Source organism: Chelativorans sp. J32 (assembly GCF_000518985.1).
GTDB lineage: Bacteria > Pseudomonadota > Alphaproteobacteria > Rhizobiales > Rhizobiaceae > Chelativorans.
Genome location: NZ_JAEQ01000012.1, coordinates 56,559 through 111,849 on the forward strand (window position 1 = coordinate 56,559; position 55,291 = coordinate 111,849).

The 55,291-nt window shown below is 61.1% G+C and carries 54 protein-coding genes, 2 tRNA genes and 1 pseudogene (2 of these 57 only partly in view); 33 read left to right on the forward strand and 24 right to left on the reverse strand.

Annotation, left to right across the window (positions count from 1 at the left end; all coding sequences use genetic code 11):
* From CHEJ32_RS0115595 to CHEJ32_RS0115645, 9 genes are all read left to right on the forward strand, one after another.
* Window positions 1-226, forward strand: partial view of an enoyl-CoA hydratase gene (locus CHEJ32_RS0115595; RefSeq protein ID WP_028034626.1) — the final stretch only. 596 nt of this gene lie to the left of the window's left edge; the window shows 226 of its 822 coding nt (coding positions 597-822); the start codon falls outside the window, past its left edge; it ends in the stop codon at window positions 224-226.
* Window positions 226-669, forward strand: a complete 444-nt coding sequence (locus CHEJ32_RS0115600; protein WP_028034627.1) for a VOC family protein — start codon at window positions 226-228, stop codon at window positions 667-669. The genes CHEJ32_RS0115595 and CHEJ32_RS0115600 overlap by 1 nt, the downstream gene beginning before the upstream one ends.
* The gene (locus CHEJ32_RS0115605; protein WP_028034628.1) at window positions 666-1,187 is read left to right on the forward strand and encodes a CoA-binding protein; all 522 of its coding nucleotides are present in this window, start codon (window positions 666-668) and stop codon (window positions 1,185-1,187) included. Before CHEJ32_RS0115600 ends, CHEJ32_RS0115605 begins: the two co-directional genes overlap by 4 nt.
* Before the next feature lie 99 nt (window positions 1,188-1,286).
* A complete protein-coding gene (locus CHEJ32_RS0115615) occupies window positions 1,287-2,570 on the forward strand; it encodes an O-acetylhomoserine aminocarboxypropyltransferase (protein ID WP_028034629.1) in 1,284 nt (427 codons plus the stop codon).
* A gap of 288 nt (window positions 2,571-2,858) precedes the next feature.
* Window positions 2,859-3,491 (forward strand): ATP-dependent Clp protease proteolytic subunit, encoded by a 633-nt coding sequence (locus CHEJ32_RS0115620; protein WP_028034630.1) that lies wholly within the window; start codon window positions 2,859-2,861, stop codon window positions 3,489-3,491.
* A 325-nt stretch (window positions 3,492-3,816) separates the two neighbouring features.
* Window positions 3,817-5,091 (forward strand): ATP-dependent Clp protease ATP-binding subunit ClpX, encoded by a 1,275-nt coding sequence (gene clpX / locus CHEJ32_RS0115625; RefSeq protein ID WP_028034631.1) that lies wholly within the window; start codon window positions 3,817-3,819, stop codon window positions 5,089-5,091.
* 241 nt (window positions 5,092-5,332) lie between these two features.
* On the forward strand, window positions 5,333-7,747 hold the full coding sequence (lon, locus tag CHEJ32_RS0115630; RefSeq protein ID WP_028034632.1) for an endopeptidase La: 2,415 nt from the start codon (window positions 5,333-5,335) through the stop codon (window positions 7,745-7,747).
* Between the two features lie 194 nt (window positions 7,748-7,941).
* Window positions 7,942-8,214: a DNA-binding protein HupB gene (hupB, locus tag CHEJ32_RS0115640; protein ID WP_028034633.1), complete on the forward strand. Its 273-nt coding sequence runs from the start codon at window positions 7,942-7,944 to the stop codon at window positions 8,212-8,214.
* A 204-nt stretch (window positions 8,215-8,418) separates the two neighbouring features.
* The gene (locus tag CHEJ32_RS0115645) at window positions 8,419-9,531 is read left to right on the forward strand and encodes an NADH:flavin oxidoreductase/NADH oxidase (RefSeq protein WP_034658595.1); all 1,113 of its coding nucleotides are present in this window, start codon (window positions 8,419-8,421) and stop codon (window positions 9,529-9,531) included.
* A gap of 8 nt (window positions 9,532-9,539) precedes the next feature.
* Here CHEJ32_RS0115645 and CHEJ32_RS0115650 read toward each other — a convergent pair whose 3' ends face one another.
* Complete coding sequence (locus CHEJ32_RS0115650) at window positions 9,540-10,460, reverse strand: LysR family transcriptional regulator (RefSeq protein ID WP_028034635.1); 921 nt, start codon at window positions 10,458-10,460, stop codon at window positions 9,540-9,542.
* Window positions 10,461-10,660: 200 nt separating this feature from the next.
* On the opposite strand from CHEJ32_RS0115650, the gene CHEJ32_RS0115655 reads away from it, so the two are divergent.
* The 8 genes from CHEJ32_RS0115655 to CHEJ32_RS0115695 all read left to right on the forward strand — a co-directional run bounded on the left by CHEJ32_RS0115655 (window position 10,661) and on the right by CHEJ32_RS0115695 (window position 19,820).
* Window positions 10,661-11,866: an ABC transporter substrate-binding protein gene (locus CHEJ32_RS0115655; RefSeq protein WP_028034636.1), complete on the forward strand. Its 1,206-nt coding sequence runs from the start codon at window positions 10,661-10,663 to the stop codon at window positions 11,864-11,866.
* A 4-nt stretch (window positions 11,867-11,870) separates the two neighbouring features.
* Window positions 11,871-12,674, forward strand: coding sequence for an ABC transporter ATP-binding protein (locus CHEJ32_RS0115660; RefSeq protein ID WP_084032829.1), 804 nt, complete (start codon window positions 11,871-11,873; stop codon window positions 12,672-12,674).
* Window positions 12,667-13,374 carry an ABC transporter ATP-binding protein gene (locus CHEJ32_RS0115665; protein ID WP_028034638.1) on the forward strand — a complete coding sequence of 236 codons (708 nt, stop codon included), beginning with the start codon at window positions 12,667-12,669 and terminating at the stop codon, window positions 13,372-13,374. Before CHEJ32_RS0115660 ends, CHEJ32_RS0115665 begins: the two co-directional genes overlap by 8 nt.
* A 5-nt stretch (window positions 13,375-13,379) precedes the next feature.
* A complete protein-coding gene (locus tag CHEJ32_RS0115670; protein ID WP_028034639.1) occupies window positions 13,380-14,267 on the forward strand; it encodes a branched-chain amino acid ABC transporter permease in 888 nt (295 codons plus the stop codon).
* A 1-nt stretch (window position 14,268) separates the two neighbouring features.
* The gene (locus tag CHEJ32_RS0115675; protein WP_028034640.1) at window positions 14,269-15,231 is read left to right on the forward strand and encodes a branched-chain amino acid ABC transporter permease; all 963 of its coding nucleotides are present in this window, start codon (window positions 14,269-14,271) and stop codon (window positions 15,229-15,231) included.
* A gap of 117 nt (window positions 15,232-15,348) precedes the next feature.
* Window positions 15,349-16,950, forward strand: coding sequence for a GMC family oxidoreductase (locus tag CHEJ32_RS0115680; RefSeq protein ID WP_028034641.1), 1,602 nt, complete (start codon window positions 15,349-15,351; stop codon window positions 16,948-16,950).
* Window positions 16,951-17,730: 780 nt separating this feature from the next.
* Window positions 17,731-19,140, forward strand: coding sequence for a sensor histidine kinase (locus tag CHEJ32_RS0115690; protein ID WP_028034643.1), 1,410 nt, complete (start codon window positions 17,731-17,733; stop codon window positions 19,138-19,140).
* On the forward strand, window positions 19,137-19,820 hold the full coding sequence (locus tag CHEJ32_RS0115695) for a response regulator transcription factor (protein ID WP_028034644.1): 684 nt from the start codon (window positions 19,137-19,139) through the stop codon (window positions 19,818-19,820). Before CHEJ32_RS0115690 ends, CHEJ32_RS0115695 begins: the two co-directional genes overlap by 4 nt.
* Window positions 19,821-19,963: 143 nt before the next feature.
* Here CHEJ32_RS0115695 and CHEJ32_RS28070 read toward each other — a convergent pair whose 3' ends face one another.
* Entirely contained in the window at window positions 19,964-20,263 is a 300-nt protein-coding gene (locus tag CHEJ32_RS28070) for a hypothetical protein (protein ID WP_028034645.1), read from the reverse strand.
* Between the two features lie 148 nt (window positions 20,264-20,411).
* On the opposite strand from CHEJ32_RS28070, the gene CHEJ32_RS0115705 reads away from it, so the two are divergent.
* From CHEJ32_RS0115705 to CHEJ32_RS27200, 4 genes are all read left to right on the forward strand, one after another.
* Window positions 20,412-20,633 carry a hypothetical protein gene (locus tag CHEJ32_RS0115705; RefSeq protein WP_028034646.1) on the forward strand — a complete coding sequence of 74 codons (222 nt, stop codon included), beginning with the start codon at window positions 20,412-20,414 and terminating at the stop codon, window positions 20,631-20,633.
* Between the two features lie 369 nt (window positions 20,634-21,002).
* Window positions 21,003-21,653 carry a DUF1236 domain-containing protein gene (locus CHEJ32_RS26350; protein ID WP_051469703.1) on the forward strand — a complete coding sequence of 217 codons (651 nt, stop codon included), beginning with the start codon at window positions 21,003-21,005 and terminating at the stop codon, window positions 21,651-21,653.
* Window positions 21,654-21,713: 60 nt separating this feature from the next.
* Window positions 21,714-22,016, forward strand: a complete 303-nt coding sequence (locus CHEJ32_RS25000; protein WP_034658598.1) for a hypothetical protein — start codon at window positions 21,714-21,716, stop codon at window positions 22,014-22,016.
* 130 nt (window positions 22,017-22,146) lie between these two features.
* Entirely contained in the window at window positions 22,147-22,317 is a 171-nt protein-coding gene (locus CHEJ32_RS27200) for a hypothetical protein (protein WP_156936713.1), read from the forward strand.
* Between the two features lie 6 nt (window positions 22,318-22,323).
* Here CHEJ32_RS27200 and CHEJ32_RS0115730 read toward each other — a convergent pair whose 3' ends face one another.
* From CHEJ32_RS0115730 to CHEJ32_RS0115740, 3 genes are all read right to left on the reverse strand, one after another.
* Window positions 22,324-23,970, reverse strand: coding sequence for an alpha/beta-hydrolase family protein (locus tag CHEJ32_RS0115730; RefSeq protein WP_028034647.1), 1,647 nt, complete (start codon window positions 23,968-23,970; stop codon window positions 22,324-22,326).
* A gap of 107 nt (window positions 23,971-24,077) precedes the next feature.
* Window positions 24,078-25,196: a transporter substrate-binding domain-containing protein gene (locus CHEJ32_RS25005; RefSeq protein ID WP_084032832.1), complete on the reverse strand. Its 1,119-nt coding sequence runs from the start codon at window positions 25,194-25,196 to the stop codon at window positions 24,078-24,080.
* Between the two features lie 203 nt (window positions 25,197-25,399).
* A tRNA-Asp gene (locus CHEJ32_RS0115740) sits at window positions 25,400-25,476 on the reverse strand.
* 200 nt (window positions 25,477-25,676) lie between these two features.
* Between CHEJ32_RS0115740 and CHEJ32_RS0115745 the strand changes: the two genes are divergently transcribed.
* Window positions 25,677-25,752: transfer RNA gene (locus CHEJ32_RS0115745), tRNA-Val, on the forward strand.
* A gap of 30 nt (window positions 25,753-25,782) precedes the next feature.
* On the opposite strand, the gene CHEJ32_RS27770 is transcribed toward CHEJ32_RS0115745, so the two are convergent.
* From CHEJ32_RS27770 to CHEJ32_RS0115765, 4 genes are all read right to left on the reverse strand, one after another.
* A complete protein-coding gene (locus CHEJ32_RS27770; RefSeq protein WP_028034648.1) occupies window positions 25,783-25,983 on the reverse strand; it encodes a hypothetical protein in 201 nt (66 codons plus the stop codon).
* Between the two features lie 10 nt (window positions 25,984-25,993).
* Window positions 25,994-26,179, reverse strand: a complete 186-nt coding sequence (locus CHEJ32_RS0115755) for a hypothetical protein (protein WP_028034649.1) — start codon at window positions 26,177-26,179, stop codon at window positions 25,994-25,996.
* A 77-nt stretch (window positions 26,180-26,256) separates the two neighbouring features.
* Window positions 26,257-26,757, reverse strand: a complete 501-nt coding sequence (locus CHEJ32_RS25010; protein WP_034658599.1) for an SH3 domain-containing protein — start codon at window positions 26,755-26,757, stop codon at window positions 26,257-26,259.
* A gap of 159 nt (window positions 26,758-26,916) precedes the next feature.
* A complete protein-coding gene (locus CHEJ32_RS0115765; protein ID WP_028034650.1) occupies window positions 26,917-27,660 on the reverse strand; it encodes an SDR family oxidoreductase in 744 nt (247 codons plus the stop codon).
* Window positions 27,661-27,827: 167 nt separating this feature from the next.
* On the opposite strand from CHEJ32_RS0115765, the gene CHEJ32_RS0115770 reads away from it, so the two are divergent.
* A complete protein-coding gene (locus tag CHEJ32_RS0115770) occupies window positions 27,828-29,042 on the forward strand; it encodes a sensor histidine kinase (RefSeq protein WP_034658600.1) in 1,215 nt (404 codons plus the stop codon).
* A gap of 49 nt (window positions 29,043-29,091) precedes the next feature.
* Here the strand turns inward: CHEJ32_RS0115770 and CHEJ32_RS0115775 are convergent, their stop codons facing one another.
* Complete coding sequence (locus CHEJ32_RS0115775) at window positions 29,092-29,406, reverse strand: DUF1236 domain-containing protein (RefSeq protein WP_028034652.1); 315 nt, start codon at window positions 29,404-29,406, stop codon at window positions 29,092-29,094.
* Window positions 29,407-29,611: 205 nt separating this feature from the next.
* Between CHEJ32_RS0115775 and dnaE the strand changes: the two genes are divergently transcribed.
* Window positions 29,612-33,097 (forward strand): DNA polymerase III subunit alpha, encoded by a 3,486-nt coding sequence (dnaE, locus tag CHEJ32_RS0115780; protein WP_198023878.1) that lies wholly within the window; start codon window positions 29,612-29,614, stop codon window positions 33,095-33,097.
* A 176-nt stretch (window positions 33,098-33,273) separates the two neighbouring features.
* Complete coding sequence (locus tag CHEJ32_RS0115785; RefSeq protein WP_028034654.1) at window positions 33,274-33,696, forward strand: VOC family protein; 423 nt, start codon at window positions 33,274-33,276, stop codon at window positions 33,694-33,696.
* Window positions 33,697-33,795: 99 nt separating this feature from the next.
* On the opposite strand, the gene CHEJ32_RS0115790 is transcribed toward CHEJ32_RS0115785, so the two are convergent.
* From CHEJ32_RS0115790 to CHEJ32_RS0115810, 5 genes are all read right to left on the reverse strand, one after another.
* The gene (locus CHEJ32_RS0115790) at window positions 33,796-34,002 is read right to left on the reverse strand and encodes a hypothetical protein (RefSeq protein ID WP_028034655.1); all 207 of its coding nucleotides are present in this window, start codon (window positions 34,000-34,002) and stop codon (window positions 33,796-33,798) included.
* 52 nt (window positions 34,003-34,054) lie between these two features.
* Window positions 34,055-34,450: a VOC family protein gene (locus CHEJ32_RS0115795; protein ID WP_028034656.1), complete on the reverse strand. Its 396-nt coding sequence runs from the start codon at window positions 34,448-34,450 to the stop codon at window positions 34,055-34,057.
* 43 nt (window positions 34,451-34,493) lie between these two features.
* Entirely contained in the window at window positions 34,494-34,907 is a 414-nt protein-coding gene (locus CHEJ32_RS0115800; protein WP_028034657.1) for an SRPBCC domain-containing protein, read from the reverse strand.
* Entirely contained in the window at window positions 34,904-35,227 is a 324-nt protein-coding gene (locus tag CHEJ32_RS0115805; RefSeq protein WP_028034658.1) for a helix-turn-helix transcriptional regulator, read from the reverse strand. The genes CHEJ32_RS0115800 and CHEJ32_RS0115805 overlap by 4 nt, the downstream gene beginning before the upstream one ends.
* A 160-nt stretch (window positions 35,228-35,387) precedes the next feature.
* The gene (locus CHEJ32_RS0115810; protein WP_028034659.1) at window positions 35,388-36,179 is read right to left on the reverse strand and encodes a YdcF family protein; all 792 of its coding nucleotides are present in this window, start codon (window positions 36,177-36,179) and stop codon (window positions 35,388-35,390) included.
* A gap of 198 nt (window positions 36,180-36,377) precedes the next feature.
* Between CHEJ32_RS0115810 and CHEJ32_RS0115815 the strand changes: the two genes are divergently transcribed.
* Window positions 36,378-37,607 (forward strand): putative DNA modification/repair radical SAM protein, encoded by a 1,230-nt coding sequence (locus CHEJ32_RS0115815; RefSeq protein ID WP_028034660.1) that lies wholly within the window; start codon window positions 36,378-36,380, stop codon window positions 37,605-37,607.
* A 1-nt stretch (window position 37,608) separates the two neighbouring features.
* Window positions 37,609-39,039, forward strand: coding sequence for a UdgX family uracil-DNA binding protein (locus CHEJ32_RS25015; RefSeq protein ID WP_034658601.1), 1,431 nt, complete (start codon window positions 37,609-37,611; stop codon window positions 39,037-39,039).
* A gap of 29 nt (window positions 39,040-39,068) precedes the next feature.
* Here the strand turns inward: CHEJ32_RS25015 and mdlC are convergent, their stop codons facing one another.
* The gene (gene mdlC, locus CHEJ32_RS25020; protein WP_084032834.1) at window positions 39,069-40,733 is read right to left on the reverse strand and encodes a benzoylformate decarboxylase; all 1,665 of its coding nucleotides are present in this window, start codon (window positions 40,731-40,733) and stop codon (window positions 39,069-39,071) included.
* 160 nt (window positions 40,734-40,893) lie between these two features.
* Between mdlC and CHEJ32_RS0115830 the strand changes: the two genes are divergently transcribed.
* A complete protein-coding gene (locus tag CHEJ32_RS0115830; protein ID WP_028034661.1) occupies window positions 40,894-41,280 on the forward strand; it encodes a MerR family DNA-binding transcriptional regulator in 387 nt (128 codons plus the stop codon).
* A 12-nt stretch (window positions 41,281-41,292) separates the two neighbouring features.
* On the opposite strand, the gene CHEJ32_RS0115835 is transcribed toward CHEJ32_RS0115830, so the two are convergent.
* Window positions 41,293-41,772, reverse strand: coding sequence for an isoprenylcysteine carboxylmethyltransferase family protein (locus CHEJ32_RS0115835; protein WP_028034662.1), 480 nt, complete (start codon window positions 41,770-41,772; stop codon window positions 41,293-41,295).
* A gap of 95 nt (window positions 41,773-41,867) precedes the next feature.
* The gene (locus CHEJ32_RS25025; RefSeq protein WP_034658602.1) at window positions 41,868-42,803 is read right to left on the reverse strand and encodes a heparan-alpha-glucosaminide N-acetyltransferase; all 936 of its coding nucleotides are present in this window, start codon (window positions 42,801-42,803) and stop codon (window positions 41,868-41,870) included.
* A 241-nt stretch (window positions 42,804-43,044) separates the two neighbouring features.
* Between CHEJ32_RS25025 and CHEJ32_RS0115845 the strand changes: the two genes are divergently transcribed.
* A complete protein-coding gene (locus tag CHEJ32_RS0115845; RefSeq protein ID WP_028034663.1) occupies window positions 43,045-43,698 on the forward strand; it encodes an OmpA family protein in 654 nt (217 codons plus the stop codon).
* A 40-nt stretch (window positions 43,699-43,738) separates the two neighbouring features.
* Here CHEJ32_RS0115845 and CHEJ32_RS0115850 read toward each other — a convergent pair whose 3' ends face one another.
* Together CHEJ32_RS0115850 and CHEJ32_RS0115855 are read right to left on the reverse strand one after the other, a co-directional pair.
* Complete coding sequence (locus tag CHEJ32_RS0115850; RefSeq protein ID WP_028034664.1) at window positions 43,739-44,653, reverse strand: pseudouridine-5'-phosphate glycosidase; 915 nt, start codon at window positions 44,651-44,653, stop codon at window positions 43,739-43,741.
* Window positions 44,650-45,603 (reverse strand): carbohydrate kinase family protein, encoded by a 954-nt coding sequence (locus CHEJ32_RS0115855; protein ID WP_084032835.1) that lies wholly within the window; start codon window positions 45,601-45,603, stop codon window positions 44,650-44,652. Before CHEJ32_RS0115855 ends, CHEJ32_RS0115850 begins: the two co-directional genes overlap by 4 nt.
* Window positions 45,604-45,833: 230 nt before the next feature.
* On the opposite strand from CHEJ32_RS0115855, the gene recA reads away from it, so the two are divergent.
* Window positions 45,834-46,919: a recombinase RecA gene (gene recA, locus CHEJ32_RS0115865; RefSeq protein WP_028034666.1), complete on the forward strand. Its 1,086-nt coding sequence runs from the start codon at window positions 45,834-45,836 to the stop codon at window positions 46,917-46,919.
* 433 nt (window positions 46,920-47,352) lie between these two features.
* Window positions 47,353-50,019 (forward strand): alanine--tRNA ligase, encoded by a 2,667-nt coding sequence (alaS, locus tag CHEJ32_RS0115870; RefSeq protein ID WP_028034667.1) that lies wholly within the window; start codon window positions 47,353-47,355, stop codon window positions 50,017-50,019.
* Window positions 50,020-50,047: 28 nt separating this feature from the next.
* Here alaS and CHEJ32_RS27775 read toward each other — a convergent pair.
* The 3 genes and pseudogenes from CHEJ32_RS27775 to CHEJ32_RS0115885 all read right to left on the reverse strand — a co-directional run bounded on the left by CHEJ32_RS27775 (window position 50,048) and on the right by CHEJ32_RS0115885 (window position 53,291).
* Window positions 50,048-50,888: pseudogene (locus CHEJ32_RS27775) on the reverse strand (IS630 family transposase).
* A gap of 115 nt (window positions 50,889-51,003) precedes the next feature.
* Window positions 51,004-51,912, reverse strand: coding sequence for an alpha/beta fold hydrolase (locus CHEJ32_RS25030; RefSeq protein ID WP_051469706.1), 909 nt, complete (start codon window positions 51,910-51,912; stop codon window positions 51,004-51,006).
* A 167-nt stretch (window positions 51,913-52,079) separates the two neighbouring features.
* Window positions 52,080-53,291, reverse strand: coding sequence for an NADP-dependent isocitrate dehydrogenase (locus tag CHEJ32_RS0115885; RefSeq protein WP_028034668.1), 1,212 nt, complete (start codon window positions 53,289-53,291; stop codon window positions 52,080-52,082).
* Window positions 53,292-53,431: 140 nt separating this feature from the next.
* Between CHEJ32_RS0115885 and CHEJ32_RS0115890 the strand changes: the two genes are divergently transcribed.
* Complete coding sequence (locus CHEJ32_RS0115890; protein ID WP_028034669.1) at window positions 53,432-54,223, forward strand: RNA methyltransferase; 792 nt, start codon at window positions 53,432-53,434, stop codon at window positions 54,221-54,223.
* 215 nt (window positions 54,224-54,438) lie between these two features.
* Window positions 54,439-55,239 carry a glutamate racemase gene (gene murI, locus CHEJ32_RS0115895; protein WP_028034670.1) on the forward strand — a complete coding sequence of 267 codons (801 nt, stop codon included), beginning with the start codon at window positions 54,439-54,441 and terminating at the stop codon, window positions 55,237-55,239.
* A gap of 20 nt (window positions 55,240-55,259) precedes the next feature.
* On the opposite strand, the gene CHEJ32_RS25035 is transcribed toward murI, so the two are convergent.
* Window positions 55,260-55,291, reverse strand: the final stretch of a protein-coding gene (locus tag CHEJ32_RS25035; RefSeq protein WP_051469704.1) for an NAD(P)-dependent oxidoreductase. It continues 970 nt past the right edge of the window; the window shows 32 of its 1,002 coding nt (coding positions 971-1,002); the start codon falls outside the window, past its right edge — the gene reads right to left on this strand; it ends in the stop codon at window positions 55,260-55,262.

A 55,291-nucleotide genomic window follows, 5' to 3' on the forward strand; every position in this document is an offset into this window, starting at 1 on the left:
AGAATTGAATCAAACCGTTAGGCAATTATCAGAAACCATTGCATCGAAATCATCTTTGACGCTCAAGATCGGCAAGGAAGCTTTCTATGCTCAAGCCGAAATGGGACTGGCAGAAGCCTATGAATACACCCAGCGGGTCATGGTGGAGAACATGATGGCGCGCGACGCAGAAGAGGGGATCGGCGCTTTCATCGAAAAGCGGCCGCCGGAATGGAGGGGCGAATGATGGAGCCTCGGATTTCCATCGTCACGCTCGGTGTCGATGATCTGGAGCGCGCCGCCAGCTTCTATGAAGACATGGGGCTTGAGCGGAACAAGAAGTTCACCAAAGGGGTCGCCTTTTTCCAGATGGGAGGGATGATCCTGGCCCTGTGGCCGCGTGAGGAGCTTGCGGCCGACATTCCCGATGACCATCTTCGGGAAGCAGCTCGAAAGCGCCCCGAATTTTCAGGGGTTGCGCTCGCCTATAATACGCGTTCCAAGGCCGAGGTCGGTCTTATCCTGGAGCGTGCCGAAAAGGCCGGCGGGCGCGTGCTGAAGCCTGCTCAGCGCGCGTTCTGGGGCGGCATACAGGGCTATTTCGCGGATACGGAAGGCAATCTTTGGGAAGTGGCCCACAATCCCGATTTTCCGATCGATGCAGAAGGGCATATCACGCTTCCGGAATGAACCACGATTCCTACGAAAATTCCTATATCGCCGACATTCTCAACAGCGTCAGGAGCGTTGCCATCGTCGGCGCGTCGGCAAACGACGTGCGGCCGAGCTTTTTCGTGACAAAGTATTTGCTCGACAAGGGCTACAAGGTCTTCCCCATCAACCCGGGTCAGGCGGGCAAGCAGATCGCGGGGGCGATGACCTATGCCTCGCTGGCTGACCTGCCGGAGCCGGTCGACATGGTCGATATTTTCCGTGCTTCGAGCGCGGTTCCCGGCGTCACGGACCAGATCCTCGCCATGGATCCCCTGCCGAAAGTCGTCTGGATGCAGCTGACTGTCCGCGACGATACCTCAGCCGCCCGGCTGGAGGAAAAGGGCATCAAGGTCGTCATGAATCGTTGCCCTAAGATCGAATATGGGCGGCTCTCGCGCGAGATCGCATGGAACGGAGTGAACAGCCGTGTGATTTCCTCCAAAAAGCCCGTGCTGCGGCAGGGATTTCAGAGCTTCGGCATCCGCGAGCGTTAAATTTCTCTTTCCTGCCGTTCAACAGGCAAATCTTCTTTGCCTTGCGCGAGCGCCTCTGTATTGATGGCGCGGATTTGGTTGCCGTACGGAGGAAATATCATGAACGAGCGCACCCCGGGCTTCAACACGCTGGCCGTCCACGCAGGCGCCCAGCCCGATCCCGCCACCGGCGCCCGCGCCACACCGATCTATCAGACCACCTCCTACGTCTTCAACGACGCGGAGCACGCAGCCTCCCTTTTCGGCCTGAAGGCGTTCGGCAACATCTACACACGCATCATGAACCCGACCCAGGCGGTCCTGGAGGAGCGGGTTGCTGCGCTCGAAGGCGGCACGGCTGCTCTTGCGACGGCGTCGGGCCATGCCTCGCAGCTCCTCGTCTTCCACACGATCATGCAGCCCGGCGACAATTTCATCGCTGCGCGGAAGCTCTATGGCGGCTCGATCAACCAGTTCGGTCATGCCTTCAAGAATTTTGGTTGGGAGGTGCGCTGGGCCGATCCGGAAAACGTGTCCACCTTCGAGGAGCAGATCGACGGCAACACCCGCGCGATCTTCGTGGAAAGCCTTGCCAATCCCGGCGGCACATTTGTCGACCTGGCGAAGATCGCCGAAGTCGCGAAAAAACACGGCCTGCCTTTCATCGTCGACAATACGATGGCCTCGCCTTACCTCGTGCGGCCGATCGAGCACGGCGCCGATATCGTCATCCATTCGCTCACCAAGTTCATGGGCGGCCATGGCAACTCGATGGGCGGCATCATCGTGGACTGCGGCACCTTCGACTGGTCGAAATCCGGCAATTACCCGATGCTGTCGGAGCCTCGCCCGGAATATGGCGGAATGGTGCTGCACGAGACCTTCGGCAACTTTGCCTTCGCCATTGCCGCGCGCGTGCTCGGGCTGCGCGATTTCGGGCCTTCCATATCGCCCTTCAACGCGTTCCAGATCCTCACGGGGATCGAAACCTTGCCGCTGCGCATGCAGCGCCATTGCGACAACGCGCTCAAGGTCGCGGAATGGCTGCAGAAGCACCCCGCCGTCGCCTGGGTCTCCTATCCCGGCTTGCCGGAGGATGCGAATCATGCGCTGCAGCAAAAATACTCGCCCAAGGGGGCGGGGGCCGTTTTCACCTTCGGCCTCAAGGGCGGCTATGACGCGGGCGTGAAAGTGGTGGAAGGGGTGGAACTCTTTTCCCACCTTGCCAATATCGGCGACACCAAGTCGCTCATCATTCACCCGGCCTCGACCACCCACCGGCAGCTTTCCGACGAGCAGAAGATTGCTGCGGGTGCCGGTCCGGACGTCGTCCGGCTCTCAATCGGCATCGAGGACGTGGAAGACATCATCGCGGATCTGGAGCAGGCTCTGGCGAAACTATGATGCTCTGAGCCTTCCCTCTCATCTCTGCTGCGGGCAGTAATTGGACGGGGCGTCGCCAGCGCCCGGTCCGGCTCGCCCTGGGAGAAGACGGCCAGCCGAAGGCCTGGTCACGACCTGTTTTCCCGCCCTGGAGAGGATTGGAAAGGGTGGCGGCGCCTGAAACCTGACCATGGCATGCACGCTGTTGTCGACTGGCCTTGCACAAGGCCGAGTGCCCGTCCTATCTAGGGGGAAACTCCAAGATTCCGTCATCTGGCGTGATGGACCCCAAGCTTCGAAGGAACCCCCATGAAGAATCCCGTCGAGACCGCGATGAATCTGGTGCCAATGGTCGTCGAGCAGACGAACCGCGGCGAACGGGCCTATGACATCTTCTCCCGGCTCTTGAAGGAGCGAATCATCTTCATCACGGGGCCGATCGAAGACGGCATGGCGACGCTTGTTTGTGCGCAGCTTCTCTTCCTTGAGGCTGAAAACCCGAAGAAGGAGATCGCGCTCTACATCAACTCGCCGGGCGGCGTGGTCACGAGCGGACTTGCGATCTACGACACGATGCAGTTCATTCAGCCGCCGGTCTCGACGCTCTGCATCGGGCAGGCAGCTTCCATGGGGTCGCTGCTGCTCTGCGCAGGGCACAAGGATATGCGTTTCGCCACGCCCAATGCGCGCGTGATGGTCCATCAGCCATCTGGCGGTTTCCAGGGCCAAGCCTCCGACATCGAGCGCCACGCGCAGGACATCATCAAACTGAAGCGGCGTCTGAACGAGATTTACGTCAAACACACCGGCCGGGATTATGACACGATCGAGCGGACGCTCGACCGCGATCATTTCATGACAGCCGATGAAGCACAGGCCTTCGGGCTGGTGGACAGGGTGATAAGCGAGCGTGAGGCGATCGAGGCCCAACGCACGTCCTGACGAACAAGAAACTGGCGTAGCGCCTGAAATCCTTCGGGAACTTCCGGCGGGGTCCAAGCTCCTTCCGGGAAAATGGTGGGTGCTGCGTCATTTCCGTCACATTTTCCTGTTCCCTAAGCGCTGGCAACCGCCTAGGTTAAGGCTATGTTGAGTTTCAACAGCCTAGGTTTTTCAGGGAACCAGAATCGTTGCCGCGCTTTCAGATTTGTGTTTCGTTGGAAGATGCGGATGGGAGAGGCGACGGAATGACCTCAGGGTCGCCGTTTCCGGCTCCTCCCGGTGCCGCCCGGGGCAGGCACCGGCAGTACTGAAAGGAAAATGAAGCATGAGCAAGATCAGCAACAGCGGCGGTGACTCCAAGAACACGCTGTACTGCTCGTTCTGCGGCAAGAGCCAGCATGAGGTCCGTAAGCTGATCGCCGGCCCGACCGTGTTCATCTGCGATGAATGCGTCGAGCTGTGCATGGACATCATCCGCGAGGAGAACAAGTCCTCGATGGTGAAGTCGCGCGAGGGTGTGCCCACCCCGCAGGAGATCATGAAGGTGCTGGACGATTACGTGATCGGCCAGACCCATGCCAAGCGCGTTCTCTCGGTAGCCGTCCATAACCATTACAAGCGGCTTGCCCATGCGGGCAAGAACGCGGATATGGAGCTGTCGAAGTCGAATATTCTGCTGATTGGCCCCACGGGCTGCGGCAAGACGCTGCTTGCCCAGACCCTGGCCCGCATCATCGACGTCCCCTTCACCATGGCCGACGCGACCACGCTGACAGAAGCGGGTTATGTCGGTGAGGATGTCGAGAACATCATCCTGAAGCTCCTGCAGGCGGCCGACTACAATGTCGAGCGCGCACAGCGGGGCATCGTCTATATCGACGAGATCGACAAGATTTCCCGCAAGTCGGACAATCCGTCGATCACGCGTGACGTCTCGGGCGAGGGCGTGCAGCAGGCGCTCCTGAAGATCATGGAGGGCACGGTCGCCTCCGTGCCTCCCCAGGGCGGCCGCAAGCATCCGCAGCAAGAATTCCTGCAGGTCGACACGTCTTCGATCCTGTTCATCTGCGGCGGCGCTTTCGCCGGCCTGGAGAAGATCATTTCGGATCGCGGCCGGAAGACATCCATCGGCTTCGGGGCGACCGTCGCCTCGCCCGAAGATCGGCGTGCGGGTGAACTCCTGCGCCAGGTGGAGCCGGAAGATCTGTTGAAATTCGGCCTGATCCCGGAATTCGTCGGGCGCTTGCCAATCCTGGCGACCTTGGAGGATCTGGACGAGGAAGCCCTGGTGCAGATCCTCACCGAGCCCAAGAACGCGCTCGTAAAGCAGTATCAGCGTCTCTTCGAGATGGAGAATGTGGAGCTTACCTTCCATGAGAACGCGTTGAAGGCCATCGCCCGCAAGGCGATCGAGCGTAAGACCGGCGCTCGCGGCCTGCGGTCGATCATGGAAGCGATCCTGCTCGATACGATGTTCGAACTTCCGGCGCTGGAAGGCGTTCAGGAGGTCGTCATTGCGGAGGACGTGGTGGCTGGAAACGCAAGGCCGCTTTACATCTACTCCGAGCGCGAGAAGGAAAAGGGCAGCGTCAGCGCGTGATCGATGAAGGCCAAGCCAGCCGGAATGGGACCATTGCCGCGAGCCTCGCGTCTGGTCCCGATCCGTTCCGTTGCAGCCTTGATATTACCCCCTCGCACCTCCACTTAAGGAGTAAGCGGTGGCGGGTTTCGTATCCTGGATCGGTGTTGCAATGTCGAGCCCTTCCTTTGCGGAACGACGTCCCATAACAGTGTGGCCGGCGGCCGGCTCCCAAGCGGCCGCGGCCTGAAAGGCTGATAAGATGACAGAAGCACAAAAAACATCGACCGAGGCCGTGTTCCCGGTGTTGCCTCTGCGCGACATCGTCGTTTTTCCGCACATGATCGTGCCGCTCTTCGTGGGCCGCGAGAAGTCCATCAAGGCTCTGGAAGAGGTGATGGGTGCCGAGAAGCAGGTCCTTCTGGCGACCCAGATGAACGCGTCCGACGACGATCCGGATCCGAGCAAGATCTACGATGTCGGCACGCTTGCCAACGTATTGCAGCTCCTCAAGCTTCCCGATGGCACCGTGAAAGTGCTCGTGGAGGGTGCTTCGCGTGCCCGCATCACCGGTTTCACCGACCGGCAGGACTTTCACGAGGCCCATGCCGCGGTGCTGGCCGAGCCCGAGGAAGACGAAGTCGAGATCGAGGCACTCGCGCGCTCGGTCGTGGCCGACTTCGAGAATTATGTGAAGCTCAACAAGAAGATTTCGCCCGAAGTGGTGGGCGCGACGAGCCAGATCGAGGATTATTCCAAGCTGGCAGACACCGTCGCTTCGCATCTGGCGATCAAGATTCCTGAGAAGCAGGAGATGCTCGCGACGCTCTCGATCCGTGAGCGCCTCGAAAAGGCCATGGGCTTCATGGAAGCCGAAATCTCTGTTCTGCAGGTGGAAAAGCGCATCCGCTCCCGCGTCAAGCGGCAGATGGAGAAGACCCAGCGCGAATACTACCTCAACGAGCAGATGAAGGCGATCCAGAAGGAGCTGGGCGAGGGGGAGGACGGCCGCAACGAGGTCGCCGAGCTTGAGGAGCGCATCAAGAAGACCAAGCTTTCCAAGGAAGCCCGCGAGAAGGCAGAGGCCGAGCTGAAGAAGCTGCAGACCATGTCGCCGATGTCTGCAGAGGCGACGGTCGTGCGCAACTATCTCGACTGGCTGCTTTCGATTCCGTGGAAGAAGAGCTCCAAGGTGCGCCGTGATCTGGCCTATGCCGAAGAGGTGCTGGATGCCGATCACTTCGGCTTGGAGAAGGTGAAGGAGCGCATCATCGAGTACCTGGCGGTGCAGAGCCGACAGGACAAGATCAAGGGCCCGATCCTCTGCCTCGTCGGACCTCCGGGTGTCGGTAAGACTTCGCTCGGCAAGTCGATCGCCAAGGCCACCGGTCGCGAGTTCGTGCGTATGGCGCTGGGCGGCGTGCGTGACGAGGCCGAGATCCGCGGTCACCGACGCACCTATATCGGCTCGATGCCCGGCAAGGTCATCCAGTCGATGAAGAAGGCGAAGAAATCCAATCCGCTCTTCCTGCTCGATGAGATCGACAAGATGGGCATGGATTTCCGCGGCGACCCGTCCTCGGCTTTGCTTGAGGTCCTGGATCCCGAGCAGAATGCGACCTTCATGGACCACTATCTCGAGGTCGAATACGACCTGTCGAGCGTGATGTTCGTGACGACGGCGAATACTCTCAACATTCCGCCGGCGCTCATGGACCGCATGGAGATCATCCGCATTGCCGGCTATACGGAAGACGAGAAGGTCGAGATCGCCAAGCGGCACCTCCTGCCCAAGGCCGTGCGCGAGCACGCATTGAAGCAGGGCGAGTTCTCCGTCACGGATGGGGCGCTGCAGGCCGTCATCCGCACTTACACGCGAGAGGCGGGTGTCCGTAATCTTGAGCGCGAGCTCATGAAGCTGGCGCGCAAGGCGGTGACCGAGATCCTGAAGACCGGCAAGACCTCCGTCGAGGTGACCGAGGATAATCTGGCCGACTATCTCGGCGTGCCGCGGTTCCGCTTCGGCCAGGTCGAGGGCGAGGACCAAGTGGGCGTCGTGACGGGACTGGCATGGACCGAGGTCGGCGGCGAGCTGCTGACGATCGAGGGCGTCATGATGCCTGGCAAGGGCCGCATGACCGTCACGGGTAACCTGCGCGACGTCATGAAGGAATCGATCTCCGCAGCGGCCTCCTATGTCCGCTCGAGGGCCGTCGATTTCGGCATCGAGCCCCCGGCCTTCGACAAGAGGGACATCCACGTGCACGTGCCGGAAGGCGCGACGCCGAAGGATGGTCCGTCCGCCGGCGTCGCGATGGCAACTGCGATCGTTTCGGTGCTGACCGGTATTCCGGTCCGCAAGGACGTCGCAATGACCGGCGAGATCACGCTGCGCGGCCGGGTACTCCCGATCGGCGGTCTCAAGGAGAAGCTCTTGGCGGCGCTTCGCGGCGGCATCAAGAAGGTGCTCATCCCGGAAGAAAACGCCAAGGACCTGGCGGATATCCCGGAGAACGTGAAGAGCGGTCTGGAAATCGTGCCCGTAAGCCGGGTGGGCGAGGTCCTGGAGCATGCGCTGGTGCGCTTGCCCGAACCGATCGAATGGGTCGAGCCTGTAAACGCGCCTGCCACGGCGGACGTGGCTGACGATGCGGCGCAGCCTGCTGTCGCTCATTGAGCATAAGATTTTCGGCAAGAACGACGAAAGCCGGCCCGCAAGGGCCGGCTTTTTTGCTGAAAGCCGCAGAAATCCGGGGATTTTTCAGGATTCCTCCGCATTTGTCGCTTGGTGACGCGGCGAGTTCTTCATAAAGTGCGGGCCTCGCCGGTTGAGTCGATCTCCGGCCATTACAAGGAAGGGGTTTGTTGTTTATGAACAAGAACGAACTGGTATCCGCCGTCGCCGAGAAGGCCGGCATTTCCAAGGGTGACGCTCAGTCGGCTGTGGATGCGGTCTTTTCCGTGATCACCAGCGAGCTGAAGAACGGCGGAGACGTCCGGCTCGTGGGCTTCGGCAATTTCAGCGTGTCGCGGCGCGAGGCCTCCACTGGCCGCAACCCGCAGACCGGCGCCGAGGTTAAGATCCCGGCCCGCAACGTTCCGAAATTCTCCGCGGGCAAGGGCCTCAAGGACGCGATCAACTGATCGCTCCGTTCCGTTTTCTTGCGGAAGGCCGGGCTCTGCCCGGCTTTTCTATTTTGAGAGCCCGGACGGGTTTCCTCTGTAATTCTCAGCATTTTTGCGGGCGGCGTTTGCGGGGAACGAAGCCCCGCATTGCAGCTTTGGAAGCCGTCACGACAAAGCCGTTGGAGTGCTCTCCAGAAGCCCTTCGGAAGGGAGTTCGCGATCATGAGTTCTAAGCTTTTCACTCCGATGCGCGTCGGTTCGCTTGAACTGGAAAACCGGGTCGTCATTGCCCCGATGTGCCAGTATTCCGCCGAGGACGGCTGCATGACCGATTGGCACACGATCCATCTTGGAAGCTTGGCGCTTTCCGGTGCGGCATTGCTGACGATCGAAGCCACGGCTGTGGCGCCTGAAGGCCGGATTTCCTATGCCGATGTCGGCCTCTATTCCGATGAGAATGAAGCTGCGATGCGTCGCGTGCTCGAAACGGTCCGGCGATGGTCGGATATGCCCATCGCGGTCCAACTCGCCCATGCAGGCCGCAAGGCTTCCGTCGAAATTCCCTGGAAGGGGGGCGGGCAGATACGTCCGGGCATGCCGGGAGGCTGGCAGACCGAGGCGCCATCGGCGGTGCCCTTCAAGGAAAGCGAGAACCCGCCCACAGCACTAGACCGCGCCGGTCTTGCCCGCGTGCGGAACGCTTTCGCCGATGCCGCGAAGCGGGCTGCGCGCCTCGGTCTGGACGCGGTTCAGATCCATGCCGCCCATGGCTATCTGCTGCACGAATTCCTTTCGCCATTGTCGAACCACCGGAGCGATGAATATGGTGGTCCGCTTGAAAACCGCATGCGCTATCCCCTGGAAGTCTTCGATGCGGTTCGCGCCGCTTTTCCAGCCGGGCAGCCCGTCACGGTGCGGGTTTCCGGCACCGATTGGGTGGAGGGCGGTTGGACGATCGAGGAGACGATCGTCTTCGCCCGGGCGCTTGAGGCGCGGGGCTGCGATGCGATCCACATTTCGAGCGGAGGCCTGTCGCCCGTGCAGCGGATTCCCGTCGGCCCCAGCTACCAGGTTCCGCTCGCCCGAGCGGTCAAGGCAGCGGTCCGCATGCCGGTCGTGGCGGTTGGGCTGATTACCGAATTCGAGCAGGCGGAGGCTATCGTCGGCACGGGAGATGCAGACTTCGTCGCGCTGGCCCGCGCCATCCTCTATGATCCGCACTGGCCTTGGCACGCCGCGGCTCATCTGGGCGGGAAGGTTAGGGCGCCCAACCAGTATCTCCGCTCGCAGCCAAGGCAGTACAAGGATTTGTTCGCCATTCGCGAAGAGGATTGACGACCCTCTCAGCCCTTCCCGGAAATCAGCTGGTCGCCGTGGAATTCATAGGCCATGCGCGCTGCCTCTGCGTGAATGAAAGCGAGAAGTGTGCGGATCCGCGGCGCGGCGGCCAGATCGTTGTGGCATATCGCCCAATATTGGCGTTCCAGATACAAGTCTGAGGGAATGACCGGCTGCAGCTCTGGATGGTGGCACGCCATGTAATGCGGCAGTACGCACAGGCCGAGCCCGTGACGCGCGGCGGCGAGTTGGGCGTGGATGCTGGAACACTGGTAAGCCGCCCGCATGCCGGGAAGAAGCTCTCGATGGTAATCGAGCCCCGGGGTGAAGACCGTATCTTCGATATAGCCGATAAAGTAGTGATCGGCGAGATCGTCTCTTGAGCGGATGGGGCCGTGGCGGGCCAGGTAGTCGCGGTGCCCATAGATGAACAACCGGTAGAGCGTGATCTTCTCATAATGATAGGGACCGGTCTTCGGCGCATTGAGCGTGATCGTGATGTCGGCCTCGCGACGGGAAAGCGAAACGATCTGCTGGATCGTCAGCACCTCGATCGATAGGCCCGGTTGCGAAAGCGCCAGCAGCGGAAGCCGGTCTGCGAGGAAAAAGTTGCCGAAGCCTTCAAGCGTGCTGATACGCACGACGCCGGTCATGGGTGCGGCGCCGCTCGCAGCTTCGTTATGGAAGCTGGAAGCCTCCCGCTCCATGACTTCGGCGTTCTCGACCAGGCGCTCACCGAGCGCTGTCAACGTATAACCGCGTGGGCTCCTCTCGAAGAGCTTTGCCGCAAGCGCCTGTTCCAGCCGATCGATCCTGCGCGAGACCGTGGCGTGGTTCGTCCTGAGTTTGCGCGCCGCCGCCGACAGTTGACCCGTGCGGGCCACAGCGAGGAAGAACTGCAGGTCGTCCCAAGTGAAGCGATGCATAGCTTGTGCATTTCTCAACAGAACTTGTGCAGAATTGGACGTTTGTGTGCGTCAACGTCAATGCTACTTTCCGGGAATGCTGCGCTGCGGTTCGCCGCAAGGCACCTTCCCCGCTCGTGGAGGAGACAGGAGCGGGAGAAAAGAAAAGGGCCGGGGAGCAGCCGAGCGTTGAGGCGCGAGTTTCGATGGGAGGAAAATGCATGGGAAGACTGGCACTCGTCACGGCCGCGCTTCTGGCGGCAACCGCTATCCCTGCGGCAGCGCAGGTCTCGGACAATACTGTCAAGATCGGCATCCTGAACGACCAGTCGGGCGTCTATGCCGATTTTGGCGGGAAATGGTCGTTCGAGGCGGCCAAAATGGCCGCGGAGGATTTCGGCGGCAAGGTTCTCGACGCGCCGATCGAGGTGATCACCGCCGACCACCAGAACAAGCCGGATATCGCCTCCAACATTGCCCGCCAGTGGTATGACACGGAGCAGGTGGATTCCATCATGGAACTTACCACGTCCTCGGTCGCTCTCGCGGTGCAGGGCATCTCCAAGGAAAAGAAGAAGATCGATATCGTCACCGGTGCGGCCACCACCGAACTCACCGGCGCGCAGTGCTCGCCTTATGGTTTTCACTGGGCCTATGACACCCATGCCCTTGCCGTTGGCACCGGTGGCGCGCTGGTGGAGCAGGGTGGTGACACCTGGTTCTTCCTGACCGCCGATTATGCCTTCGGCTATTCGCTTGAGGAACAGACCTCCAACTTCGTAAAATCGAAGGGGGGTCAGGTGTTGGGCTCCGTGCGTCATCCGTTGGGCACGACCGACTATTCCTCGTTCCTGCTGCAGGCGCAGTCGTCTGGCGCCAAGGTGATCGGGCTCGCCAATGCGGGTCTCGATACTTCGAACGCCATCAAGCAGGCGGCAGAATTCGGCATCGTCGCCGGCGGACAGCGGCTTGCGGCACTGCTTTTCACCCTTGCCGAGGTCCATGGCCTGGGACTTGAGGCGGCACAGGGCCTGACGCTCACCGAGGGCTATTATTGGGATCGCGACGACCAGTCCCGCGAATTCGCCAAGCGCTTCTTCGAGCGCACGCAGCGCATGCCGAACATGATCCAGGCAGGCACCTATTCCGCAGTCATGCAATATCTCAAGGCGATCGAGGCGGCCGGCACCGACGAGACGGAAGCCGTGGCGGCGAAGCTTCACGAGATGCCGGTTGACGATATCTTTGCCCAAGGCGGCAAGGTGGGCGCCAATGGCCGCATGATCAAGGATATGTACCTGCTGGAGGTGAAGAAGCCGGATGAAAGCAAGCAGCCGTGGGACTACTTCAAGGTGCTTGCTACAATCCCCGGCGACCAGGCCTATATGAATCCGGCTGAAAGCGGTTGTCCGCTGGTCAGCCAGTGATACCATGACCGGTATGTTGACGGCGGCCGTGCCCGGCCGCCACGTGCAGACACGGGAGCCGCGGGCGGTGCTTTCCGCCCGTGGGCTCCGGCGCGAGTTCGGCGGCTTTGTCGCGGTCAAAGACGTCAATATTGACGCCTATCATGCGCAGATCCACGCACTGATCGGCCCGAACGGCGCCGGCAAGACCACCGTCTTCAACCTTCTGACCAAGTTCCTGGAACCGACGAGCGGTACGATCCGGCTTGATGGCCGCGACATCACCAGGCTTTCGGCAGCGCGTGTGGCACGGATGGGGCTCGTGCGCTCGTTTCAGATTTCGGCGACCTTTCCCCACCTTTCCGTGCTCGACAATGTGCGCGTTGCGCTGCAGCGGCCGCGCGGTCTCGGTTACCAGTTCTGGCTCTCTCTCTCGGCGCTGGACCGGTTGAACGAACGCGCCCTCGAGCTCCTTGAATCCGTGGGTCTCCAGGATGAACGGCACAAGCTTGCGGCCGATCTTTCCTACGGTCGAAAGCGCGTCCTCGAAATCGCCACCACGCTGGCGCTCGACCCGAAGGTGCTTCTGCTCGACGAGCCCATGGCTGGCATGGGCCAGGAGGATATTGCCCGGGTGGCCTCGATCATACGGAACGTGGCGCAAGACCGCGCGGTGTTGATGGTGGAGCACAATCTCAAAGTAGTTGCCGACCTCTGCGATCGCATCACTGTTCTGCAGAGAGGCGAGGTGATCGCAACGGGAGATTATGTGACGGTCAGCGAGAACGAGCAGGTGAAGCTTGCATATATGGGGACCGGCTATGAGTGAGCCGCTCCTATCGCTTTCCGATCTCCACGCCTGGTATGGCGAGAGCCATGTGCTGCATGGTGTGGACCTAGACGTCTTCCCCGGCGAAACCGTCACTCTCCTCGGCCGCAACGGAGTCGGCAAGACAACCACCCTGCGCGCCATTATGGGCATCATCCGGCGCCGTACCGGCAGGATCACTTTTGGCGGCAAGGATCTGATGCGCCTGCCGCTCCACCGCACCGCACACCAGGGCATCGGCTTTGTGCCCGAGGAGCGCGGCATCTTCGCCACGCTTTCGGTCGAGGAGAACCTCCTCCTGCCGCCGGTCGTCTCCAAGGAGGGCGGCATGGGTCTGGAGGAGATCTTCGATCTTTTCCCCAACCTGAAGGAGCGCCGCAACAGCTCCGGCACGAAGCTCTCTGGCGGGGAGCAGCAGATGCTTGCGATCGCGCGGATGCTTCGGACAGGGGTGCGACTGCTCCTGCTGGACGAGCCCACGGAAGGGCTTGCGCCGGTGATCGTTCAGCGCATCGGCGAAGTTCTGCGGGAGCTCAAGAAGCGGGGCATGACCGTTCTGCTCGTCGAGCAGAACTTCCACTTCGCCCGGCGCATCGCAGACCGCTTCTACCTGATGGAGAATGGAAGGGTGACCGCAAGCTTCCCCGTCTCGGAACTCGATCGGCGCAGGGAAGCCCTGCACGAGACGCTCGGAGTCTGACGACAATGACCATGATCTTCGGCATTCCGGTTCAGGCCTTCATGGGCCAGCTATTGGTAGGGCTGATCAATGGCTCATTCTACGCGATGCTGAGCCTTGGCCTCGCCATCATCTTCGGAATGCTGCGCATCATCAATTTCGCCCATGGCGCGCAGTATATGCTCGGCGCCTTTGTCGGCTATCTGCTGCTCACCCATTTCGGCATCGGCTATTGGCCGGCCTTGATCCTCGCGCCGCTCATCGTCGGCATCACCGGCATGATCATCGAACGGCTGGCGCTGTCGCGCCTCTACGATCTCGACCATCTTTACGGCCTCCTCTTCACCTTCGGCCTGGCTTTGGTGATCGAGGGCGTGTTTCGCTACTATTACGGCGTCTCCGGGCAGGCCTATACGCCGCCGCCGGCGCTTACCGGGGCCGTGAATTTGGGCTTCATGTTCCTGCCGGTCTATCGCGGATGGGCGGTGATCGCCTCACTCGTGGTCTGTCTTGGCACCTGGCTGTTGATCGAGAAGACCAAACTGGGCTCTTATCTGCGCGCCGCGACGGAGAATCCGACGCTGGTTCAGGCTTTCGGCGTGAACGTTCCGCTGCTTCTGACCCTGACCTATGGCATTGGCGCCGCGCTCGCGGGCCTTGCCGGTATCATGGCCGCTCCTGTTTATCAGGTCAGCCCGCTGATGGGGTCCAATCTCATCATCATCGTCTTCGCCGTCGTGGTCGTCGGCGGGATGGGTTCGATCCTCGGCGCGATCGTCACGGGCTATCTGTTGGGCCTCGCCGAAGGGCTGACCAAGGTCTTCTATCCGGAAGCTTCCAATATCGTCATCTTCGTCATCATGGCGATCGTTCTCCTGGTCCGGCCGGCAGGCCTCTTCGGAAAGGATGCGTGAGATGGCCGACCTCACTCTCACTCAAGCCGAAGCCCACCGCGCGACGCGGCTGGATGTTCTGCTGCTGCTCATCGCCGTGGTCGGCCTGATCGCCGCGCCGTTCTTCTTCTATCCCATCTTCCTGATGAAGATGCTCTGCTTTGCGCTCTTCGCCTGCGCTTTCAATCTCCTGCTTGGCTTCACCGGCCTGCTTTCCTTCGGCCATGCGGCCTTCTTCGGAGGCGCGGCCTATTTTACCGCGCATGCAGTCAAGGAATGGGGCTGGACGCCGGAAGCGGGCATCCTGCTCGGTCTTGTCGGCGCGGGCGGCATGGGGCTGGTCATGGGCTTTCTCGCCATCCGCCGCCAGGGCATCTATTTCGCCATGATCACGCTGGCCCTGGCGCAGATGTTCTTCTTCTTCTGCCTCCAAGCCCCCTTCACGAAGGGCGAGGATGGCATTCAGGGCGTGCCGCGCGGCTATCTCTTCGGTTTGATCGACCTAAACCAGCCGCTCAATATCTATTATTTCGTGCTCGCCGTCTTCCTGATCGGCGTCTTCGCCATCTGGCGCATCGTCAATTCGCCCTTCGGCATGATCCTGAAGTCCATCCGCGAGAATGAGAACCGAGCGATCTCGCTCGGCTATAGCGTGCAGAAATACAAGCTCGCGGCTTTCGTCATGTCGGCGGCGCTCTCGGGACTAGCCGGCGCGCTCAAGGCACTCGTGTTCCAATTTGCCACGCTCACCGATGTGAGCTGGCAGATGTCGGGTGAAGTGATCCTGATGACACTTCTGGGCGGCATCGGCACCATGGTGGGGCCGATCGTTGGGGCCGGGCTTGTGGTGACGCTTCAGAACTATCTCGCCACCTCTCCGCTGCCCGTCACCATCGTCACTGGGACGATCTTCATGATCTGCGTGCTTATCTTCCGGCGAGGCATTGTCGGCGAAATCCAGGCGCTCCTGCGCCGGCTGAGTTAGCCGAAGTGCATAAGGGAGCCATTTGTGGAGCTTTAAGCATGGCGACGCTCTCCTCTGGCCCGGGAGGGCAGAAGAGGGTGTGGAAGAACGCCGATCCATCGCTTGGACCGAGCATCCATGGCTGAAATCTTCGATTACATTATCGTCGGTGCTGGAACCGCTGGCTGCCTCCTCGCCAACCGGCTTTCTGCCGATCCGAACATCTCGGTCCTGCTGCTGGAAGCCGGCGGCAAGGACAATTATCACTGGATTCACATCCCGGTCGGCTATCTCTACTGCATCTCCAACCCCCGCACGGACTGGTGCTTCATAACCGATGCCGAACCCGGGCTCGCCGGCCGCTCGCTTGCCTATCCGCGCGGCAAGGTGCTGGGCGGCTGCTCCTCGATCAACGGCATGATCTATATGCGCGGGCAGGCGCGCGACTACGATCTCTGGCGGCAGATGGGCTGCACCGGCTGGGGTTGGGACGACGTGTTGCCCTACTTCAAAAAAACGGAGGACTATTATCTCGGCCCCGACGAAATGCATGGGGCGGGCGGGGAATGGCGGGTCGAGGAGGCCCGCGTGCGCTGGGAGATCCTGGACGCGTTCCAGAAAGCCGCGGAAGCGATAGGCATTCCCCGGACAGATGATTTCAACCGGGGCAACAATGAGGGGTCCTCCTATTTCAAGGTTAACCAGCGCCGCGGCATTCGCTGGAACGCCTCAAAAGCTTTCTTGCGGCCCATCCGGCACCGCCGCAATCTCAGGATCGAGACGAATGCCCATGCGCGTCGTCTTCTCATCGAGGATCTTACGGCTCGAGGGGTGGAGTTCGATCAGCTCGGCGCCACGCGATATGCACATGCCCGCCGCGAGGTGATCCTCGCTGCCGGCGCCATCGGTTCGCCTCATCTTCTGGAGCTCTCCGGCATTGGCAATGGGGAAGCGCTGCAGAAGGCCGGCATTCCCGTCCTGCTCGAACGTCCCGGTGTTGGCGAGAACTTGCAGGATCACCTGCAGCTGCGCTGCGCTTACAAAGTCTCGGGCATCCGCACGCTGAACGAACGGGCAGGGCGCCTCATGGGCAAGATGGCGATCGCGCTGGAATATGCCATCAGCCGCTCCGGGGCCATGTCCATGGCGCCCAGCCAGCTTGGCATGTTCACACGTTCGGACGCGTCCTATGAGACGCCGAATCTGGAGTACCACGTGCAGCCGCTGACGCTCGAGAAGTTTGGCGAACCGCTGCACGCTTTTCCGGCTTTTACCGCCAGCGTCTGCAATCTTAGGCCGGACAGCCGGGGCTCCGTCCATGCAGCCTCGCCGGATTTTCGTAAGCAGCCGGCGATCCGGCCGAACTACCTTTCCACCGAGACGGACCGGCAGGTGGCAGCCGATGCCATTCGGCTCACCAGGCGCATTGTGACCCAGGAGCCCCTCAAACCCTATCGCCCGGAGGAGTTCAAGCCGGGGCCTGACTTCCAAACGGAAGAGGAATTGGTGCAAGCTGCGGGATTGATCGGGACAACGATCTTTCATCCCGTCGGAACCTGCCAAATGGGTGCGGATCAAGAATCCGTCGTTGACCCGGCCTTGAAGGTTCGTGGAGTCTCGCGCCTTCGCATCGCCGACGCTTCCGTGATGCCGACCATCACCTCCGGCAACACGAACTCGCCGACTCTGATGATTGCGGAAAAGGCGGCCGATCTTATCCTCACTGACGCGCGCCGATGAGGAGATGGCAGGAACAACTCCGCCAGCCAGGTCTTGATAGTAGCGCCTGCTGACCTTTGAGGGAGGAGAATATGGGTTACCCACCCAGACCCGCGCCAGAGCCCATACCGGACCCGCCGCGTCCGGAGCCGATTCCGCCGGATCCCGATCCGGAGCCGACCAGGTAGTCCGTTCGCAGGCTCGCAATCATGCGAGAGTAACCCGCCGGGTTTGGCCGGCGGGTTTTTCGCTGGCCCTATTTCGGCCAGACCCACTTATGCAGATTCTCTCTCCCTATCGGGCCATAGATGTTCTCGAGAAAGCGAGTGGTGCTGTCCAGGGTGGCTCCGGATTTCAGCATGTTGTGAGCCTGTTCCTGGTAAATGTCGCGAATGGTCTCGCCAGTGCCAGGAACCTTCCAAGCGGTTGACGTGTCCGCGCGAGCCGGGATTGGCGGATTGGTGGGCGAGTTCGGCCGGCTATATCCGATTTCATGGATCTGGCCCGGCGCCGGTCGGACCGGAACCAAGGGCGGCAACTCCGGAAGAGCTTGCGAAGAGCTTCCGGCCCCATTGTCGTTGGTTACACCGTTAGGCATGGTTTGAAATCCCCATCATTTAACAAGGGCAGGGTAAATCCCGCTCCGATTATGACGGGATCGAAAATTCCGAAGTCGGATATGGCCTTGTCTCTGCCGTCGAATGTCGGAACCCTTGCGTTTCTTCGAAGCGGACAATTCTATCCATCTGCAACCCTGAAGCCGTCCGGAGCGTTGCAAGCTCGGTGCAATGGGGGACTCCGGTGCAGCACATAGCGCGCCTGGTCGATCGGTGGCTTTCGCAATCCTTGGCGAGACAATTTCTGCTCGCCGGTGGCGTGGTGGCGTTGCTCGCTATGCTACTGGTGGGGGCTTTGGTAACCAGGCTCATCGAAGAAGCCGTGACGCGCAACTCTGCGGCCAGCACTGCGCTTTATGTGGATAGCGTGATCGCGCCGCTCCTCCCGGATATGCAGAAGGGCGCAACGCTTGGTGATGCGGAAACGCGTGCCCTTGACGAGACATTAGGGCTCGGCGCCCTTGGAAGACGGCTGGTATCGTTCAGGATCTGGCGCCCGGACGGCACCATCGTCTATTCGAGCGATAAGAGTCTCGTCGGCAAGCATTTCGAACCCAACCCCAATATCCGCGCGGCTTTCTCCGGTTCGATGGTGGCGGAGTTCAACAAGGTTGACGATGTCGAAAGCGAAGCCGAGCGCAGGACCGGTCAACCCCTGCTCGAGATCTATAATCCGATACTGCAACCGTGGTCGGGCGAAGTGGTTGCCGTTTCGGAGTTTTACGAGGTTGCGACGGAGTTCGAGCGGAGCCTCAATCAGGCTCGCATCCGCAGCTGGATCGCGGTGGCAATTATCACCTTGGGCTTCTTTCTCGCTCTCTCGGTGATCGTCTTGCGGGGGAGCCGGATCATCGATCGCCAGCGGGAGGCTCTCGGCGACCGCGTGGCCGAGCTTTCGCGGCTGCTTGCGCAGAACAAGGCGCTGCATGAACGCGTGACGCGGGCTTCCCAACGCGTGGCTTCTCTCAACGAGGGCTATCTCAGACGGATCGGGGCGGACCTGCACGACGGACCGGCTCAGCTCGTGGCACTTGCGGCGCTCCGGCTCGACGGCGAAGCGGTCAGCACCGCTGCCGGAGCCGACAAGGAGCTTTCCCGTGAAATGTCCACAATTAAGGAAAGTCTCGATGAGGCGCTGCGTGAAATCCGAAGCATCTGCAATGGGTTGGTCCTGCCCAATATAGAAGGGGCCGATCTGCAGGATATCCTCAGTCGTGTCGTCCAGGCGCACGAGCAGAGGACAGGAAGCAGGGTTCATATGGAAGTAGCGGGTTCTTCACAGCCGCTCCCGGCCGCGGCGAAAATCTGCATCTACCGCTTCGCCCAGGAAGCACTGAACAACGCTTACCGTCATGGCCGGGGCATCTGCCAGAGCATCAAGCAGAGCTGCGAAGAAGGCCGTGTCGTCGTGGAAATATCGGATGGAGGGCCTGGTTTTGATCCTGAAAACATCCGTCCGGACGCCGTTGGCCTCGTCGGATTGCGCGAACGGGTAGAAAGCCTTGGCGGCCGCTTTTTCGTGGAGGCGTCTCCAACCAGGGGGACGCGTGTGATTATGTGGCTTAACCTGGATGAGATGGAGTTGGTCCGATGAAGCCGATTAGGATTGCGGTGGTGGACGATCACCCGTTGTTCAGGGAAGGAGTTACCCGCAGCCTGTCCGAGATCGGAAGCTTCGAAGTCGTAGGGGAGGGCAGCAGCAGCGAGGAAGCCATTCGTATTGTCGAGGAGAGACGTCCGGATATCCTGCTGATGGACATCTCCATGCCTGGCGGCGGGTTGAACGCGCTGCACGCCATTCTTGAGAGGCTACCCGAACAGAAAGTGATCATGTTGACGGTATCGGAGGCGAGCGACGATGTGATCGGCGCGTTGCGCGCGGGTGCAAAAGGCTATGTCCTGAAGGGTGTCGGTTCACGGACTTTGGCAGAGGCTGTGCGCATGGTTGCGGCGGGCCAAAGTTACGTTTCGCCCACATTGTCGGCCCGCTTGATCGGAGATCTTTCCACCGGCAACCCGCATTCGGGCCCCGATCCGATATCGGAACTCACGGATCGGGAGTTCCAGATCTTGAAGCTCGTTGCCGGCGGCTTGAGCAACAAACGCGTCGCGCTTCAACTGGACCTGCAGGAAAAGACGATCAAGCATCATCTGACGCGGATTTTTGCGAAGCTCGGAGTGAGCAATCGCACGGAAGCCGCGCTGACCCTGCGTGCCTCCCTTGACGGACAAGAGACAAGGGACAGGGCACCTGTATCCAGATTAATCGGATAGACTCTGAAGCCTTGTCCGATCGGATCTTCTTGCCGGTCGGTTGATGATGGTCCGCCCCTTGGCGTCAGTCATGATGTAACGGCCGTTTCGCACTCGCTCTGTCATCCCATTGGGATGGCGGGCCTCGATCGTCGATCCGCGGGTTACGACACTTGCCTTGCCTCCGCCATCCGCGGGCGACCTTCCACCAGTTGCGCCGCCGCCGCGGCCTGAACCGCGACCTCCCTTTCCTCCGCCATTATTGCCATTGCCCTTGCTGCCGCGACCTCCATCCGCCGGGCCGGAGTTTCCGTTATTGCTATTCCCGCCCCCATTACCTCCTCCATTGTTTCCACCGCCATTGCCACCGCCGCTGTTCCCGCCGCCATTGCCACCGCCGCTGTTCCCGCCGCCATTGCCGCCGCTGTTCCCGCCGCCATTGCCGCCGCTGTTCCCTCCACCATTGCCGCCCCCGCTGTTGCCTTGCGCCCACGCCAAGTCTCTGCTTGTCGCCGCCAGAGCAGCGCTAAATGGCAGGCTTATGATTCCGGCCAGGATCTTGCGGCGGCAAAGCATGCTCGTCTCCCTCGTAGAAACGCCGTCAGCGCTGAAATGAACCGCGCTGCGAGAGATGGCACGGTATATCCCATTGGAAAAATCACATTAGCTTTCGCGCATTGGGAAGGTTTTACGGAGCTGCTGCCCGCCGAGAATCTTTTATTCTCGGCGGGCTTGCTGGCGCAGGAAGGGACGGATGCATGCGCCGCAAGAAGAATCGGCAAAAAAGCAATCGAGCAGCTTCACTCTTTTTCCGCGGTGAGAGCGACGGCCTAAGCCGCCGCTGCACCGAGAAGAAACATCCCTAAAGTCAGCCCGAACAAGGCTGCGAGAAGCCAACGGGCCTGGTAGACGCTCTTTTCCATAACCACCTCGCAAACTCCGTCGCGCCAACGATGTATCGCGGGCCAAGTTCCCGAAATATTCGGGCGCGGACCTTTAACAGACGGGCGTTCGGGCCGAAGTCCGGCGGGTATTGGGACTAAAGTCCGATATGTGGATGGACCTAAGCCCTTCCTCGGAACGGGTTATCCGCTGACATGTTGATAGGAGGAAGCGTCGGCGCGCTCTTCGAAAGAAGTAATCGCAAATCAGCCGGCGTGCTCAAGTAGAATGGGCAGTAAATCAAGTCAGAGGAGACCTTTTATGAAATCATACAAGCTCAGCGGTTTTGCAGCTGTTCTTCTTGCTGGAACCGCTTTTGCCTCCCTGCCTGCAATGTCACAGGAGAATACTCAGCCGCAGCAGCCTATCCCGCCGCAGCAGAGCGTGCAGGGCGAGACGGCGACCACGCCGTCCGAGGGATCGACTGGCGCCGCTGCGACGCAGGACCAGAGCACCGGCGAAACGAGCGCCGGAGCGGCCGCCGGTGAGACAACCACTCCGTCCGAGGGGTCGACCGGTGCTGCTGCCACGCAGGAACCAAATGCTGGTGAGACAAACACTGGACAGTCCGGTTCGGTGGCCGGGGAAGCACCTGCCCAGCCCGAGAATGAGGGTCAGGCCGCGACAACCTCACCTTCCGGCGAGACCACGGCCGCGATCAATATCACCGACGAGCAGAAGACCGAGATCCGCAATGTGATCGTCGAAAGCGATGCCGAACCTGTTGATGTCGATATCGACGTCAGTGTGGGCGTTTCCGTGCCCGACACGGTCGAGCTGCATCCGCTCCCGGCCCGGATCGTCCAGATCGTGCCCGAGTACGAGGGATACATGTACTTCGTCCTCGCCGATGGCCGGATCGTCATCGTGGATCCGGACAGCCACGACATCGTCTACATCATCGTGGCCTGAGGCCGCGTTCAAAACTAGGGCCAGCCGCCGGTTTGCGGCTGGCTCAATGAGGAGAACACCATGCAAGAACCTGAAGAAAGAACCACCATTGTGGAGACACGGGATGGCGGTGGTGCCGGTGCGGGCATGATAGCAGGTATCGTCGTCGCCATCGCAGCGGTCGTGCTCGTCATCTTCCTGTTCAGCGGAGGCCTTTTCGATGGCGATGGAGAGATGACTTCGAGCGTTACACGGGATGCCCCGGACGTGAGTGTCGAAACCCCCGACATTGAGGCACCCGATGTGGATGTGAACATTCCGTCCAATGAAGGCGCTTCGCAGGGCGGCGGTACCTCGGCCCCGGCCCCCGCTCCAGCCCAGTAAAAGTGTCAATCTACTTGCAGGCCCTGACGACCGAGACCGCATCGCGGTCGCGGTCGTCGGCTCGCATTGGCAAACTTGAAGGAACCTTGACGCTGCTCCGCCGATTGGACCTCCAAAATGGAGGAACGACATGCCGACAACCCCGCACCCCGACGATCCGGCCGAAGGTTCGCGCGAAGTGGTCGATCGCCAGCTGAAGCAGGAGAAGACGAAGGAAGATGCAGGAGCCAGCCCAAAGCCGCAGACCGGCGAAGAGCACGAAAATCGAAGCGGCGAAGGCAAACAGGACAAGCGACCGTAAACGGGGCTACCGAATTGCGAAATGCTCTTTGAGCCGCTGAATTTGTTGGCCGGATTTTCCATTGACGGCAGTCACCTCCATCCAGGCGTCGATATAGTGCTCGGGCGCGTAGACATGTCCGTGGCCCATCGGGGCGGTGGTTGCCAGCGCCATATCGACCAGAAGCTGAAGAAAGGTGACCACGGGATACCAGCGCAGTTCCGGCGAGACATCCGGGCCTCGGGGCTGGTTCATCCATTCCGGCCTACGGTATAGCGACTGGTACTCGAAGAACGTGACCGGGTCGCTCGCATATTGAAGATAGACGATGCGCATCGGCCCCCATACGGCACCGGGTATAGCAAGCTCGTTGAACTGGTTCGTGAAGCGGACATAGGAGCCGTCGCGGAAACGCGGCAGCCATTCGGGTGAGCCGGGATTGCGTTGCCGGGTTACATATTGCCACATTCGATTGGCAAAGGGCGGGCCGCTCCAGAGCGCGCCTTGATAGGGATCGCCCAAGATTTCGAACAGTTCGGTAGATGCCTCGGAGCCGAACGACCCGAGGCTCAATCCATGTAGATAAAGCCGGGGCCGGCGGTCTTTCGGGAGGTCTCGCCAACGTTCATACACGGCCGAGAATAGAGCGCGCGCATTCTCGGTGCCGTAGTCAGGTTCCACAAGAAGCGATAGCCAGCTGGTGAGATAGGAGTACTGTACGGCGACGCTGGCGACATCGCCATCATGCAGATATTCGAGCGTATCGATAGCGGCCGGGTCGCTCCAGCCCGTCCCCGTGGGCGTAATGATCACGAGCACCGAGCGCTCGAAAGCGTTGGTTCGATTCAGCTCCCTTAGAGCGAGCTCGGCGCGCTCCTCAGCCGTTTCGGCCGCGTTGAGCCCTACATAGACCCGGATGGGCTCCATGGCGTCCACGCCCCAGAAGGAGCCGATCTCGGCTGCGGACGGGCCGGAGGCGACAAATTCGCGTCCAGCCCTGCCAAGATCCTCCCAATCGATGAGCGACGCGGCGCTCCCGGTTTTGCGGGCGTCCGCGGGGCGTTCGATTTCCGGTTCGATCAGTTCGTTATAGGCGCGGAAGGAAGCATCCGCCGCCCGGAGGGAAAAGCGGAACAGGATGCCTTCCGCGACTGCCCAGAACAGAGCGATCGCCACAACCACGCCCAGCACATTCGCCACGCGCCGGGGGATGAAACGGCGCAGCCGGAACGAGGTAAAGGTGAGGATGAGCCGGAAGAGGCGCCCGAGAAAAAGCAGGACAATGAAAGTGGCTGCGGCGACGAGGCCTGTCCGGAGAGGATGTGCGCTGTCCAGCAGGTCCAGCCCCATGGGAACCCGGATGGAATTTTGCCATTCCGCCGCCTGCCAGAGAAATACGGATGCCACGAAGGCACAAAGGGCGGCCGAGACATATTTGATGGGGCGCAGGACGTGCTCTGGCGGGTCGGGAAATTCGAGATAGCGCGCCAGCCAACGGCCGAACAGGCCGATGCAATATCCGGCTGCAAAGCAGGCTCCCGAAAGGATGCCCTGCGTCGTGAAGGTGCGCGGAAGAAGGGACGGTGTAAAAGAGGCAGCGAACAAAAGCGTGCCGACATAAAGGCCGGTCGCCGAAAGCGAGGTCCAGAATTTCACGATCCAGCGATGTGGCATGAGGCCGGCCAACACGTCCCTCCTCGGTTCTATGCTGCCTCGACCACTCGGCGGCCGTCAACTCGGCCGTGCTGATGGTTCTGATCTAACTCGTTCCGATCAGTGACCTAAGGCTGCTGCCCAAAATACTTGACCCTGAGCCGTTCGACTTCGCCGCTCTCCTGCAAGCCGATGATTGCCACCGACGCGGGCTTGGCCAGCGCGCTGCCTGGCCGGAAAGCAAATCCATATTTGTCCGGGTGGAACGTGTTCCCCACGACATCGACAGGCAGGTTCGGATTGGTATGGGCGTAATATTCCAGCACCGGCTTGTCGCCGACGATGGCGGCAATCTCCCCGTTGAGCAGCGCTTCCGTAGCCTCTTCGATATGATTGAACGGCATCGTGGTCACATAGGTGGCCTTCATATAGGCCTCCGCGATGCTTCCTGCCCGCACGCCTACGATCTTGCCTTGCAGGTCAGCCACGCTGTTGATCTGATTCGTGAGGTGAGATGCAGTCATCACGCTCGTTACGGAGGAGGTGACATAGGCAATGACCGCTATGCCGATGACCATCCAGATCGCCTGCCAGATTCGCCCAAGCCAGCCGAACAGGTTCTTCCTTGAGGTTTTGCCGGACGTCGCAATCGACATGACATGATAGAAGCTCTCCGCGAGCCCCTCCCTCCAGCGATTTGGGAAATCCGGATCGAAACGCCGATCGAAGATCGTCAGGGCTGCCGTGGCAAGCAGAATCACCAGAGCAAGCCATGCGTAATTCATGAGGTGGCCGGCATCGTCCAGATCGGAAATGATGTCGGCGAAGCTGGAGCCGGCCTGAGTGTGAACCATTACGCGCAGGCCCGCATCGAACCAGGGTTGTGTGAAGTCGACGATTTGTGCCCGGTCCTCCGTGATGGTGAGATTGGTCACCGCCACGTCTATGGTGCCGTCGGCCGTCGCTGCGACCAGATCCGCATAATTATCGAATTCGCGGTAGCTCGAACTCACCCCGAGGCGGCTCGCCACCTGCTCCCACAGTTCGATGGCCATTCCGGAATAGGCGGCCCCCTGCGCAAAGACAAAAGGCGGACTCCTATAGACGCCTACGTCGAGCGAGCGGGAAGAAGCCTGATCCTCCTGAGCCAGCAGCGCCGTTGTGAGCGCAAGGCAGACTAGAAGTGTAGCAACGGCGAGGTAAGTCAAACGGGCCTGAACGGCGAAAACGAAATTGAAAACAGTCATCTACAACCCAGCATCTCACTGGCTGTGTACGGTCCCAAAGAAACATTACAATAATATTGCCAAGATTTCTTTTCGCGCCGGAAAGGTCGGCCGGGAAATTATGGAAAATGAACAGGGGGAGGGGAGGCAGGCTGAAGCCGCGACTGCACGGACGGACCCGGATTGTCCGGATCCTAGAAAAGTTCTTCTATGCCATTGAAAAATGGCGCGAGTGACGGGGCTCGAACCCGCGACCTCCGGCGTGACAGGCCGGCACTCTAACCAACTGAGCTACACCCGCGCTTGCGACACGGCTTGAACGCGTGTCGTGGCGGTCACTTAGGCGGTTCGCGGTGGCGTGTCAAGCGGTGTGAAACATTTGTCGAAGGAATTCACGACGAAGATTTCTTCTAGGGGAACCACTGGCGATTTTCCCTTGCGATTATCAGCCGAACCGCCTAAACGGACGGGCTTGAAACCGGCTGAGGCCGGTTGGACGGCGGGCGATTAGCTCAGTTGGTAGAGCGCTTCGTTTACACCGAAGATGTCGGGAGTTCGAGTCTCTCATCGCCCACCACTCTCCATGTCATAGCAGCCCCGGCGCGTCTTAGGCGGAGCCGCCCTTTCGTGCCGGATTGTGCGAATGATGGCTGTCTTTTTCTCCTCCTCCGCCGGATACTCGGCTTTGACTGCGCCGGTCGTCGTCTGCCGGTGGCTTTTCGACCTCGAGCGGATCTTTCGCGTTTTCGTGGGCGGCGCCGGGACCGCCCTGGCGGATGCTTTTCGGCGTTTTCTTGGAAGTGGACATGCTCACCTCATCAGCGATCCTGCTGATAGCCTTGATGCGTGGTGTTCACCTTTGAATTGCCCTGCTGCGCCTGGCGATCGGGATCGGGCGCGCCATGCGTTCCGTGCTTGCTGTCATCGGGCTGCGCCTTCTTCGCGTCACCCGTGCCCTTGTTGCTTCGGTTTGCCGGCGGAACCGGCGGCATCTTGCTGGACATGACTTTGCTCCCTGGTTGCCTTACGCAACCGGGAGCCCGTTCACATTGTTCCGATTCGATCCGGCAGATGCTTGCCGTCACTCGCCGCTGAGGTTGCGCCGCTCCACCCAGCCTTGCCAGCCATCCACGCGAATCTTCTGCCACCCGCCGACCGCATAGGGCAGGAAGGCGATTTCGCATTGGCGGCGATCGAGCCGGGTCAGCACACGCGATTGGGGTGAAGGATAGGCCCGCAGGACGAGGGAACCGCGCGGGGGAATGCCTGTCGCGCAGTACATGGCCGGTGAAACCATTGCGATATAGTGCCGGTGCACCCAGCCTGTATTGTGCCCATCTTCCACCGGACACCAGTTTCCGCGGCACTCGTCCTGGACGAAGATCCCACAGGTTCCGTAACGAAGGCGGCTTCTCACACGCGCCCGCGAATTGGGCTGCTCGCGCATATTCAACACGTCGTCGCTGCGTACATTGACGACGCAATGCTCGGCCCCTTCCGCAATCGGCTCTGCTTCCGCTCCCGTCACGGCAGCAAAGATGAGGCCGAGAAGCGCCGCGCCCCTGACAAACCACTGATTCATGTCGCCCTCTCGTCTTCTTTCAGGTGCGTTGACCAGCGAATCGGCCCGAAACCGAATCGGTTTCATAAGGTCCGACGTCCAGAATCAACAACTTGCGGCTGGCTTTGTACCGCAAGCACCTGAACCGGGGATGTACAGAACGGGCGGTAACCGCCCGCTTCACCGGCCGCCGGACACATCGATGAAGGAGCCGGTCACATAGGAGGAGGCGTCGCTGAGCAGCCATATGATGGCTTCGGCGACTTCTTCCGCCTGGCCGGGGCGGCCGAGGGGGGAGGTGACGCCCAGTCGCTTCGCCCTGTCTGGCTGGCCGCCACTGGCGTGGATTTCCGTCTCGATCAGGCCCGGCCGGACCGCGTTCACCCGCACGCCTTCGGAACCCATTTCCTTGGCAAGGCCGACGGTAAGACTGTCGACGGCTCCCTTGGATCCGGCGTAATCGACATATTCGAAAGGTGAACCCAGTCGGGCTGCCATGGATGAAACGATAACGATCGATCCACCCGCGCCGCCCCGGCTCCTCGCCAGGCGGCGGGCTGCTTCCCGCGCGCAGAGATAGGCGCCGATCGTATTGACTTCGAAGATGCGCCGGATCCGGTCGGTTTCGATTTCGACAAGCGGCCGGGAGGGGCCGACAATTCCGGCGTTGATCACGACGCCCGATAGAGGTCCCAGTTCACCGTCCGCGGCCTCATACATGGCTACGACGTCCTCCTCGGAAGAAACGTCCCCCTTTAGGGCCAGAGCTCTTCCGCCGCCGGCCTCGATCTCCTTAACTACGGCCTGGGCTGCTGCGGCGTTTCCGACATAATTGATGGCGACTGCCCAGCCTCTTTGTGCCGCGAGCAGAGCGGTCGCGCGCCCTATGCCGCGGCTCCCGCCAGTGATCAGAATCGAACGCATTGGACTTGCTCCTCCTCTCCTCCAATCCGGTCAGCATGCATGCAAAGCAGCACTGCCACAATGTGTGACGTTGCATCGCTGCCATGCGTTTGAGGCGCTCGAGAGATATCGGGAGGGAACGCCGCGCCGGGCTTGCGAATTAGATCGCATTGGAGGAGGGCCAGCCCTTGGCATCCGGACTCGAAGAAATCGGCGAAGCCACCCCTGAAAAGGGCGCCCCCGCGGAAGAGCTGGAGTATCGGCTTCGTCAACAGCAGCTTGCCGCCGAATTCGCGCTCTTTGCACTCAAGAACCGTGACATACAGGCCTTGCTTCAGGAGACGGCAAGGGTGTGTGCCCTTGGGTTGCGGAGCAGGTTCAGCAAGGTGGTCGAATACCTGCCGGAAGAGCAGAAGTTTCTGGTGCGGGCGGGCGTGGGATGGAAACCCGGCATTGTCGGGAGAGCAAAGACAGGTGCGGACAAGAAGAGCCCTGCCGGCTATGCCTTCTGGACCGGAGCGTCGGTGATTTCCAATCACCTTGGCGGCGAGAGCCGGTTTCGCACACCCCACATACTCGCCGAACATGGCGTCAAGCGCGCGATCAACTCCGTGATCCGCCGCGGCGAAGAACGTTTTGGCGTGCTTGAAGTCGACAGTCCGGTAGAGGGCCGTTTCACCGATGCCGACCTGGTCTTCGTGACGGGCCTAGCAAATCTGCTCGGCGTGGCGTTGGAGCGGCAGCAGATCGAAGAGGTCCTCAAGACGAAGGAGGCTCTTCTACAAAAGGCAGTTGCCCACCAGAAGATGCTGGCAGACGAGGTCAGCCACAGGGTGAAGAACGGCCTCGCAATGGTGGCGGGATTGCTGAGGATGCAGGCCCGCGCCCTTTCTGATCCCGAACTACGGCAGGCGCTCGCCGACGCCCAGTTGCGCGTGCAGGCGATTGCAAGAATCCATGAACTGCTCGGCAATAGCGAAGTCCTCAGCGCAGTGAACCTGCCGGAATTCCTGGAGGATCTCTGCAGCCTGCTGAAAACATCCGCGCCGGAGCACGAGTTCGTCGTCGACGTCGTGCCGGCGATGATTGCCACTTCGCAAGCGGTCTCGCTGGGGCTTTTGGTGAACGAATTGGTCACCAACGCGCTGAAATACGCCTATCCTGACAGCTCAGGTCCCGTCTTCGTGAGCGTGACCCGGGAAGGAGATCTGCTCCGTTTTGAAATTGCCGATCACGGCGTCGGGCTGTCGGACACGTTGGCGCCCGCCCACGGACAGGGACTGGGAAAGAAGGTCATTGCGAGCTTGAGCGCACATCTCGGTGGTGAAGCCGAGTGGCAGGACGCAAATCCCGGGACGCGATTTGTGCTCAGGTTTTGTCCTGAGCCGCCGGGACCGGCATGAGGACAAGGGTTGGAACCAGGTAGCCCGTTTCCAACCCTTGATGATCTGCTTAGTCGCTGATGATATGAACCACTTTCCGCGTACCCGGGTCGACCAGCACAGTGCGGCCATCGACGACGACATATTGATATTTGACGTCGAGATTCGGCGCTTCGAGCGGATGCAGTTCTACCGTCTCGGGCAGTGTCGCACCGACTTCGATCGTGACGTCTGCTGGCGGCTGGATCGGCTGCACCTGATGCTGGACCACATATTCGCGGATGACCGTCTCCTGTTCCGGAGAAACGACGACGGTGGTCTGCGCATAAGCAGCGCCCGACAGGAGCAGAAGAGCGGTCAGGGTCGCGGGGAATCTGGCTTTCATTGTATCCTCCAAATGAGTTCGGATGCCGGAGAAATTCACGAGCGGCCAACTCGTTCCCCCGCGCGTTGCAATAGGCTTGTACACAGCGCGCTTTCCCTCGTCCTTGCAGCTGCGGGCAAGGAGGGGCTAGATGGACGGATTGGCCACACGAGTCTGATGGGAACGACGGAACATGGCGAGCGACCGCAGATCGCGTGATCCTCTCATGAAGGAAGCGGGGCGCGTTCAAGCGCAGCCGGAGTGCAGCTTCATCCATCTGCGCGTTCACTCCGCTTATTCCCTCCTGGAAGGCGCGCTTCCGCTTGGGAAGATCATCGGCCATGCCCTGAAGGACGAGGCTCCGGCCATAGCCATTGCCGACACAAACAATCTCTTCGGCGCGCTGGAGTTCGCGCAAAAGGCGGTCAAGGACGGAGTGCAGCCGATCGTCGGGTGCCAGCTCGACGTGGCCTTCCACGATGCTTTTTCCGAGGCCCGCCGCGCGGCCAGCCGCAAATCCTTCGGCGAATATGACCCGCTTGTGCTGATTGCTGCCACCGAAACCGGTTATGCGAATCTGGTGCGGCTCGTAAGCCGAGCCTATCTGGAAAACGAGGCTGGCTCGGCCACCCATGTAGCGGCCGGCTGGCTTCAGGATCATGCCGACGGCATCATCTGCCTTACGGGCGGCCCCCGCGGGCCGATCGGCACCGCCATCAAGGCCGACAGGGTGGAGATTGCCGAAGCCCGCCTCGTATTCCTGAAGGAAGCCTACGGCGACAGGCTATATGTGGAACTGGAGCGGCTTCAGGGCTATGACCGCGCTCTGGAGGCGGGAGCGGTCAATCTCGCCTATGAGCACGACCTGCCATTGGTGGCCACCAATGAAGCGTTCTTCCCGAAGCGTGACGACTTCGAAGCGCATGACGCGCTGGTCGCGATCGCCGAGGGCTCCGTCATCGCCTCGGACGACCGCCGTCGACTTACGCCGGACAACTACTTGAAGACCCAGGCCGAGATGGCCGCGCTTTTTGCCGATCTGCCGGAAGCGCTCGACAATACGATCGAGATCGCCCAGCGCTGCTCCTATTATCCGAAAACGCGGGCGCCAATCCTGCCGCGCTTCACCGGCGGCGATGCCAGCGACGCTGAGGCTGCGCTCAAGGCGGAGGCCGACGAGCTCAAGCGTCAGGCGCGCGAGGGCCTGGAAATGCGCCTCACCACCCAGGGCCTGGCGGAGGGGCACACGCGAGAGGAATATGTCGAGCGGTTGGAATACGAGCTCGGCATAATCGAGAGGATGAAGTTTCCCGGCTACTTCCTCATCGTGTCGGACTTCATCAAATGGGCCAAGGCGCATGACATTCCTGTGGGACCCGGCCGCGGCTCGGGCGCGGGGTCGCTTGTGGCCTATGCGCTCACCATCACCGATATCGATCCACTGCGCTTCTCGCTGCTCTTCGAGCGCTTCCTGAACCCCGACCGCGTGTCGATGCCAGACTTCGATATCGACTTCTGCCAGGATCGGCGCGAGGAGGTGATCCGGTACGTTCAGGGCAAATACGGCCGCGACCAGGTGGGTCAGATCATCACCTTCGGTACGTTGCAGGCGCGGGCCGTGCTGCGAGACGTAGGCCGCGTGTTGCAAATGCCCTATGGCCAGGTGGACCGGCTCTGCAAGATGGTCCCCTCGAACCCGGCCAATCCCACGCCTCTGCACAAGGCCATCGAGGATGAGCCGCGCTTTGCGGAGGAGGTGGAGAAGGAACCGATCGTCGGCACGCTTCTCGAATTCGCCCAGAAGCTCGAGGGCCTCTACCGCCATGCCTCTACCCATGCTGCAGGCATTGTGATCGGTGACCGGCCGCTTTCCGAGCTTGTGCCGATGTACCGCGATCCGCGTTCCGACATGCCCGTCACCCAGTTCAACATGAAGTGGGTGGAGCAGGCGGGCCTCGTCAAATTCGACTTTCTCGGCCTGAAAACCCTTACCGTGCTTGAGACGGCGGTGAAGCTCATCCGTCGCCGCGGGATCGAGATTGATCTTTCGAAGATCCCGCTGGACGACCAGAAGACCTACGAGATGCTGTCGCGCGGCGAGACGGTCGGCGTGTTCCAGGTGGAAAGCGCGGGCATGCGCAAGGCGCTGATCGGCATGAAGCCGGACCGCATCGAGGACATTATCGCGCTGGTGGCGCTTTACCGCCCCGGTCCGATGGAGAACATCCCCACCTACAATGCCCGAAAGCATGGCGAGGAGGAGATCGCCTCGATCCATCCAAAGATCGATCACCTGGTGAAGGAGACGCAGGGCGTCATCGTCTACCAGGAGCAGGTGATGCAGATCGCGCAGGAGCTTGCCGGCTACTCGCTCGGCGAAGCGGATCTCCTGCGCCGCGCCATGGGCAAGAAGATCCGCGCCGAGATGGACAAGCAGCGCGAGCGCTTCGTTTCGGGCGCGGTGGAACGCGGCGTTACCAAGCAGCAAGCCGACTTCATCTTCGACCTGCTCGCCAAATTCGCCGACTACGGCTTCAACAAGTCGCACGCCGCCGCCTACGCCGTCGTCTCCTACCAGACGGCTTATCTCAAGGCGCATTACCCGGTGGAATTCCTGGCCGCGTCCATGACGTACGACATGGCCAATACTGACAAGCTCAACGATTTCCGCCGCGATGCGATCCGGCTCGGCATCGAGGTGGTGCCCCCCTCCGTCATGACCAGCTACCGCGATTTCGAGGTGGGCGAGAACCGCATCTATTATTCGCTCGCCGCCATCAAGGGCGTGGGCGATGCCGCGGTGGAGCACATTGTCGAGAAGCGGAAAGAACGAGCCTTCAAGAATCTTGAGGATTTCTGCGCACGGGTTGACCCCAAGATCGTGGGCAAACGGGTGCTCGAAAGCCTGATCTGCGCTGGCGCCTTCGATTGCTTCGGCCATGATCGGGCCGCGCTTTTCGCCGGGGTCGATCGGCTGATGGGCATGGCGGCGCGCGCTGCCGAAGACGCTGCCCTTGGCCAGGCGGACATTTTCGGCTCGGCTGCGATCGAGCCGCAAAAACTGCATTTGCCGGCCGCCGCCCAGTGGTTGCCGGCGGAAAAACTCCATCGCGAGTTCCAGGTGGTGGGCTGCTATCTGTCAGCGCACCCGCTCGACGATTACCGGCAGACGCTGGAAAAAATGCGCGTGCAAAATTGGGGTGAGTTCCAGGCTGCCGTGAAGCGTGGTGCAACGGCCGGCCGGCTTGCAGGCACGGTCACGGCCAAGCAGGAACGCAAGACACGCACTGGCAACAAGATGGGCATCGTGCAGTTTTCCGACGCCAGCGGGCAGTATGAGGCGGTGCTCTTCTCCGAGGCGCTCGCCCAATACCGCGACCTGCTGGAGCCCGGCCGCTCGGTCGTCATCATGGTTTCGGCCGAAGATCGCCCGGAAGGCATCAACCTGCGCATTCAGACGGTACAGTCGCTGGAGGACGAGGCGAGTCGCATGCAGAAGGCGCTGCGCATTTATCTGCGTGACCCGCAGCCGATCCAGGCGATCTCCTCGCAGCTCACCACACGCGGGGAGGGGCAGGTGAGCCTGATCGTCATCAAGGAAGGTGGCCTCGGTGAGATAGAGGTCGGCCTTCCGGAGCGTTATCGCATATCGCCCCAGATCGCCGCCGCCATGCGCGCCGTGCCCGGCGTGGTGGATGTGGAACTGGTCTGAATCGGGCGTGACCAAACCTCATATCGTGCTTCACAGCGTCTTATGTTTGCCTTCCGCCATTATTTATGCGCCGATGTCGGGGGAGGGTGCTTCAGGACGTCCTAGCGGCATAGGTGGAAATGCCTGTGCTATCCGCCGGAAATCGCAGATGGTGATCCCAATCAGAGAGGCCAGACATGCCCAAAATGATCTTTGTGAATCTACCGGTGAAGGATCTCGATGCCTCGATCCGCTTTTACGAGGCGATCGGTTGCGTCAAGAACGAACAGTTCAGCGGAGACGATGCGGCCTCGATGGTTTGGTCAGACACGATCGTCTTCCAATTGCTGACACATGAATATTTCGCGACCTTCACGCCGCGGCCGATTGCCAATGCGGGTGAGGCCATAGGCATGCTGATCGCGCTCTCGCGTGATAGCCGCGAAGAGGTGGATGCCATCACCGAGGCCGCGGCCGCCGCCGGCGGCAGGGCCGATATCCGCGCGCCGCAGGACATGGGGTTCATGTATGTCCGCACCTTTGAGGACCCGGATGGTCACGTCTTCGAACCCGCCTGGATGGACATGTCGGCCGCAGCGCCGGACAATGTCCAGGCCTGACATTCCTGCTGCTGGGGTACCCTGTCGCCTCAAGAGTGTCTTATCGGGAAGGCAGGCTCCCTTGGCAGGCACGAGCAGACCATCGGTTCGCGCCGATGGTCAGCGATGCGCGCCTTTCTTGGCGTAGGGCAGCGCGAACATATAAAGGCCGGTGAACAGGAGCAGGAAGAGCGGCGGCAGCGGCGAATAGACCACCCAGGCTGGCGGCTCACCCAATGCCATTGTTGCGAAATTGGCAATGACCGTCACCGTAAAAATGATCGACAGCCAACGATGAACCTGCCGGATCTGCTTGTTCCAGTTCAATGATGCCTCCTTTGAAGACGAGCCGGAGCGGTATGGATGCCGAAAGCCTTTGCTACCGCCGAGCCAGCTGGTTGATTTGGATGAGGTTGCCGCAGGTGTCGTTCAGCTGCGCGATGCTCACGCCGGGCATCACCTCGGTGGGCGGCATGGTGAACTCGGCACCACGAGCCTTGATGCGCTCGTATTCGCGCGTCACGTCATCCGCGTGGAACATGGCCGCGGGCTGGCCCTGCTGGAACAGGGCTTGCTGATATGCCCTGGCGGCCGGATTGTCGTTGAGGGCGAGCTGCAGCTCGGTACCGTCCGGCTCTTCCGATGAGGTCACCGTTAGCCAACGATATGGCCCGTTTCCGACATCGGTTTTCTTGGTGAAGCCCAGCACCTCGGTGTAGAAGCGCAGAGCCTTTTCCTGGTCGTCCACATACAGGCTGGTCAGTTTGATCTTCATTTTCCTTCTCCACTGAGCGCTTTCAATTCTCGCAAGAAGGACTTCAATCCATCCGCGCCAGAACCTGCTCCAAGCCATCAAGAAACCGTGGCCATCCGACTTTGGCGCCCCGGTAGTATGGCTGCTGATCCGGACCAAAGCCGATTTGCTCCATGCGCAGGAGGGTGGTTCCCGTGCTCGTGGGAGTGAGCGTCCATGTCACGACACTTCTGAGATCCTTGGTATCCCACGTGTAGGACAGCATCTTGTTTGGTTCAGCCGTCCGCACCTGACAATCGACTGCGCCCCAGTCTGCGGTGAGGTTGAAACGGTGCGCCACGACGGGCTTGAAGTCGTTCTTCATCAGCCATTCCTCGATGAAGTGAGGTTGCGTGAGTGCGCGCCAAATCTTTTCCGGCGGATGTGCTAGCTCACGCTCGACAATGACCGACAGCGTTTCGGCCGGGTTTTCACTCATTGGTCCATCCTATTGAGAAGATCCTCGAGGCTGTCGAACCGGCTTTCCCAGAACCCGACCATCTGGCTCGTCCAATCGATCAGTGGCGATAGGGCTGCGCGCTGGGCGGCATAATGCGTCTGCCGTCCTTCGGGGCGGTCGCGCACCAGTCCTGCCTCTTTCAGCACCCGCAGATGCTTGGACACAGCCGGTTGCGAAATACCCGCCCGCGCCGTCAATACCCTGACGGTCTGGTCTCCGTCACGACACAACCATTCGAAGATCGCCCGCCGCGTCGGATCGGCAAGTGTCCTGAAAAGGATATCGTAGGGCTCCGGCATCGTGATCAATAGCTCGCTGGTTATCGGTCGGATAAATAACCGTTGGGATATGTATCGGTCAAGGGCTACCTGGGGCAGTGCTCGATTTGCGCACAGGCTCGCTGACGCTAACGATTTGCGGTCCGTCTTTCTTCCGCCGGCGGGGCGGCGGCTCTGTGCTTCACGGTGCGGGGAGCAACTCGGTTCCTTTGGCAAAATGGTAGGCGACCAGCCCAAGCCATTCATGCGCGGCGATATCCGCCAGATACAAGCCCTCGGCGATGGAGGAGGAGCCAATGCTGCGCAGATTAGAACGGCGTACCAGGTAATCCACGGGGTATGGGAGAACGGGAAAACCCGCTGCGCGAAAGCAGGCGACGGCCCTCGGCATATGGAACGCCGACGTGAGGAGCAGCCACAATTCCCCGGCCTTCGGCGCGGCGACTTTCTTGCTTTCGATCGCGTTCTCGCAGGTGTTCCGCGATCGCTCTTCGATCTCGATCCGCTCACGCGGCACACCGATCTGGACGAGGAGATCGCGCGCAAGTGCGGCTTCCGCCATGCCGCTCGCCCCCAACAGATCATTGTCGCCGCCGGAGAGAAGAATTCGCGCGTTTGGGTAGAGGCGGCTGAATTCCGCCGTTTTGGTGAGCCGCTCGGCCGCATCCGTCAGTGCGACTGTTTTTCGGTCGTTCGAAACATCCGTATCGATTTCGCCGCCCAAGACCACCATACCGGTCACCGGCCCGGCGATTGCGGGTTTTGGGAACCGGTTTTCCAGGGCAAGAAGGGCGGCGCTGCCGAGCGGCAACCATCCGATGGCGAGGAGCAGAATGCCTGCGCCAGTCAGAAACACTGCGCCCGCCGCTTTGCGGCGGAAGAAGAGAAGAAGGACCCCCAGCAGCGCGATAAGCCCGATCAGGTTCGAAGGAACCGTGACGATCGAGAACAGCTTCGAGAGAACAAAGAACACGGCTGTCGCCTTCGTTTGGCCGATGCCGAAATCATATCGGCATTTTCATAAGGGAGGAGTCGACCGTCCGAAGGAGGGTGACGTCAATTCCGGACTGGATGGCCCCCGGCATGCGACGGATTTGCAGGTCGTCCGTTCTTGCCAATCGGAAAGAGGAGCCCTATAACAAGAACAAAAGAAGAACAATGGAACTCGTCCATGCCGCTCAACCTGCTCCAGAAGCTGGAGATCCTGGCGGATGCCGCCAAATATGATGCTTCTTGCGTGTCCTCGGGCGGCGAGAAGCGGAAGGCCGGCAGCGGCCTCGGCTCTGTCACGGGACAGGGCATCTGTCATGCCTTCACGCCCGACGGCCGCTGCGTTTCGCTGTTGAAAATCCTGCTTACCAATTTCTGCATGTATGACTGCAGCTACTGCGTCAGCCGCCGTTCCAGCAATGTTGCGCGCGCCCGCTTCCGCGTGGACGAGGTGGTGAAGCTGACGCTCGATCTTTACCGGCGCAACTGCATCGAGGGGCTGTTCCTCTCTTCGGGCATCGCCCGCTCGGCGGACGAGACCATGTCGGACCTGGTACGGGTGGCGAGAGCATTGCGCGAGGAGCACGGCTTTCGCGGCTACATCCATCTAAAGACCATTCCCGGCGCAAGCCCGGAACTGCTGGACGAAGCAGGTCTTTATGCCGACCGGCTGTCGATGAATGTCGAGTTGCCGGCCGAAGCCGCGCTCGAAAAACTGGCGCCGGAGAAGTCTCCCGTCGATATTAAACGCGGTCTTGCCCGGACGCGGCAGCAAATAGAAGCTTCCTCCGAGCGGACGCGGTCCAGGCGCAAGCCGCCGCCTTACGCTCCGGCAGGGCAGAGCACGCAGATGGTGGTGGGCGCGGATACCTCCTCTGACCGCGATATCCTCCGCGCCAGCAGCCGGCTTTATGCGTCCTACGCGCTTCAGCGCGTCTATTACTCGGCCTTTAGCCCGACCGGGCATCCTTCGACATATCTGCCGGACAAACCGGCTCCGTTGCTGCGGGAACATCGGCTTTATCAGGCCGATTGGCTGCTCCGCTTCTACGACTTTTCGCTCTCGGATATCGAAGAAGCCATGCCCGGCGGCATGCTGGATCTATCGGTCGATCCGAAGCTCGCCTGGGCGCTCGCGCATCGCGAGGCATTCCCGGTGGACGTCAACCGGGCGAGCCGCGAAATGCTCCTGCGGGTGCCGGGACTGGGCACGCGGGCGGTAGACCGCATCATAGCTTCGCGCCGGCACGCCACCCTGCGCCTGGCTGAGCTTGCGCGGCTTTCCGGATCTCTCGCTCGGATCAGGCCGTTCATCGTGACGCCCGATTGGAGGCCCGCCGGGCTGCTGGATCAGGAGCGGCTGAAACAGCGGCTGGCGCCACAGCCCAAGCAGCTTTCGCTGGGGCTTTGACATGTTGACCGTGCCGCTTCCTGATGACTGCACTCCGGAGGCCTTCCGCACGGCAGCGCGGAAATGTCTTGCGCAGGGCCTTCAGCCCGATGAGGTGATATTTTCTACCTCGAGCACCCCTTCACTTTTCGAGGAAGTAGGCGAGGAGAGTGGATCAAAGCTGGACATGGTCGTGCCGCGCAGCTTTCTCGACATGATGAGAAAGGTTCTGTGCCACAGCGCATCCGATCGCTTTGCGCTTCTCTACCGGCTCCTCTGGCGCATCCGGAGCGGCGAGCGCCACATCCTCGGCAACGTGGCGGATCGAGAGGCCATGCAAGCCTCCCGCTATGCCAGGGCGGTCGACAAGGATGTCTACCGCATGCACGCCTATGTGCGTTTTGCCGAGCGCGAGATCGACGGCAAAAACCTGTTCGTCGCCTGGCACGAGCCGCAGCACCGCATCCTTCAGCTTGCGGCCCCGTTCTTCATGGACCGCTTCACCAATATGGATTGGCTGATCGCCACGCCCGTGGGCACCGTGGCATGGGACGGCCGTTCTTTGCTATTCGGGCCGCCGGCCATCCGTCCATCCCGGACTGGTGATGAGGTGCTCGACGAGGTGTGGAGGGCTTATTACCGCACCACCTTCAATCCCGCGCGGCTTCGCGTGAAAGCCATGGTCGCACAGATGCCGAAGCAGCATTGGGCGACCATGCCGGAGACTGCGCAGATCCCGGAACTGGTCAAGACCGCCTCGTTGCGCACCAAGGCCATGGGAGAACAGCCGCCGGATGCACCGCCGCGTTTTGCGGCGACCCTGACCGAGCGCCTGGCGGAAAAGCCGCATGAAGTAGGTGACGGCACGCCGCTCGACTTGCTTCGCGGGCAAGTGCAGACCTGCCGCTCCTGCCCTCTATACGGGCCGGCGACGCAGCCGGTCCTCGGTGAGGGCCCGTTGAATGCGGCCATCATGTTTGTCGGCGAGCAGCCCGGTGATCACGAAGATCTGACGGGAAAACCCTTCGTCGGCCCCGCCGGCCAGGTTTTCGATCGAGCGTTGGCGGAAGTAGGGATTGAGCGCAGTAAGGCCTATGTCACCAATGCGGTGAAGCATTTCAAGTTCGAACCGCGTGGCAAGCGCCGCATCCATATGAAGCCCAGCGCCGGCGAAGTGTCGAAATGCCGTTTCTGGCTCCAGCGCGAAATAGCTGCGGTGAAGCCGAGGCTGATCGTAGCGCTGGGCGCAACCGCCATGTTGGGACTTACGGGCCGGGCGGTTCCGGTGACCAAGGAGCGCGGGCGCATTCTCTCGTCGAACTCCCTTTCGATCCTTGTCACCGTTCACCCATCCTATCTGCTGCGGCTCCCTGACGCGGATCTCGCCGCGCTGGAATACAAACGTTTCGTGGAGGATCTGCGGGTAGCGAAGCGGCAGCTTGGCACCGCGTGAGACCCACCTCCCGAGCGGTGTCTCGAACGCTAAGATGCAGATCCGGCCTGATGCGATCTCGCGTGCCCTGCCGTTGTCCGGCCAGACCACCCGGTAAGAAGCGGGTTCAAAGAGGGCGAGATTGGAACTTCTATAACGCTGGTTCCTGTATGGGCGAGCGCCGCATTGAATGCCTCTCGAATTTCTGCCGCATCCGTAGCACGGAAAGTCCGAGCGCCGTAGCCTCGACCGAGCGAAGCGATGTCGAGCCCGGGAAGGTCGAGGCCGGGCACATTGGGCGTTTTCTCGAGTTTTGCGAACTCCTTCAAGATTGCATACTCACCATTTCGAAGGACGACGAAGATCACGTGCGCATTCTGCTGCACGCCTGTGTAGATGCTTTGCAGTGAATACTGGAAGGAGCCGTCGCCGATCAGGCCGATAACCGGGCGGTTGCGTCCGCTCTTCCGCTCCGCAAGCGCGAGACCGACGGCGGCAGGCATGCCCCATCCAAGCCCGCCGGATGCAAACGTATAGTAGCTGTCCGGCTTGTCTATCGGGAACCATCGCTGCAAGGCAGCAATGGTTGAGGGTGACTCGCTTAGAAGGACGAAGTCTGCGGGGCACAACGGCCGGATCGTGCTCAGAACGGCATCTGCCGAAAGCGGGAGATGATCGAGGTCCGGCTTCGTTGATACAGGCTTCCGGATTTCAGGGGCCATCCTGGTATTCCGGTCGATCAGCGGCCGTATCGTTTCGAGGAATAGAAGGCTATCGGCTACGATACTGTCCCCCACCGGGGCTTTTGCGGCCGCATCCGGATCATCCGTTACCTGGAGAAGGCGCGCACCGTCAGGCAGATACTGCCCGGGAATATAGGGGTAGTAACGGAAGATTGGAGCGCCCACGACGACGATCAGGTCATGCCCTTCGAGCCTCGCCGAGAGCGGCCCGATGGCGGCAGGCAGGGCACCGGCATAAAGCGGATGCGTTTCGGGAAATGGCGTCCTCTCGGCAAAGGGGGCAGCCCAGACCGGCGCTTGCAGGGTTTCGGCAAAACGAATGCCCGCATCCCAGGCCTGACTGCGCGCGATATCTGAACCGTAGACCAGGACGGGCCTTTTGCTGGCGTTGATTTTGTCGGCGAAAAGCTCTGCGTATAACGGATCAGGTCCCATGCGGCTGGATGTGGCGCGAAGCGCGGGAGCCTCATCGATCCGCTTCTCCCAATCATCAAGCGGCAGCGAAAGGAACACGGGCCCCATCGGCTGCTGGATGGCCCTTGCGTAAGCGCGCATGAAGGCGGCGGGAATATCCTCGGGGCGCGATGGCTCATAGCTCCATTTCACCCATGGTCTCGGCATGACCGTCGCGTCGATATTGGTGAGGAAGGGTTCCAAGAGGAGCATTTTGCGGGTTTGCTGCCCGGCTGTAATGATGAGCGGTGTTTTATTCTCATAGGCGGTGAGAATACAGCCCATCGCATTTCCGAGGCCTGGGCCCGTGTGAACGTTCACGATCACGGGCTTCCGCAGGCCCTGCGCAAGTCCGTCGGCAATACCGACGACGTTCGCTTCCTGAAGGGCGAGAACGTAATCGAAATCATCCGGGAAATCCTTGAGAAAAGTCTCTTCCGTCGAGCCCGGATTGCCAACAATTGTCGTAAGGCCGAGCTGCCGCAGCAATTGGTAGGTTGCTTCTCTAACAAGTGGCATTTCATGAAATCCTTCGTCTCAGCAATGACTTGAAACGTAGGAATTGGAGGGCTCTCGCTCCATTCATTCTTTGGTGAGAAGAGGTGATGAGGTGTCCACGAATTGACTTTTACGTAATCCAGTGACAGTGACAGGTCCCCGTATGCGGCAGGCGGTAGAGATGCGAGAATATTACACGATCACGGAACTCACGCGGGAGTTCGGCATCTCCACACGCACATTGCGCTTCTATGAGGACGAGGGGCTCATCAATCCCGTGCGCCGGGGGCGCACCCGCCTTTATCGCCCGTCGGACCGCCACCTGATCCGCCAGATCCTGCGCGGACGCAGGCTCGGTTTCTCCATCAACGAAATCCGCGAGATCATCCAAGTCTACAAGGCGCCGCCGGGAGAAGTGGGCCAATTGCGGCTTCTTCTGGAGAAGATCGAAGAAAAGCGCCAGGCACTCCGCCAGAAGCGCCGCGATCTTGAAGATACGCTCGAAGAGTTGGATCAGGCCGAAGAGGCCTGTGTGGAGCGCCTTGCCGAGCTCGGCGTCAAGACCTGATTCCGGGGCAGATCAGAACCAGCGCCGCACTTTCTTCTGGTAATCGCGGTAGCGTTTGCCGAAGTGCTGCGCGAGATGCCGTTCCTCGGGCTCGATGGCGAGCTTCTGCGTGGCAAGGGCTGCGAGGAGCGCAAACAGCAGGAACCAGGCATCGCCGGCGATAAGGCCGATACCGATCACGATCATCGTATTGCCGAGATAGATCGGGTTCCGGCTGAAGGAAAAGGGCCCTTCCGTGACCAGGTGCGTGGAGCCTCGGGTCGGCATGATCGTCGTCTTGGCGAGGCGCAGCCTCCTGAGCGCAGCAACGTCCATGCCAAGACCCGCAAGCCCGATCAGCCAACCCGCCGCAAACAGCATGTCGGAAAGCGGCGATCCGAACCAGGGCGAGGGGAAAAGCTGCCCGACAACGATGCTGAGGGCAATGGCCAGGACGTAAAGGATCGGCGGCCAGGGGATTCGGCTTGGCGCATTATCAATCGATCGGCTCATTCCTTCCTCCCTGCGCATCGGCTCGAACCGGACCCATTCGGAAAGCACGACGCGTAAGACCAATCTTCTTAGGATGCCCGGTGCTGCAACGCCTGCTATTCATCCCTTTCCATCGAGCATTGCAAGACAAGGTTTTCGAGCCACACACGGGTCTCCTCGTCCGGATCGACAGCGAACAACGCCTCGCTCCGGTTCTGCGCCGCCGCCTCGTCCAGCACGCAGCCGCAATAAGCGCGGCAGAAGGCCTCGTCGCGTTGCGACATGCATTGGGTGGTGCAAGCCTGCATGAATGCCGGCCCTCTGTCGGGCGGCATCACCTGTGCGAAGAGCCATACACATGAGAAAAGCACGGGCTGATGCACGAGATAGAAGAGGAGGCTGTGCCTCCCCGCAGCCCCCAGGAGTGGCACCCGGCTTGTCCGGATTTCGGCCAACCGGGCAAGAAGGCCGGATCGGTCGGCCGCCTTCGCCGCAACAATGCCCAGAAGCACCGCCCCGAACCAGGGGAAGATCGGGATATAATCATTGGTGCTGGGGATGTTGCGAGAAAACCCCGTCCACCAGAAGACAGGATGGTCGAAAAAGTTCGCATGCATGAAATGCGGCGCTGCGATCACAACCGCAGCAAGCAGGAGCAGCACCAGGATCGGCAACCTCAACACAGCGACGCCAAGAACAGTGGCGAGCGCGATATGGTGCAGGATGCCGAAGAAAATGAAGGAATCCGGGAACAGAATATAAGTCGCGACGGTGATCGCGGCTGCCGCGGCGACAATCATCCCGAGCCGCTTCACGAAGGGCTTTGCCCGGAAGCCATGTCCATGGGCGAGATAAAGGCTGAAGCCCACGAGAAACAGGAAAGAACAGGCGATCGACCGCGCGAAGAACTTCCATCCACCGGTGATCGACATTCCCGGCTCCACATAGCCGAAGAAGTCGAGATCCCATGTGAAATGGTAGATCGCCATGGCCATGAGCGCCACACCGCGGGCGATGTCGACGAGCTCAATCCTGGATCGGGTGGCCTGCATTCTGATACTCGATTGACAGCTGAGAGACGACTCCGGCGTGGCCGGTGGCCGAACCAACGCATATTATTCCTTTTCGATCAATGGCGCGTGCCCGAACATGCGGGCTTGCCTTGCTCTCCTGACGGGAAAACCACGACGTGAATCCGGGGTGCCGGATTTCTGGGCATTTTGTGTTAAAGCATGAACGCATTACTGATTCTCCGCTGGCGGGGCGGAGGAAACCGATCAGGAGAGGATGCCGATGCTGAAGAAAGTAATTGCCGCTGCGGTTCTGGGAGCGCTGGTGGCGGGGTGCACCACCGACCCTTATACGGGGCAGCCGAAGATGTCCAACGCGGCCGGAGGGGCTGCGCTCGGAGCACTGGCGGGCGCGGGGCTCGGCCTGCTCGCGGGTGGTGACGATCGCCGCAATGCCTTGCTAGGAGCCGGCATCGGCGCGCTCGCCGGTGGCGGCATCGGCCTCTATATGGACCAACAGGAAGCGCAACTGCGCGCCCAACTCCAGGGAACCGGTGTGAGTGTCACGCGGCAGGGCGATTATATCATCCTGAACATGCCGTCCAACATCACTTTCGCCACGGATTCCGCCGACATCCAGCCGGCCTTCTACCAGACGCTTAATTCCGTGGCACTGGTGCTGAAGCGGTACAATCAGACGCTGGTCGACGTTTACGGCCATACCGATTCCACTGGCAGCCTCGAACACAATATGCAGCTGTCGCAGCGCCGCGCCTCGTCGGTGGCGAACTATCTGATCGCCCAGGGCACGGACAGCCGTCGCTTCGCCGTCATCGGCCAGGGGCCGTCGCAGCCGATCGCCTCGAACGCGACCCCGGATGGCAGGGCGCAGAACCGTCGCGTCGAAATCCGCCTCGCTCCTCTTACAGCGGGCTAAGTCCGAAAGGGCACCGGGAGCGCCGCCTGGCGGCGCTCCGTCATGCCGAAAGGGCAATCGCGATGCGCGCCGCAAGGCGCGCATTGTTTTTGACGAGCGCTATATTGGTCTTCAAGCTGCGGCCTCGGGTGATCTCCAGAATGCGCGCGAGCAGAAAGGGCGTGACAGCCTTGCCGCTGATCCTGGCCCTGTCCGCGTCCGCCTGCGCTTCGGCGATATAGCCGGCCATCTCCTGCGCCGGAATTTCCGCCTCTTCAGGCACCGGATTGCCGATCAGCATGCCGCCAGAAATGCCGAGGCGTGAGCGCGCTTTCTGGAATTGTGCGACCTCCTCCGCCGCGTCGAGCCGCAGCGGCGCAGGGCAGGGTGAGCTTCTGGACCAGAAGGCCGGCATGGCGTCGGTCCCAAATCCCACCACCGGAACGCCGCGCGTCTCCAGCACCTCCAGCGTCTTCGGAATGTCGAGAATGGCCTTCGGGCCCGCTGAGACAACGATCACTGGCGTGCGTGCCAGTTCGTCGAGATCCGAAGAGATGTCGAAGCTCTTCTCCGCGCCTTGATGCACTCCGCCGATACCGCCGGTTGCAAAGACGGAAATCCCCGCAAGATGCGCGGCAATCATCGTGGCGGCGACGGTCGTGCCGCCGGTCCGTCCCCGGGCAATGGCGAAGGCGAGATCGGCGCGCGAAAGCTTCATAGCGTCTTGCGACTGCGCGAGCCTCTCGCGTTCCTCCGGCGAAAGACCGATCTTGAGGCGGCCGTCTAAAACCGCGATCGTTGCCGGTACCGCACCTTCCGCCGCGACGATCTCCTCCACCTCGGCTGCCATGTCGTTGTTCTGTGGCCAAGGCATGCCATGCGTGATGATGGTGCTTTCAAGCGCCACGACGGGTTTTCCGGCGGAAAGTGCCGCGGCCACGGGCCCGTGCACGTCGATCTCGTCAGGAAGCCTCATAACTTCTCCTGTTCCGGTATGCGTGGCTGCGGCACCAGGGCGAGCGCCGCACGGAAGGCTGCTTCGTCGATTCTAGGTGCGGCCCTCTCGCTTTCCACCACGATTTTCGCCGCCGCAATGCCTTCGCGTGCGGCCTCGGCCAGGGGCAGGCCACGCAGCATCGCCGCGAGGCTCGCTCCTGCGAGCGCATCGCCCGCACCAGTGACATCGGTGAGGCGCGCCGGCGCCGGCGGCACGATTTCCAGGAAACGGCCTTGCTCCATGACGATGAGAGGCGCGCCCCCCGCGCTGATGAGACACGTTTTCAATCCGCGCGCGGCAAGCGTCTCGCCCACCTGCCAAATGGATGCATTGGCCGGCAGGCCGGCCAATTGGCGTGCCTCGCGCTGGTTGATGAAAAGGCAACGGAGCTTGTCGAGAACCGCTACCATGCGCTCCACCTTGGCCGGCGAGATGCCGATGGCAAACATCGGCTTGTCGGCCGCAAGTTCCGCGAGCAAGCTCAGCGCTTCGCCCGGCAGATTGGCGTCGCAAAGCACGGCATCGGCCCCGCAGACCGCATCGCGGATTTTGCGCCGGCGAAGCTGTTTGGAAAAGCCGATCTCATAAAGGCCCATATCCGCCAGACCGGTCACCAGATTGCCGTCTTCCGTCAGGATCGCCGTGTAGCTCGGGGTCGCACGGTCGAGAAAAATGGCAGAACAGTCCTCGATCCCGCTTTCCTCGATTGCCTCCGCGACCTGCTGGCCTGCCGCATCGCCACCGCGCAACGACAGAAGGCTCACGCAAAGGCCGCGTTGCGCAGCCACTCTTGCCGCGTTGAACGCACCCCCGCCGACATCCTCGCGCATCGTTCCGGGATTGGAGGCTTCGGCCACATAAGGCCCTCTCACCCGCCCACGGCGGTCGATATGGGCCCCGCCGATGGCGAACAGTTTGGCACGTGCCATCACTCGCTCCGAATCGCTTTGCCGCGCTTTTGCCCCAAACTCCCTCCGTCCATCAGTCGCGCGCCCCCATAGAAAACGCGATGGTCGCTGAAACGAAAAAGGAACATGATCCGATTTTATGTTTCATGTCAATGAGATGATCTCTATTGCCAAACTAGAACAAAACAGGTACATAAAAGATAGGGAGATTGGCCGGCGCGGTCTCCATTGAGGACAAGGGGTATTGTATCATGGCTCAGAACACATTGCGGCTTGTAGAGGATAACGGGGTGGACAAGTCCAAGGCATTGGATGCAGCGCTGTCGCAGATCGAACGGGCTTTTGGCAAAGGCTCGATCATGCGGCTGGGTGCCAACGACAAGGTCGTCGAGATCGAGACTATATCGACCGGCTCGCTCGGGCTCGATATCGCGCTCGGCGTCGGTGGGCTGCCGCGAGGCCGCATCATTGAGATTTACGGGCCGGAAAGCTCCGGTAAGACGACGCTGGCCCTGCACACGGTCGCGGAAGCGCAGAAGAAGGGCGGCATCTGCGGCTTCATCGATGCCGAGCACGCGCTCGATCCTGTATATGCCCGCAAGCTGGGCGTGGATCTTGAGAACCTGCTCATTTCCCAGCCCGACACGGGCGAGCAGGCACTTGAGATTTGCGACACGCTGGTCCGTTCCGGCGCCGTGGACGTCATCGTGGTGGACTCTGTGGCTGCCCTTACCCCCCGTGCGGAGATCGAGGGTGAGATGGGCGAGTCTCTTCCGGGCATGCAGGCCCGCCTGATGAGCCAGGCCCTGCGGAAGCTCACGGCCTCCATCTCCCGTTCCAACACGATGGTGATCTTCATCAATCAGATCCGGATGAAGATCGGCGTCATGTTCGGTTCACCGGAGACCACGACGGGCGGCAATGCACTTAAATTCTACGCCTCGGTTCGTCTCGACATTCGCCGCATCGGCTCGGTCAAGGACCGGGAGGAGACGGTCGGCAATCAGACCCGCGTGAAGGTGGTCAAGAACAAGATGGCGCCGCCTTTCAAGCAGGTCGAGTTTGACATCATGTATGGCGAGGGCGTTTCGAAGACCGGTGAGCTTGTCGACCTGGGCGTGAAGGCTGGCGTGGTGGAGAAGTCCGGCGCCTGGTTCTCTTACAATTCCCAGCGCCTCGGCCAAGGCCGGGAAAATGCCAAGACATTCCTGCGGGACAATCCCGAGGTCGCACGCGAGATCGAGTTGGCCCTGAGGCAGAATGCCGGCCTCATCGCCGAACACTTGCTGGAGGCGGATGACAAGGACGGTTCCTTGGATGATGCCGCAGAGGGCTGAACCGCTTGGCCGGACGGCGCAATCCCTGCTTTCGTGATGCTCGGCTCCCGAAGTGCCGAGCAACCGGGCTAAGGACGTAAAGTTTCCTTCGCTTTATACTTGGATTGGTGAATTTCCCTTGTGGTCCTTGGACGAAGCTGAGGAATAAAGGGGCGCACACATCTGAGGGAAGACCGGGTTGGGCCCGGCAGGGGCCGTCCTTTACCGGTCTGTCAAGACAGCAGCGGCGGGGTTGCACCCGCGACGAATACCCGATCGGGAGGCACGGAAATGCCTCCCGCCTCCCGTTCCAAAACGGCCAGACGCGAAAGTGGGTGTGACGGGGATGACGCGCGCCTCCATTCCACCTTTTCTGGACAGGCCCAAGCGTGGGCGCTAAAAGGCTGCGACCCTTTTCCCGCCACGGCGGCGGACTTCTCGCAAAGGCAATTACATGAGCGGCGTCAACGATATCAGGTCGACTTTCCTCGACTATTTCAAGAAGAACGGACACGAGATCGTGGCCTCGGGCCCGCTCGTGCCGCGCAATGATCCGACCCTCATGTTCACCAATGCCGGGATGGTGCAGTTCAAGAACGTCTTCACCGGATTGGAGACGCGCCCCTATCGCCGCGCGACCACGGCGCAGAAATGCGTGCGCGCGGGCGGCAAGCACAATGATCTCGACAATGTGGGCTACACCGCCCGCCACCACACCTTCTTCGAGATGCTCGGCAATTTCTCGTTTGGCGACTATTTCAAGGACGTCGCCATAGAGCTCGCCTGGAAGCTGGTCACCAAGGAGTTCGGCCTTGACCCGAAACGCCTTCTCGTCACGGTCTACCATACCGATGACGAGGCAGCGAGCCATTGGAAGAGGATCGCCGGCCTCTCCGAGGACCGCATCATCCGCATCCCGACCAGCGACAATTTCTGGGCTATGGGTGATACCGGGCCCTGTGGTCCGTGCTCGGAGATCTTCTTCGACCACGGCGAGGGCATCCCTGGCGGACCGCCCGGCAGTCCCGACGAGGACGGAGATCGCTTCATCGAGATTTGGAATCTCGTTTTCATGCAGTACGAGCAGCTGACGCCCGAGGAGCGCATCAACCTGCCGCGGCCTTCGATCGACACCGGCATGGGGTTGGAACGCGTTGCCGCCGTGCTGCAAGGCGTGCACGACAATTACGACATCGATCTTTTCAAGGCGCTGATCCGTGCGACGGAAGAGGCGATCGGGGTCCGGGCCGAAGGCGAGCGGCGCCCGAGCTTCAATGTCATCGCGGACCATCTGCGTGCATCCAGCTTCCTGATCGCCGACGGTGTTCTGCCGTCGAATGAGGGGCGCGGCTATGTGCTTCGCCGCATCATGCGCCGCGCAATGCGCCATGCGCAGCTCCTAGGCGCCGATGAGCCGTTGATGTGGCGTCTCGTCCCCGCGCTCGTGCGCGAGATGGGGCAGGCCTATCCGGAGTTGGTGCGCGGCGAGCCGCTGATCACCGAAACGCTGAAGCTGGAGGAGACGCGCTTCCGCAAGACTTTGGCGCGCGGCCTGAACCTCCTTTCCGACGCGACCTCCGGCATGGGCGAAGGCGACCGGCTCGACGGCGAGACCGCCTTCAAGCTTTACGACACCTATGGTTTCCCGCTCGACCTGACGCAGGACGCGCTGCGCCAACGCGGCGTTGCCGTCGATCTCGAAGGCTTCAATGCCGCCATGGAGCGTCAAAAGGCAGAGGCGCGCGCCAGCTGGGCAGGCTCTGGCGAAGCCGCCACCGAGACGGTCTGGTTTTCAGTGAAGGACAAGACGGGCGCGACGGATTTTCTTGGCTATGAGACCGAGGAGGCCGAAGGTGTTATCGCCGCTCTCGTGAAGGCCGGTGCCATGGCCGATGTCGCTTCGGAGGGCGAGGAGGTTGCGGTTGTCACCAACCAGACCCCCTTTTACGGCGAATCCGGTGGCCAAGTGGGCGACACGGGTACGATCGAAGGCGATGATTTCGTCATCGACGTCAGGGATACGCAGAAGAAGGGCGAGGGCCTGTTCGTCCATTTCGGCCAGGTTATAAAAGGCAGTGCAAAGGTCGGCGAGGCCGTCGCGCTGCGTGTCGATCACGAGCGCCGCACCCGCATTCGCGCCAACCACTCCGCGACACATCTTCTGCACGAGGCGCTCCGCGAGGTGCTGGGCACCCATGTCGCCCAGAAGGGATCGCTGGTCGCGCCCGACCGCCTGCGCTTCGATTTCTCGCATCCCAAGCCCATCGCCGAGGAGGAGCTGCAGGAAATCGAGGACCTCGCCAATGAGGTCGTGCTGCAGAACGAGCCGGTCGTCACCCGCCTCATGGCAGTGGATGATGCCATTGCGGAAGGCGCAATGGCGCTCTTCGGCGAGAAATATGGTGACGAGGTGCGGGTCGTCTCCATGGGCAGGGCTACGCGCGGTGAAAAGGCCGGCAAGACCTATTCGCTGGAGCTCTGCGGGGGCACCCATGTGGCCTCCACCGGCGATATCGGTCTCGTGCATATCGTCTCGGAAGGAGCGGTTGCAGCGGGCGTCCGCCGCGTCGAGGCGCTGACCGGAGCCGCCGCTCGCCGCTATCTCGATGAGCAGGAGCGTCGGCTGAAGGCGGCGGCCGCCGTGCTGAAGGTCTCTCCGGGCGATCTCCTGCCGCGTCTCGAAACGCTTGTGGAAGAGCGTCGCAAGCTGGAACGCGAGCTTGCGGACGCCCGCAAGAAACTTGCCCTTGGCGGTGGCGCCAGCGCCGGCGGTGCGGGTGAGAAGGAAGAGATCGGCGGGGTAGGTTTCATCGGCCGTGTGGTCGAGGGCATCTCGCCTAAGGACCTGAAGCCGCTTGCAGACGAGGGCAAGAAGTCTCTCGGCTCTGGCGTTGTGGTATTCGTCGGCACCTCGGAAGAGGGCAAGGCGAGCGTCGTTGTCGGCGTTACCGAGGACCTGACGGGGCGCTTCAGCGCCGTCGAGCTGGTCCGCAAAGCGTCTACAGCCATAGGCGGGCAGGGCGGTGGCGGGCGGCCCGACATGGCCCAGGCCGGCGGCCCGGATGCGGCGAACGCGGCGGCGGCGGTGGAGGCAGTTAGGGCAGTGCTCGCCGGCGCTTGATTTCCGCCGGCTGCCGGCCCCACTGGGGCTAAAGCGCTCGCGCTGGGGTCGTTGACGATTTGATGGAAGCGTGCCGTGCGTTTGCGAAGTGGTTTTCGCATTCGCCGGGTTTCGAGTCGAGACACGTCGGCAGATGCGGCGCTGTCTCTTCGATGGCCTTTTCTTGATGTTCCGTATCCAGTCTTTGATCGTTGCCAAAGCCCGTTCGATCGGGTTGAGATCGGGCGAGTAGGGCAGCAGGATCGGACCTGGCTCTGGCGACGCAAATAATCTGCAGCACGGCGGCAGGCTCATGCGACCGAGATTGGTCATGGCGACGCTGTCGGGCACGAGCTGTTGTTCGACATAGGCCGCGAAAGCGCTGGCCTTTGATCGGCCTGCCGAACAGCAGGGCGTGGCGAGCCGCAGCGCGCTGAAGAAGTCAGCATGCGGCCGACCTTGCGGGCGAAGCGACGCAGGCGCTTGCTTCCGCTTCCACCGTGCAACGGCCATCTTGGTCTTGATCCCGTTCAGCGGGAAATCCCGGGTCCATCCATGGTTTACTTCCGATGAAGACCCAATCATCGCGGCGGATCGCGATTGGGATGGCAAGACCGGGGGCGCTGCCATCTGTGCGATGGCAGGCTCGCCTGCTCAAGCGCGAACAATGCTTTGAACCGAAGTCCTCGCCGCGCGGAAACAGCCACACTGCGTTTTGCAACACCTCAGCCCGCGCGCGCTGCAGTCCCAGCCGTGAGCGTCAGATGCGGCGTGTGGTTGATCCGTTTGCGGGTGCCGAACCGGTCGGCCGGTAGGCTCCGACCACCTCACCTCAGATGAACTGCGACACCGAGCCGGTCCGCCGCCGACCGGCAGCTCTCCCCGACCATGATGGCAGCCACAACACGTTGGCGAAGATCATTGAAACGAGGTGCTGCTCCGATGCCGGTTCCTCTCCAGCATCACCTAGAATCCCAAACAACAGCGACGGGAACTCCAAACGATTCACTCATCAGCGAACGGCTCTCGTTCATGTCTTTTCTTATGCTCCCTTCTTATGAAGTCGAGCATGAGCGCTGTGGCCTTTGCGGCGTGTGTCTCGAGCAGGAAATGGCCGGCGTCGAAAATATGCGCCTCCATCCTCGGCAAAGCCCTCATCCATGACTGGATTTCGGCGAGATCGAAGAAGGCATCATGCCTGCCCCAGAGCAGGAGGGAAGGTGGCTGCCAGCGTGCGAGATATTCGGCGACGGCGTCGAACCGCGCGACATAATCGGCATAATCGGCAATGAGGGCTCGCTGGGTAGCCATCCGACCTGGCAAGCACATCACCCGCCAGTCCTCCTCCCAGCTATCTGCCGGGATCCTTGCCGCCACGTCCGGCGGTACATTCGCGATGTACTGATCGCGCGTGCCCTCGAAGGTCAGATGCGCGGTCGCCGCCGCTTCGTTTTCCGGATTCGGCTCCGACCAGTACGTCTGGGTCGCGGCCCATTGCGGCCCAAGCCCCGTTCGATGAGCGTTGGCGTTCTGCACGATGAGACCCAAGACGCGTTCGGGTGTCTGCATGGCGATATAAAGCCCCACCGGGGAACCGAAATCGTGAAGATAGATATAGCGCGGCCCGATCTTGAGCCTGTCCAGGAGTTCGGAGATCGCCTCACCAAAGGCGGGAAACGAAGGCTGCGGCAGAACATCGGATTCGCCGAAGCCGGGCAGATCGGGAGCGATCACATAGGCCGCCTCCGACAGTCCGGGTATGACGTCCCGAAACGTCCGCGCGGAGCTCGGAAATCCGTGCAAAAGCAGGACGGCGGGCTTGGAGGCCTCACCTGCCGCGATGAAGGACAATTCCGTACCACCGGATAGGCGCAGCCGTTGCCGGGGTGGGGTGGGGTGTGGGAACGCCTTCATGCCGATCACTCGCAATCCTAGGAGTGCGCGACGAGTCTTGCCTCATCGCGCCCTGTCTTCCTGGCCAAGGTCGGAATGAATCCTAGGGGCGGGGAGGCTTCGATCAAGACCGCGCCTCCGGAAATGAAAAAGGCGGCCGAGGCCGCCTTTCTTGGATGAAGCCTTGCTCAGGCCATGGCCTTCCGCAGGTTCTCGTCCACCTTGTCAAGGAAGCCGGTCGTGGAGAGCCACGGCTGGTCCGGACCGATGAGAAGGGCAAGATCCTTGGTCATGAAGCCTGCTTCCACGGTCTCGATACAGACGCGCTCCAGGGTGTCTGCGAACTTTTTCAGTTCCGCGTTGCCGTCGAGCTTTGCCCGATGCGCGAGACCGCGTGTCCAGGCGAAGATCGAGGCGATCGAGTTCGTGGAGGTTTCTTCGCCCTTCTGGTGCTGGCGATAGTGGCGGGTCACTGTGCCATGGGCAGCTTCCGCCTCGACAGTCTTGCCATCCGGGGTCATCAGCACGGAGGTCATCAGGCCGAGCGAGCCGAAGCCCTGGGCCACGATGTCCGACTGCACGTCGCCGTCATAGTTCTTGCAGGCCCAGACATAGCCGCCAGACCATTTGAGGCTCGCCGCCACCATATCATCGATCAGGCGGTGCTCGTACCAAAGCTTCTTTTCCTTGAAGGCCGCCTCGAACTCGGCTTCATAGATCTCCTGGAAGATGTCCTTGAAGCGCCCATCATAGGCCTTGAGGATCGTGTTCTTTGTCGAGAGATAGACCGGATACCCGCGCTGCAGGCCGTAATTGAAAGATGCACGGGCGAAGTCGCGGATGGAGTCGTCGAGATTGTACATGGCCAACGTAACGCCGGCACCCGGCGCGTCGAACACTTCGTGCTCGATCACCTGCCCATCTTCGCCCACGAATTTGATGGAGAGCTTGCCTTTGCCCGGGAATTTGAAGTCTGTGGCGCGATACTGGTCACCAAAGGCGTGGCGCCCGACGATGATGGGTTGTGTCCAGCCGGGCACGAGGCGCGGCACGTTGCGGCAGATGATCGGCTCGCGGAAGATCACGCCGCCGAGGATATTGCGGATCGTTCCGTTCGGCGATTTCCACATCTTCTTGAGGCCGAATTCCTCCACCCGCGCCTCGTCCGGAGTGATGGTGGCGCATTTGACGCCGACGCCATGCTTCTTGATGGCATTTGCAGCATCGATGGTGATTTGGTCGTCGGTTTCGTCGCGCTTCTGGATGCTGAGATCGTAATATTCGAGATCAATGTCGAGATAGGGATGGATCAGCTTGTCCTTGATGAGCTGCCAGATGATGCGCGTCATCTCGTCGCCGTCCAGTTCGACGACGGGGTTGTCCACCTTGATCTTCGCCATAAGCCTCTCTCCGATAAAGGCGGACCGCGCCGCCGATACATATTCTTGGAAGTGGCGCCCCTATAGCATTGCCGCGCCGCTTGGCAAAGGCGGCTCACACCCTGCTTTACCCGATTGCGATAAGGCGCTAACAGCCGCTTATGGCAGGTACGGATAGACAACGCGAATTGCTCGCCGAGGGCCCCGCGATCATACTGGTCGAGCCCCAGCTTGGCGAAAACATCGGCATGGTGGCGCGCGCGATGGCCAATTTCGGCCTGGCGGAGCTCCGGCTCGTCAACCCTCGCGACGGCTGGCCCAACGAAAAGGCCAGGGCGGCGGCAAGCCGCGCAGATCACGTTATCGACACGGTCAAGGTGTTCGACGATCTTGCAGGTGCGGTGGCGGACCTGAATTTCCTCTATGCCACCACGGCTCGGCCGCGCGATAATTTCAAGCCAGTACGCGGCCCGGTCGAAGCCACGCGGGAGCTGCGGGCTCGGCACACGGCCGGGCAAAGGACCGGCATCCTCTTCGGCCGCGAACGATGGGGCCTCACCAATGAGGAGGTGGCGATGGCCGACGAGATCGTCACCTTTCCGGTCAATCCGGCGTTCGCCTCGCTCAATGTCGCACAAGCCGTGCTGCTCATGTCCTATGAATGGATGAAGGTTGGAGGTGAGGGGGTCGCACCCGTCTCGCCCGAGCACGTTCCGGCCCCTCGCGGGCATCTGAACAGTCTGATGGATTACATCGACCGCGTTCTATCGGAACGCGGCTATTTCCGCACTGAGGACAAGAAGCCGAAGATGCTGGACAATCTGAGGGCTCTCTTTACTCGGCCAGGCTTTACCGTGGAGGAGCTGGCGGTGCTGCGCGGCGTGCTCGTCTCGCTTGAGAAATTCTCGCCGAAACGGCCGCGTGGGTCTGGTGCGCCGGAAGTGGATGATTAGGGGATGGCTCGTGAATAGCCCCTTTCTTGCAAATTTCAAGAACGTGGGACTTCGCCCAACTCCACGAGTTTGCTTGCTCCTTCATCAAGGGCGAGATGGGCGCCTCTTTCGGCCATGCCGCAAACCGCCCTCGTTTTCGGTCGAAAGCGGGAGACTCTCCGCCGACAAGAGAGGCGGCCGATTGTCGTCGGCTCTCGGGTTTCAGGTCCTCGTTCATGCGTGACGATCCGATTCTCTTCTTCGACTCCGGCATTGGCGGCCTTTCCGTGGTGAAGGAAGCGAGGATACTCCTGCCGGATCATCCCTACGTCTATGTCGCCGATGACGCGGCATTTCCGTATGGAGCATGGGAGGAACAGGCGCTTCGCGATCGCCTGGTGGAGCTTTTCGGGGGCCTCATCACCCGCTTCACACCCTCGCTCATCGTGATCGCCTGCAATACAGCCTCCACCCTGGCGATCGCCGATCTTCGACAGGCCTATCCGGACCAGCAATTCGTCGGTACCGTGCCGGCCATCAAGCCTGCAGCGGAGCGTACGCGTTCCGGCCTCGTATCGGTGCTCGCGACGCCAGGCACGGTGAAGCGGCAATATACGCGCGATCTGATCAGCGCCTATGCCAGCAAGTGTTACGTGCGGCTTGTCGGCAGCGAAAACCTTGCGCAACTGGCGGAGCAGTATATGCGTGAAGGCTTCGTCGACGAGGAGGCGGTGCGAGCGGAGATCGCGCCCTGCTTCATCGAGCAGGATGGCAGGCGGACGGACATCGTCGTGCTCGCCTGCACGCATTACCCATTCCTGGTCAACCGCATGCGCAAGACCGCGCCTTGGCCGGTAGATTGGATCGATACTTCCGAGGCGATTGCCCGCCGCGCCCTGACTTTGGCCAGAACGCTTCCACCTGCCGTTCGGCCGGAAGGTCCGGACAGTGCTTATTTCACTTCAGGCAATCCGCCCGCGAGCCTGAGGCGATTGGTTTCCGGGTTCGGCTTCAAGATTATGGACGAAAAAACCTGAAGCGCCGGCGAGGCCTTTCATCAAGTCAGGATGTCCACATCCAGTCGCTGGC

Excerpts from the sequence above, each read along its gene's own strand:
- CHEJ32_RS0115600 (WP_028034627.1), top strand. The coding sequence starts at position 226 with ATGGAGCCTCGGATTTCCATCGTCACGCTCGGTGTCGATGATCTGGAG.
- CHEJ32_RS0115605 (WP_028034628.1), top strand. The coding sequence starts at position 666 with ATGAACCACGATTCCTACGAAAATTCCTATATCGCCGACATTCTCAAC.
- CHEJ32_RS0115615 (WP_028034629.1), top strand. The coding sequence starts at position 1,287 with ATGAACGAGCGCACCCCGGGCTTCAACACGCTGGCCGTCCACGCAGGC.
- CHEJ32_RS0115620 (WP_028034630.1), top strand. The coding sequence starts at position 2,859 with ATGAAGAATCCCGTCGAGACCGCGATGAATCTGGTGCCAATGGTCGTC.
- clpX (WP_028034631.1), top strand. The coding sequence starts at position 3,817 with ATGAGCAAGATCAGCAACAGCGGCGGTGACTCCAAGAACACGCTGTAC.
- lon (WP_028034632.1), top strand. The coding sequence starts at position 5,333 with ATGACAGAAGCACAAAAAACATCGACCGAGGCCGTGTTCCCGGTGTTG.
- hupB (WP_028034633.1), top strand. The coding sequence starts at position 7,942 with ATGAACAAGAACGAACTGGTATCCGCCGTCGCCGAGAAGGCCGGCATT.
- CHEJ32_RS0115645 (WP_034658595.1), top strand. The coding sequence starts at position 8,419 with ATGAGTTCTAAGCTTTTCACTCCGATGCGCGTCGGTTCGCTTGAACTG.
- CHEJ32_RS0115650 (WP_028034635.1), bottom strand. The coding sequence starts at position 10,460 with ATGCATCGCTTCACTTGGGACGACCTGCAGTTCTTCCTCGCTGTGGCC.
- CHEJ32_RS0115655 (WP_028034636.1), top strand. The coding sequence starts at position 10,661 with ATGGGAAGACTGGCACTCGTCACGGCCGCGCTTCTGGCGGCAACCGCT.
- CHEJ32_RS0115660 (WP_084032829.1), top strand. The coding sequence starts at position 11,871 with ATGACCGGTATGTTGACGGCGGCCGTGCCCGGCCGCCACGTGCAGACA.
- CHEJ32_RS0115665 (WP_028034638.1), top strand. The coding sequence starts at position 12,667 with ATGAGTGAGCCGCTCCTATCGCTTTCCGATCTCCACGCCTGGTATGGC.
- CHEJ32_RS0115670 (WP_028034639.1), top strand. The coding sequence starts at position 13,380 with ATGACCATGATCTTCGGCATTCCGGTTCAGGCCTTCATGGGCCAGCTA.
- CHEJ32_RS0115675 (WP_028034640.1), top strand. The coding sequence starts at position 14,269 with ATGGCCGACCTCACTCTCACTCAAGCCGAAGCCCACCGCGCGACGCGG.
- CHEJ32_RS0115680 (WP_028034641.1), top strand. The coding sequence starts at position 15,349 with ATGGCTGAAATCTTCGATTACATTATCGTCGGTGCTGGAACCGCTGGC.
- CHEJ32_RS0115695 (WP_028034644.1), top strand. The coding sequence starts at position 19,137 with ATGAAGCCGATTAGGATTGCGGTGGTGGACGATCACCCGTTGTTCAGG.
- CHEJ32_RS28070 (WP_028034645.1), bottom strand. The coding sequence starts at position 20,263 with ATGGTGGAGGGAACAGCGGCGGCAATGGCGGCGGGAACAGCGGCGGCA.
- CHEJ32_RS0115705 (WP_028034646.1), top strand. The coding sequence starts at position 20,412 with ATGAACCGCGCTGCGAGAGATGGCACGGTATATCCCATTGGAAAAATC.
- CHEJ32_RS26350 (WP_051469703.1), top strand. The coding sequence starts at position 21,003 with ATGAAATCATACAAGCTCAGCGGTTTTGCAGCTGTTCTTCTTGCTGGA.
- CHEJ32_RS25000 (WP_034658598.1), top strand. The coding sequence starts at position 21,714 with ATGCAAGAACCTGAAGAAAGAACCACCATTGTGGAGACACGGGATGGC.
- CHEJ32_RS27200 (WP_156936713.1), top strand. The coding sequence starts at position 22,147 with ATGCCGACAACCCCGCACCCCGACGATCCGGCCGAAGGTTCGCGCGAA.
- CHEJ32_RS0115730 (WP_028034647.1), bottom strand. The coding sequence starts at position 23,970 with ATGCCACATCGCTGGATCGTGAAATTCTGGACCTCGCTTTCGGCGACC.
- CHEJ32_RS25005 (WP_084032832.1), bottom strand. The coding sequence starts at position 25,196 with ATGACTGTTTTCAATTTCGTTTTCGCCGTTCAGGCCCGTTTGACTTAC.
- CHEJ32_RS27770 (WP_028034648.1), bottom strand. The coding sequence starts at position 25,983 with ATGTCCACTTCCAAGAAAACGCCGAAAAGCATCCGCCAGGGCGGTCCC.
- CHEJ32_RS0115755 (WP_028034649.1), bottom strand. The coding sequence starts at position 26,179 with ATGTCCAGCAAGATGCCGCCGGTTCCGCCGGCAAACCGAAGCAACAAG.
- CHEJ32_RS25010 (WP_034658599.1), bottom strand. The coding sequence starts at position 26,757 with ATGAATCAGTGGTTTGTCAGGGGCGCGGCGCTTCTCGGCCTCATCTTT.
- CHEJ32_RS0115765 (WP_028034650.1), bottom strand. The coding sequence starts at position 27,660 with ATGCGTTCGATTCTGATCACTGGCGGGAGCCGCGGCATAGGGCGCGCG.
- CHEJ32_RS0115775 (WP_028034652.1), bottom strand. The coding sequence starts at position 29,406 with ATGAAAGCCAGATTCCCCGCGACCCTGACCGCTCTTCTGCTCCTGTCG.
- dnaE (WP_198023878.1), top strand. The coding sequence starts at position 29,612 with ATGAAGGAAGCGGGGCGCGTTCAAGCGCAGCCGGAGTGCAGCTTCATC.
- CHEJ32_RS0115785 (WP_028034654.1), top strand. The coding sequence starts at position 33,274 with ATGCCCAAAATGATCTTTGTGAATCTACCGGTGAAGGATCTCGATGCC.
- CHEJ32_RS0115795 (WP_028034656.1), bottom strand. The coding sequence starts at position 34,450 with ATGAAGATCAAACTGACCAGCCTGTATGTGGACGACCAGGAAAAGGCT.
- CHEJ32_RS0115800 (WP_028034657.1), bottom strand. The coding sequence starts at position 34,907 with ATGAGTGAAAACCCGGCCGAAACGCTGTCGGTCATTGTCGAGCGTGAG.
- CHEJ32_RS0115805 (WP_028034658.1), bottom strand. The coding sequence starts at position 35,227 with ATGCCGGAGCCCTACGATATCCTTTTCAGGACACTTGCCGATCCGACG.
- CHEJ32_RS0115815 (WP_028034660.1), top strand. The coding sequence starts at position 36,378 with ATGCCGCTCAACCTGCTCCAGAAGCTGGAGATCCTGGCGGATGCCGCC.
- CHEJ32_RS25015 (WP_034658601.1), top strand. The coding sequence starts at position 37,609 with ATGTTGACCGTGCCGCTTCCTGATGACTGCACTCCGGAGGCCTTCCGC.
- mdlC (WP_084032834.1), bottom strand. The coding sequence starts at position 40,733 with ATGCCACTTGTTAGAGAAGCAACCTACCAATTGCTGCGGCAGCTCGGC.
- CHEJ32_RS0115830 (WP_028034661.1), top strand. The coding sequence starts at position 40,894 with ATGCGAGAATATTACACGATCACGGAACTCACGCGGGAGTTCGGCATC.
- CHEJ32_RS0115835 (WP_028034662.1), bottom strand. The coding sequence starts at position 41,772 with ATGAGCCGATCGATTGATAATGCGCCAAGCCGAATCCCCTGGCCGCCG.
- CHEJ32_RS25025 (WP_034658602.1), bottom strand. The coding sequence starts at position 42,803 with ATGCAGGCCACCCGATCCAGGATTGAGCTCGTCGACATCGCCCGCGGT.
- CHEJ32_RS0115845 (WP_028034663.1), top strand. The coding sequence starts at position 43,045 with ATGCTGAAGAAAGTAATTGCCGCTGCGGTTCTGGGAGCGCTGGTGGCG.
- CHEJ32_RS0115850 (WP_028034664.1), bottom strand. The coding sequence starts at position 44,653 with ATGAGGCTTCCTGACGAGATCGACGTGCACGGGCCCGTGGCCGCGGCA.
- CHEJ32_RS0115855 (WP_084032835.1), bottom strand. The coding sequence starts at position 45,603 with ATGGCACGTGCCAAACTGTTCGCCATCGGCGGGGCCCATATCGACCGC.
- recA (WP_028034666.1), top strand. The coding sequence starts at position 45,834 with ATGGCTCAGAACACATTGCGGCTTGTAGAGGATAACGGGGTGGACAAG.
- alaS (WP_028034667.1), top strand. The coding sequence starts at position 47,353 with ATGAGCGGCGTCAACGATATCAGGTCGACTTTCCTCGACTATTTCAAG.
- CHEJ32_RS25030 (WP_051469706.1), bottom strand. The coding sequence starts at position 51,912 with ATGAAGGCGTTCCCACACCCCACCCCACCCCGGCAACGGCTGCGCCTA.
- CHEJ32_RS0115885 (WP_028034668.1), bottom strand. The coding sequence starts at position 53,291 with ATGGCGAAGATCAAGGTGGACAACCCCGTCGTCGAACTGGACGGCGAC.
- CHEJ32_RS0115890 (WP_028034669.1), top strand. The coding sequence starts at position 53,432 with ATGGCAGGTACGGATAGACAACGCGAATTGCTCGCCGAGGGCCCCGCG.
- murI (WP_028034670.1), top strand. The coding sequence starts at position 54,439 with ATGCGTGACGATCCGATTCTCTTCTTCGACTCCGGCATTGGCGGCCTT.